Here is a 40523-nt window from a genome sequence, read left to right as displayed (position 1 = left end):
ACGCTTGACAAGCCCCAGTCGCGGGCGATGCGAGCCCAATGATCAAGGTCTTGCGAGTCGACTACGCCGTCCATGTTGCCGTCGCCGGGGCATTCGGGGTTCGAGGCCAGGATGCGGTCGAGCTTCTGGCTAAGGTCGTCGTACACGGCTTTAATCTGCGCGTTCGTCGTCCAATCCAAATTTGTTTTGTCTTTATCGAGCAATGGTGTAGGCACAGCTTGATTGACCTCGAACAATTCTTCGGTTTTCAGCGTGACGAATTTTCCGTCCACGTAGTGTTCGCTGACGTTGCGCACCAGCTTATAGCGCTCGTTGCGCACCGCTACCGAAGACTCCGGAATGAGATTTAACTTGTCCTGACGCGGACTGGCGTTGTAACGCGCTTCATTGACGTCGGCGCAGCTCTTGTAACCGGCCCCGCCATTCTTGATGACCGAGCTATCGGTATAGCCGGCCCCCCACCATACGCCCAGGTTGTCTTCACACACGCTCTGCGACGTAGGTATGACGGTGCAGGCCGTATCAATGACGCAGGGCCCGTTGCGACCGCCGTTGGCCTGCAGGTTCAAGCCGCCCATGGTGAAGTTGATGGTGCGCAGGCTGCCTTGACCCGGGTTGGTCAGGTAGGGCTGGATGCCAACAGAATCCACAGTGCGTGGCACCGCCTGGTGCACATCGATACCGGCCACCTCGCCGAAGAACTGGAACAAATCAACCATATTGACCATGTGGTCGACTTCGCGATCAGGCTGAACCACTTGGGGACCGGCAATGATCAGAGGGTCCCAAACCCCTGTCTGATAGGCGCTACCCTTGGCCCGCGATGGGTCAAAGGGCAGTTTTACGGCGGTGGCCAGCGAACCGTTGTCGCCGACGATGACAATGACGGTGTTTGATGCCTTGGGATCGTAATTCAGGCTGCCGTCACTGTTGTACGTGGCCATTTTCGTTTCGACCAGCAAGCGGCCGAATTCGGTGTCCAGTGCTTCGGTCATGCGGTCCTGAATAACCCGGACGCCGATTGGACTTAGCGCGCCGTCGTCGGTGCAGCTCAACTTATCAAGTGGACCAACATCGCCCTGCAGCAGCCTTTTAGGTGGTTGCTGCCATGGGGTGTGGGCAGCGCTGTAGCTGACGGTCGCCATCCAGGGCTTATCGGCGGGGCGCGAGTTGATCCATTCAATGGCTGCGTCGGTTTCTATGGTGGTTCGATAGCCCCGGGCTCGCGAGTCGGTCAGCGGCACTTCTTCAAGCTGGCCGTTGTTGATGATGACCAGCGGCGACACGTAGTAGGCGTTTTCGCGGTTGAATGCCAAAGCGGGGGTAGGCGAAACGCAGCTTGCACTCGGGACCAGAATGCCCCCGGAGTCCAGGCACTGCAGGCCCGGCGCATCATCCTGGAGCGAGTTGCGCGTAATGACGCTGCAACTGCCGTCAGGCTGATAACAGGCGCCACGGTCTCCCACTGTGGCTGTGCCCGTCGTAAACCCGCAGCTGGAGAGTCCGGCAGCATCCACCCCCCCGGCCGTTTTGTCGATGGAGCCGGGCAGCCCGCCCACCCAGCCATAGAAGTGGTCCCAACCCAACACGCTGGGCGTAAGGTTGCCTGCCTGGTTGTTTTCGGGGCCGGCCAGGTGAAACTTACCAAACATGGCGCTTTCGTAGCCGGCCTGCTTCAGCACTTTGGGTGTGGTGGCATCGAACGGCGACAGCTGCGAATTGGCCAGGTCCTGAGGCCCGATTGCCTGATGAATGCCGGTACGATGGGGGAAGCGACCTACAAAAAATGAGGCACGCCCCGGCGAGCACTCGGGCATTGACCAGGTGTTGCGGAAACGCACCCCCGCCCGGGCGACGGTGTCGATGTTTCGCATGTCCGGACCTACGGCGCCTCCATAGCCAAACACCTTCATCTGGTCGATACCGACGTCGTCCATGATGACGAACAATATATTCGGTCCTTGGGCGGTATCGGACGATGAGCCCCCGCACGCGGTAAGCGCAAGCGCGGCGATGCCGGCCGCGAGTGTGGCTGAGACTGCTTTATTCAATTTTATTCTCCGGTGCAGAGCGACAACACGGTAACGGCTGTATCGAGGGAATCTCTCAAATTCCGAAAAAGCGTAACAGATCTAAGCTGAACTGCAAGAAAAAAATGCAATAGGAAAAACGTCTGATAGGCCGAGGCCGGCTTGAACCCGTTTCGGAAAAACGGTGGGCATGAGGCTTGCCTGCGGCGACTCAGACAGGTACGCATAAGTTTGGTTAATTGGAGGTCGGATGGCCTGGGTCAAAGGCTTGCACATCGTCGCAGTTATTTTCTGGAGTGCGTCTCTGATCTACCTGCCGATACTCATGGCTGGGCACAGCCCGCGCTTGTCCAACCCCGCATATCTGCGCCTGCACGGCATGGTGCGCCGAATCTACTTATGGGTCGCCTCGCCTTTTGCCATTGCAGCCATTGTCAGCGGCACCGCCCTGATCCCCTTGCGCGATGTGACGGCCCCGTGGTTTGCGGTGAAGTTGTTGTTTGTTGCGGCGCTCGCGGTGATCCATGCCCGATGCGGAATCATTCTTGCAAAGCAAAGCCATCGCGCCGAGCGCGCCAATGCTGTGTCGCGCCTGGCGCGCATTGGCCTGCCGATTATTCTGTTTCCGTGTGTGCTGTGGCTGGTACTGGCCAAGCCGGCGATCCGATTCTCGCTCGCCGTTCCGTCTGTCGCCGTCAAGCCTCTTTTACGCCTACCCGTTCCTCAAACACCAGCTTGCCACCCAGCCAACCGGCCACCGACACCAGCAGCAAACCTAGCGTGGATAGACTCAAACCCCACGGATAGATGGCGGCGACCGGGTCGGGCAAGCGCATGAACCAATTAAGAAAGGCGACCGACAACAGCATCACGGCCACAACGAAATGGCTCCAGGCGGCCGCGCGGCGCCTTATTGAACGGATTATCAATAGCTCGGCCGCGCCGATCAGCCCCGCCACGATTCCCATGAAGGTGCCCGCGCCCAATAGCCAAAGTGAGAGCCGGGCCCAGAAAGCATCGAACGTAAATAAAAAGGCCGCGTCGCATGCCAGGGCGCTTATTAGGAATGCAATCGGAAACGGCACCACCATGGGGTGGATGGGGTGGCTGCCCAGGGCAACCGCCGTTTGGGATTGTTTCTTCTCAGGCTTGCGCAGCCGAAATCGCATCATTGGGCGAGCTCTTTCAGTATGGACGGGTGAACGGGCTTGGCGGGGCAAGCAAGTGGCGTGCCTTCGTCGGTGGGTCTCGCCGCCGGCCGCGGGAAGCCTGTTGCTGGTGGCCGGTTGCGGCCCGACGCCATTGTCCACACTGAACCCCGGTACCGCGCAAGCCGCTCATGTCGCAACCGTGTGGTACGCGATGGCGTGGGGCAGCCTGGTGATCGTGCTGTTCATGCTTGCGCTGGTGCTCGTGGCCGTTCGGGCCCGCTCGGGGGGGAGCCCTGCTCATGCCCGGTGGCTGCTGTTGGGCGGCGGTGTGCTGTTTCCGGCAGGTGTCATTGCTGCGCTGCTGGTGTACGCCCATCTGTCGGGCCCCGAAGTGCCCGAGCCGCAATACCATGTGCAGGTTACCGCCAGGCAATGGCGATGGGAAGCGGCCTACCCCGATGCCCCCGATCGAACGAAGCGCTCGACAAACGTCATACATATTCCGGCCGGAATCCCTACCTTGATCGAGCTGCGTGCCGTCGATGTGATTCACAGCTTTTGGGTGCCCAGGCTGGGCGGGAAAATGGACGCCATTCCCGGTCGCGTGAACCGGCTGGTGTATACCGCTGATCAGCCCGGGACCTACGAAGGCCAGTGTGCCGAGTATTGCGGTGCCGGCCATGCCGCCATGCGTTTCCAGCTGATTGCGCACGAGCCCGACGACCTTGAGCAGGTGCTGGCGGCATTGCCCACAGACCAGGATCAAACACCATGAATGACAGCCCCGATACCGACGCCCGGCATCGGGCCCTGGATGCGCACTGGCGCTCTCCCCCGGGATGGCGCAGCTTGTCGGCCGTCAACCATACGGCCATGGGGCGGCGCTTCATGGTGGCCGCGCTCTGTTTTTTTCTGGTCGGCGGCGTGCTGGCCATGCTGATACGGGCGCAATTGGCCACGTCGCACAGTGGATTCCTGGATAGCGAGCTCTACAGCCAGATCTTTACCATGCATGGCACGCTGATGATGTTCATGTTCGCCATCCCCATGCTTGAAGGATTTGCATTTTATCTGCTTCCCAAGATGCTGGGTTCGCGCGATCTGGCGTTTCCGCGCCTAGGGGCTTATGCCTGGTGGTGCTACTTGTTCGGTGGCTGTATTTTGTTGGGGGGCATGGCGCTGGGTCTGGCCCCTTCGGGCGGATGGTTCATGTACACACCGTTGGCGGGCAGCCGGTACACCCCGGGCATCAATAGCGATATCTGGCTGATAGGCATCACCTTTGCCGAGATTTCGGCGTTGTGTGGGGCGGTGGAGCTGATCGCGACCATCCTCAAAATGCGCGCGCCCGGAATGAGCCTGGCACGCATGCCCATCTTTGCCTGGTACATGCTGATTACCGCCGGCATGATACTGGTGGGCTTTCCCCCACTGATACTTGGCAGCATATTGCTCGAGCTTGAGCGCGCCTTTGGCCTGCCTTTTTTTACCGTCGATCTGGGTGGCGACAACTTGCTGTGGCAACACTTGTTCTGGATGTTCGGCCACCCCGAGGTCTATATTATTTTTCTGCCGGCCGCCGGCCTGGTGTCGACCATGATCCCCACGTTTGCGCGGCATCCGCTGGTGGGTCATGTCTGGGTGATAAACAGCGTGGTGGCCATGGGTTTCCTGAGTTTCGGCCTGTGGGTTCACCATATGTTCACGGTCGGTATTCCCCAGTTAAGCCTGGCGTTCTTTTCTGCGGCCAGCATGCTGGTCGCCATTCCCACAGCCATACAGTTTTTTTCATGGATCGCTACGCTGTGGAACGGGCAGGTGCGCTTGCGTTTGCCCATGCTTTATCTGGGCGGTTTCCTGTTTATTTTTGTCCTGGGCGGGCTGACGGGTGTGATGGTGGCCCTGATTCCGTTCAATGTTCAAGTGCATGACACGCATTTTGTGGTCGCGCACATGCACTATGTATTAATAGGCGGGGCGGTGTTTCCGTTGATGGCGGCCGCCTACTACTGGATGCCCCTGCTTAGCGGAAGAATGCCCGCGGCCCGGATGGGGGCGGCAGGCTTCTGGTTTGTTTTCATTGGGTTCAATCTTACTTTTCTGCCCATGCACCTGACCGGCCTGCTGGGCATGCCGCGGCGCATTTTTACGTATTCAGAAGAGCTGGGGTGGGACCTGTTGAACCTGCTGAGCAGTGTGGGTGGATTCGTACAGGCGATTGGCTTTGGCATGTTTTTACTGGATATTGTGCTGCATGCACGCAAAGGCAATTTGGCGCGCCGGAATCCCTGGCAGGCGGGCACGCTGGAATGGACCCTGTCCATGCCGCCGCCCTCTTACAACTTTATAAGTATCCCCGAAGTCAACAGCCGCTACCCCGTTTGGGACACGCCCCAAATCAGCGCTCAGATTAGGCGGGGCGAAGGCTGGCTGGCCACTTACCCGCCGCCCACGCGCCAGACCTTGAGCGTCGATGTATTGACAGGTGATCCTCGTAGCGTCATCCATCTGCCGGGGCCCACCTGGGTACCCTTGTATGGGGGCCTGGCAACGGGCGTGTTTTTCTTGTCCCTGCTATTTAAGACCTATGCGCTGGCGATGGTCGCCGCCTTCGTTACCGTATCGCTGTTTGTGGTGTGGGTGTGGCAGCTGGCGCCGAAAGGGTTCCCGGCCCGAGTAGATGCCGAGCCGGGCGTCGATCTGCCGGGCCATTGGGCGGCAAGCGGCTCTCCGGGATGGTGGGGCATGGCTTGTTCATTGGCAGCCGATGCCGCCCTGCTCGGCTCCCTGATGTTCGGCTGCCTGTTCCTGAGCCTGTACGCACCTCACTGGCCCCCACCCGAGCGGCTGGGTTTTGACGCGCTTGCGCATGGGGTGTTGGTGGCAGCGTTGATCGGCTTATGCCTCACGGCTGTTGTGGCGTCGAAAAGAACAGCGCTGATCATGTGGCAGGCAGCGCGTCTTGCATGCGCGGTTGCAGCGCTCGTGGTCGTCGGTGTCTTGATTGCGCGGCTCGGCTCGCCGAGCCAACACGCTTATACCGCCCTGATGCTCGTCGTTCTTGTCTACATGAGCATTCATTTAGGGGTGAGCCTGATCATGTCCCTGTATGCGATGGCGCGAGGCGTGGTGCACAAAAATGCCGTGGGTGGTGAAGAGTTGCGCGTGCAGTCGTTATGGGTGGCCTTTACCGGACTAAGCGGCCTTGGGCTGACCGTGCTCATGCTTTCTTTGGGTGGTTCGACATGAAACGCGTTTTTGGCCCCGGCGAGCCGGCCTACCAGACGGGCCCCACGCTGTGGCGGGTCATCGCGGGATTCATCGTGTGGGCGATTGCATTCCTGCTGTTATATGTAGGCCATGCAGTAGCTTGTTTGCACGCTCCCACACAGGCGGATACTGCGGCGGTCAGCGCAGGGCTGGTCGTATTGTGGCTGGCACTGCTGGCCATAACCATCGTGCTGGCTGTGCGCAGTCAACGGTGTCGGCGGGCGGTTGGCGCCAAGGGGGGCCATCAGTCTCGATTTTCATGGCGGCTGACCTTTTTGCTGGACCTTTTCGCAGCAGGAGCGGTAGTACTTACGGGCTTGCCATTGCTGGTTGTGCCGGCCTGCATGTCATGAGTAGCGTCTGCGCCCGGCATGCACCAGTAACAACCCTTCTTTACTCCCCCCCCAGGAATGGTTAACCCCAATTTGTAACGAAACGTCTTGACCGGTGATGGGCAGGCGCGTAGAGTCGCTTCTGGCGCCTGAACTATTTGGCGTGAATCAGAACCATTGCAACAAAAATAAGACGCACCTCTGGAGGAAGCATGACTCGTAAACTGACGTTCGCGGCAGCCCTGACCGCCGGCTCGCTGGCTATCTTTGCCGTACCGGCGCAAGCAGACATTAACGTGGGCATTTCGTTGTCCACGACAGGGCCCGCAGCGGCCCTGGGTATTCCTGAACGAAACACGGTGCCCTTGCTGCCCACCACGATCGAAGGCGAGAAGGTCAATTACATCGTCCTTGATGATGCCACCGATGCCACTCAGGCCGGCCGTAACGCACGCAAGCTGGTTGCTGAAGACAAGGTAGACATCATCCTTGGCTCGTCATCCACACCGCCCAGCGCAGCCATGGCCGAAATCGCCAACGAGTCCAAAACCCCGCTGATTACCGTCGCGCCTGTCGAGCTGCCTGAAGACAAGAACAAATGGGTGTTTCGTGCGCCTCAGCATTACGACGTCATGGCCGACGGCCTGATCTCGCACATGAAGGCAACCGGGGTCAAAACCCTGGGCTTCATCGGCTACACCGATGCCTACGGTGAAAGCTGGCTTACTGCCATGAAAAAAGCCACCGAGGCCGCAGGCATCAAGCTTACAGCCGTCGAGCGTTTCAATCGCAACGACACCAGCGTTACCGGCCAAGCGGTCAAGATCGTCGCCGCCAAGCCTGACGCCGTGCTGGTGGTCGCTTCGGGCACGCCGTCAGTTCTGCCTCAGGTTACGCTGCAAGATCGAGGCTTCAAGGGCCAGATCTATCAAACCCACGGTACCGCCACCAAAGAGTTCATTCGTGTCGGTGGCAAGGCGGTCGAGGGCACCGTCATGCCCGTGGGTCCGGTCGTAGTGGCTCATCAGTTGCCCGACAGCCACCCTTCCAAGAAACTGGGCCTTGATTACACCGAGCGCTACGAGGCCAAATACGGCAAGGGTTCGCTCTCGGCGTTTGGCGCGCAGTTCTATGACGCCTTCCTGTTGTTCCAGAATGCAGTCCCTTCGGCTCTTAAGGCAGGTAAACCGGGCACAGCCGAATTCCGCGCTGCACTGCGCGACACCATCGAAAGCGCAAAAGAGGTTGTGGCCACCCACGGCATTTACAACATGACCCCTACCGATCACTTCGGTATGGACGCGCGTGGTCGAGTCCTAATTACCGTCAAAGACGGCGACTGGGCCCTAATCGACCTCGAAAAGGTCGGCAAATAAACACTAAGAACAGTCAATAATAATAGTCAATAACAACATTCAATAAAAAGCAATAAGCCGAACACACACGGCATGGGCGCGCCGGGATGGCGCGCCTACAAGACCAGTCTGTCTTGTCTGGCCCGCCTTCAAGGCGGGCTTTTTACATTGTTTTTTACATTGTGTTTGATACGGCGCGAGGGCCTTAGGACATAGTAAGGGTAGAATGAGCTCATACGGCTCGGCCGCCGCTTTGGCATTTAAAGCCAAGGCCGATCTTATTTTGCTGGTTCATCATTCAAACGGAGCTTGATATGTTTGCTAAATTTGCGTTTGCCGCCCTTCTGTCTGCTGCCGCCCTGCCGGCCATGGCCGCCAACTGCGAAGCCACCATCGAAGGCAACGATGCTATGCAGTTCAACCTCAAAGAAATGACAGTCGACAAATCCTGCGAAAAGTACACGGTGCACCTGAAGCACGTGGGCAAGCTGCCGGTCGCCGCCATGGGGCATAACTGGGTGCTGACCAAATCGGCCGACATGCAGGCCACGGCCACCGACGGCATGGCTGCAGGCGCTGCCAACGGCTACCTTAAAGCTGGCGACGATCGCGTCATCGCGCATACTGACATGATCGGCGGCGGCCAAGAAAGCTCGGTTACCTTCGACGTCAGCAAGCTCAAAGAAGGCGAAGAGTACATGTTTTTTTGTTCCTTCCCGGGTCACTGGGCAGTCATGAAAGGCCCACTTAAGCTCAGCAGCTAAGTCTTTACAGGCGCCGTCCAGTTAATCTTGGCGGTGCCGGCGACCTGATCGGTGATCAGGCAAGCTTTTCCGTTCAGGCGGCGTAGGCAGTTCAGCCGGTTTTGCAAAAACTTGCGAAGCCGGCTTAATTGCCTACGCCGCCTTTGTCATCTGAGCTGCTGCGCGACCCCAACGATGATCGGCAAGGCCTGCCCCTGAATCGCCAAATTTTTCGGAAGCGTTTTGTGAATTATCCACAAAGTCTGTGCATAACTATGCTGATAAGTCTTGGTCACGCCATCAAACTGTAGTGTGCGTCAGCCTTTGCGGTTCAATGGTTAAAAGAAATGCAGTTTGTAACAGCGCTGCGTGTTCTTTAAGCAGAAGACATGGTTATCCCTAGTCGTCTTGCGTGATTGCCGAGCCATTTACTTATGTATCATAAGTAAATTGTTCTACGCAAACGAAATCGAGAGGGTTTGGCATGACCATTGAGCAAGGCGAAGTACTGTGGCAACCCACAACACCGCAGATCAACGAAAGCCGCCTGGCACATTTCACCCAGTATCTGAAGGATGAGCACGGCAAAAGTTTTGATGACTACGCCGCGCTGTGGCAATGGTCGGTCGACGAGCTCGACGAGTTCTGGTCTGCCGTATGGCGCTTCTTCAATATTCAGGCCGACGGCGACCCAAGCACGGTGCTGGCCGATACCGCCATGCCAGGGGCTCGATGGTTTCCTGACGTAAAGCTCAACTACGCAGAACATGTGTTCCGCAACGCGGACACCAACCGCCCGGCCCTGCTTGCACGCAGCGAAGGCCGCGATTTGCGCGAGGTTTCCTGGCAATCGTTGCAGGAAGCGACCGGCGCCCTGGCGGCATACTTGCGCAAGGCGGGCGTAGAGCCCGGCGACCGCGTCGTTTCGTACATGCCCAACCTGCCTGAAACCGTGGTGGCTTTTCTGGCTTGCGCCAGCATTGGGGCGATATGGTCAAGTTGCTCGCCTGAAATGGGTGTGTCGGTGGTGGTCGACCGCTTTCGTCAGATCGAGCCCAAGGTCATGTTTGCTGTAGACAGCTACCGCTATAACGGCAAGGTCCATGAACGCGATCAGGTCGTTTCCGAACTGCTTGCCGAGCTGCCTTCGATCGAGCATGTCGTCCATGTGGGCGGCCCCGCCCAGGGCCCCACTCCGGCCTGGCGCGGGTATGTAACGTGGCACGAGGCCCTTTCACAGCCTGCACCCTTGCACTACGAGCGGCTGCCCTTCGACCATCCGCTTTGGATTGTCTATTCGTCCGGCACAACCGGCATGCCCAAGGCCATGGTGCATGGGCACGGTGGTATTGTGCTTACTCACCTCAAGACCATGCAGTTGCAACACGACGTGCGCAGCGGCGACCGCTTCATGTTCCTGGGCAGCACCGGCTGGATAGTCTGGAACCTGATGGTGGGCGGACTGTTGACGGGAGCAACCGTGGTCCTGTACGACGGCAACCCCACCTATCCCGATGCGCGCTCGTTGTGGAAATTCATCAATGACCACGGAGTCACTCATTTTGGTTGCGGCGCCGCGTTCTTGGTGCAGTGCAAGAAAGACGGCGTTGAGCCCGCCCGTGAAGGCGATTTCAAGGCGCTGCGGGCCATAAACTCTACCGGCTCCCCCTTGCCGCTTGATGCTTACGAATGGGTCTACAAGCACGTCAAGCGTGATTTATGGCTGGCCTCCATCAGTGGCGGTACCGATATTGCCTCGGGCTTTGTCGCCTGTGCGCCGAACCTACCCGTAACGGCCGGCGAGATTCAATGCCGAGAACTGGGGGTTGCCGCCTACTCGTTCACCGACGACGGAAGGCCTGTGGTCAACGAGGTTGGCGAACTGGTCATTACCAAACCCATGCCCTCGATGCCGCTTTTTTTCTGGAATGACCCCGGCAACAAGCGTTATCTTGAAAGCTACTTTGAAACTTTTCCGGGCTATTGGCGCCACGGCGACTGGATACGCTTCAGTCCCGAAGGTACAGCCGTTATTTATGGTCGTTCCGACACCACCATCAATCGTTACGGCATACGCATGGGCACGGCCGAAATCTATCGTGTGGTCGAAGAGCTGCCCGAAGTGCGCGACAGCATGGTGGTCGACCTCGAGTACCTGGGCCGGCCTTCGTACATGCCCTTGTTTGTGGTGCTCGCCGAAGGCGTCGAACTGGACCAGGCGCTGATCGCGCGCATCAAAGAGCAAATACGAACCAAGGCGTCGGCGCGCCATGTGCCCAACGAAGTGATCGGCGTGCGGCAGATTCCCCGCACCCTCAGCGGCAAAAAAATGGAACTGCCTGTACGCAAGCTGCTTCTGGGCGCAAGCGTTCAGAACGTCGCCAGCCCCGACGCCATGGCCAACCCGGAAAGCATGGCCTGGTATGTCGATTTTGCGGCCCGACTCAATGCAACCACCGCCGAATCCTGAAATGGCTTCGGCAGAACTGGCAACTCAAGCCACTACCGCCGCACAGGCGCAGGTCGAACAGCCTGCGCCTGGCTTGAAGCCGCCGCTGATGCAGCAGCTGCTCGGCTATCACTGTCGCCGTGCTTTCATTCGCGTACAGCCCTTCTCAGACGTAAGAATGGCATCTTTCAAATTGCGGCCGGCCGACTTTGCCGTCTTGAGCCTGCTTAGCGTCAACCCGGGCATCAGCCAAAAGCAGGTTGCTCAAGGCATAGGGGTAGCGCCGCCAAATCTGGCACCGGTGCTTGAAAGGTTGCAGGCACGCAAGCTGATTATGCGTCGTCGCAGCCCGCACGACGGCCGCATTCAGTCGTTTTCGTTGACGCCCGCCGGTAAAAGCCTGTGCGAGCAGGCTGAGGCCACCGCGCTGCAGATTGAAGAGCAAGCTGCCCATGCACTGTCGAGGCAAGAGCGCGACACCCTCATCGATTTGCTGCGCAAACTATACGAAAGCGTTGATGATCATAGTGCTGCATAAGTGCATCTGCCGTTTTAAATCGGCGTGCTCACCCAAAGCAGTACATACTTTGGTTTAAGATAAGCGCTTGAAACCTCATCCGTGCCGGCTGACGCGGATTCAATCGCTTTTATCAGGTGTCTTTCACATGAATACAGTACTTGTTCCCATCGACGGTTCGGAATCATCGCTTAACGCTCTGAAAGCAGCCCTGGCCATCACCGAAGGGCGCAGCGGCACTTCACTGCGTGTCATCACAGTGCAGCCGCCCATTGCATCAGGCAACGTCAAGCGCTTTATATCGGCAGAGATTCTCGACGAATACTACCAAGAAGAAGGCGAGAAGTGCCTGGTCGGTGCACGCGAGCTTCTGGCTCGGTCGACGGCGAAAGCAGAGTTTGAAGTGGTGGTGGGCTCAGTTGCCGAAAGCATTGTTGACTATGCCCAGAAGCACGGCTGCGATCATCTGGTAATGGGTACCCGCGGCTTGGGCCGGATCTCGGGCTTGTTGTTGGGGTCGGTCGCCACCAAGGTGCTCAGCCTGACCGACATTCCGGTTACTTTGGTCAAGTAGGCGCATTGCAGGCCCGACACTTTTCAGTTTGTCGGGCTTGTCTTCAGGGCTGCAGCCCTACTTTCAAGAGGCGGCCGTCGCGTTCGTCGGTCAGCACATAAAGATAGCCGTCAGGTCCTTGCCGCACATCGCGTATGCGTGCCCCCAGCTCCTTGAGCAGGCGCTCTTCCCCTGCAATGCGATCGCCTTCAAGTGTTAGGCGTATGACCGATTTATCGACCAACGCACCAATGAAAAGCGAGTTGGCCCAAGGCTTGAATCGATCGGAATCATAAAATGCCATGCCGCTGATGGCGGGTGATTTTTCCCAGACATAGTGTGGCGCTTCGGTACCCGGAGCTGATTTGCCCTTGGCCTCAGGAATGGCGAGGCCGGAATAATTGATGCCGTGGGTCGCCAGCGGCCAGCCGTAGTTTTTACCGGCCTGAGGAATATTTATTTCGTCTCCGCCGCGTGGGCCGTGCTCATGGGTCCATACCACTCCTGTTGCCGGATTTAGCGCAGCACCCTGCTGATTGCGGTGACCGTACGACCAGATTTCGGGGGCAACGCCTTCGCGGCCTACAAACGGGTTGTCTTGGGGTACGCTACCGTCGGCATTCACGCGAACCAGCTTGCCCTGCAATTTGTCCAGATCCTGAGCCGTGGGGCGTTGGTTGTTTTCGCCCAGGGCGATGTATAAGTGGCCTTTACCATCGAATACCAGACGGGAGCCGAAATGCACGCCGGATGATAGCTTGGGCTGTTGACGGAAAATAACTTGAAAGTTCTGGAGCCGACGCTTGTCGTCGGACAAGACCCCGTATCCCACTGCTGTGCCCGCAGGCCCTTCGCGGGGGTTGCGTATCGAGCCTTCTGCGTACGATAAGTAAACGCGCCGCGACTGCAAAAAATCGGGCGCCAGGACCACATCGAGCAAGCCTCCCTGGCCCTGGGCGAAAACCTGCGGCACGCCTTCGAGTGCAGGGGTCAAGCCGCTTGGCGGCGACCAGAACCGCAACCGGCCCGGCCTTTCAGTAATCAGCATCCCTTGGTTGTCAGGTAAAAAGGCCATTGCCCAGGGATTCTCAAGCCCCTTTAGCAGCGTGGTGACTTCAAGAGGCCCGGCCGGGCTTTGATAAATCTGGGTTTCAGCCTTGACCGGGCCTTGCAGTAAGGTCGAAAACAACAGTAAGACGCCCACCAGACTGCTTGTTCTGAATTTTTGTTTTTTAGTTGGGGTGTGCACACTAAACATGCCCGCTCCGGGTTCAAGCGTTCATTGCGCCGGCTAGGCCACCGGGTCGATACGACGCGGAAGATCGGGATCGGTGGCCGGTGGAGTCGGCCGCGACGGCGTTGCCGGAACGATGGGCGAAAAGCCCTTGCCGGCCTTATCGATAAAGCCGGCAAGCATATCGACAGGCACGGGAAAGACTAAAGTCGATGATTTGTCACCGGCCACCTGTGTAAGCGTTTGCAGATAGCGAAGTTGCATGGCCGAGGGCTGTTCGGCCAGCGTTTGCGCGGCTTCCATCAGCGCCTGTGCGGCCTGTTTCTCGCCTTCGGCGTGAATGACCTTGGCGCGACGTTCGCGTTCGGCCTCGGCCTGGCGGGCGATGGCTCGAATCATGCTTTCATTCAGGTCGATATGCTTGATTTCAACATTGGTGACCTTGATGCCCCAGCCGTCTGTTTGCTGATCGAGTATGACTTGAATGTCTTGATTGAGTTTTTCGCGCTCGGAAAGCATGTCGTCAAGATCGTGCTTGCCCAGTACGGCGCGCAAAGTGGTTTGCGCCAACTGGCTGGTGGCGTCCAGGTAGCGTTCAACCTGGATAATGGCCTTGTCGGGCGCCACCACCCTAAAGTAAATAACGGCGTTGACGCTGACCGATACGTTGTCGCGCGAAATAACATCTTGGCTGGGAACGTCCATGGTGACCACCCGAAGGTCGACGCGTACCATCTGCTGCAGCCCGGGAATGACAATAATAAGGCCGGGGCCCTTGACCCCCGTAAATCGCCCCAGGGTAAATATGACACCTCGTTGATACTCGCGCAGGATCTTTAGTGTATTGACCAGTATGATCACGATGGCGATCGCCAGCACGATCAGGCCAAAGTTAAGGTCGAAATCAATGAAGTACATAAGTGCTTTCCTTAATGATGAGTTAGGAATTGGATTCGGGCGGCACGCTGCCGGCATGTTCGATGAGCTCGACGTCGAGTGTCAGTCCATCCATTGAGACCACCCGTATCGGTTGCCCCGGCTGCAGTGGGGCGTGGCTTCGTACTCGCCAGAGTTCGCCTTGAATTTCGGCGTAAGCGATGCCGCTTTTCAGGTGGGTGACCCTGCCCTTCTGGCCTATCATGTATTCGGCGCCACTGACCACAGGCTTTCGGTGCGAACGCAAGGCAACCCGCCCCATCACCAGCAGCAAGGCAACGCTGAACAACGCCGAGCCCACAATAAAAGACAGACCCAGCTCGAAACCAGGCACGTCGCCGTCGGTCAGAAAGATGCCGCCAAGCACAAACGCCGCCACTCCCCCGGCCCCTGCAATACCGAAGCTTGGCAAAAACACCTCGGCCACCATCAGACTTAAACCCAAAAAGATCAGCCCTACTCCAGCCCAGTTTACGGGTAACAACTGAAAGGCATAAAAGGCCAAGAGCAGACAAATAAGGCCTGCAACACCAGGCCCGGCAAGGCCCGGGCTGGTGACCTCGTAGAACAGGCCATAGACGCCGATCATCATTAAAATAACGGCCACTTGCGGGTTGGCAATAAGCAATAACAGTTTGGTTCGCCAGTCGGGCTGAACCTGCTTGACTGCGGCGTCGGCTGTCTGAAGATTTGCTGTCAGGCCGTTCTGGAGCGTGATACGGCGCCCGTCCACCTTGCGCAACAGGTCGGGCAGGTCGTTGGCAACAACGTCGATGACGTTGCCGTTCAGGGCTTCTTGCGCTGACATGCTGGCGGCATCCAGCACGGCCTTTTCAGCAAATTCAGGATTGCGATCGCGAAGTTGAGCCAGGCTTCGTATGTAGGCGGCCGCGTCATTGCGTGCTTTACGCCCTGATGCATCCAAAGGCTCGGTGTCGCCCTGGTCGGGTTTCTTTTTGTCAGGCTGGGCGCCGCCAATTTGCACCGGAGTGGCGGCGCCGATATTGCTGGCCGGCGCCATGGCGGCGATGTGGCTGGCGTATAAAATGAAGGTGCCCGCACTGGCGGCGCGTGCGCCCGAAGGGGCCACATACGTTGCCACCGGAACAGGAGAGGCAAGTATGGCTTTGACGATGCTGCGCATTGAAGCATCAAGCCCACCGGGGGTGTCCAGGGTGATGACGACGAGCTGAGCCTGGTCTTTGGCGGCGCGCTCAAGCCCGCGAACGACAAAGTCGGAAGATGCCGGACTGATTACGCCGTCGAGCTGCAACTCGACGACGGGACTCTTGGCATAAGAGGCGGTTGCGCCGGCAAACAACATCGCCATGGCGATGGCCATGAATGACAGAATCAGCCAACGCGCGAGCGCAGTTTCGGGTTGTGCGGATCGGTACATGCGGCTTTCCGGTAGTCGGCGCCCCGCGAACGCCTACAGGTCAGTATAGTCTCATTGAACGAAGCTGCGGCCCCCGAATGCTTGTGTGGGGTCAGGCGGTCAGGCGGACACTGCCGCCTTGTCGGCCGGCTTGCGCAAGGGCCTGGCGGTGCGGGTAATTTCGTCGGCAAGAATCACCGCATGGTTGTGCTCGGTGTCGCGTGCGCCATACAGCAAGGTGATGTGGCTTGAATCAGCATGCTTCAAAACCTCGCGCAGGCGTTGAGCCTGCTCGGCAGTATGCAGTTCTTTTTGATATTCGGCACGAAAACGCTCCCAGCGTTCGGGCTTGTGGCCGAACCATTTTCGAAGCGCGGGGCTGGGCGCAAGCTGCTTGCACCACAGGTCGAACGGCAGGTCGTCTTTCTTGACTCCGCGTGGCCACATGCGATCGACCAGAATGCGAAAACCATCGTGGCCGCTTGGCGCCTCGTAGGCGCGTTTAATATCTACCTTCACTTTCATGGCTGCCTCCAGAGTGGGCACAGCGCCGTGTCTAATTATGGGTCATGTCGATGGGTACGATCCATTGCTCGTACTGTTCGGCGGTTACATGGCCCAACGCAAGCGCGGCTTCGCGCAGCGTCGTACCCTCGGTTTGTGCCTTTTTGGCAATGGCCGCCGCGTTGTCATAACCGATATGGCGATTAAGCGCAGTAACCAGCATAAGGTTTTTTTGCAGGTTGCTTTCAATGACGGCCGTGTTGGGTTCGATGCCCACAGCGCAATGGTCGTTGAAGGCCCGACTGGCGTCGGCCAGCAACGAGATGCTTTCAAGCACGTTGTGCACCATAACGGGCTTGTACACATTAAGCTGAAAATTGCCCTGGGTGGCCGAGAACGCCACCGCGGCATCGTTACCGAACACCTGCGCGCACACCATGGTCAGCGCCTCGCATTGGGTGGGGTTGACCTTACCCGGCATGATTGACGAGCCGGGCTCGTTGTCGGGAATGATCAGTTCGCCTATGCCGCAACGCGGACCGCTGGCAAGCCAGCGGACATCGTTGGCCATTTTGAACAGGCCACCCGCCAGCAGGCGCAGAGCTGACGACAAATTGGCCAAGGCGTCGTGGGCCGAAAGCGCAAAAAATTTGTTCTGGGCCGACTTGAACGGCAATCCCGTAATCTGGGCAATATGTGCTGCCGCGGTATCGCCAAAGCGCGGATGGGCATTAAGCCCTGTACCCACTGCCGTGCCGCCGATGGCCAGGTCGTAGATGCCGGGCAGCGTCGCTTCTACCGCCTTCAGGCCGAACGAAATCTGCTCGACCCAGGCGCCGATCTCTTGCCCCAGGGTTACGGGCGTGGCATCTTGCAAATGGGTGCGTCCGGTCTTGACGACACCGCTAAATTGGCGGGCCTTGTCGGCCAGGGTCGAATGAAGCTGGCGCAAGGCGGGGAAAAAATCGCGTTCGAGCTCTTGTGCCACTGCAATATGCATGGCCGTGGGAAAGGTGTCGTTGGAGGACTGGCCGCGGTTGACGTGATCATTAGGGTGAACCGGAGATTTGCTGCCCATGGCACCCCCGGCCAGCTCGATGGCCCGATTTGATATGACCTCGTTCGCGTTCATGTTCGACTGCGTGCCGGAACCCGTCTGAAACACCACCAAAGGGAAATGGTCGTCAAGCTTGCCCGAGATGACTTCGTCGGCAGCCTGCACAATAAGCTTACCGACGTTTTCGGGAAGCTCGCCCAGCTCGGTGTTGGCTTCGGCCGCAGCACGCTTGAGGATCCCCAAGGCGCGAATGACCGATGGTTGCCATTTGAACCGCGAGACGCCGATCGGAAAGTTCTGTATCGAGCGTTGGGTCTGGGCGCCCCAGTAGCGATCAGAGGGTACTTCGATGGCTCCCATGGAATCGGTTTCGACACGCTTGCTGACCATGAGCGGGCTCCTTTCCGGATAAAGTGCTTGACAAGGAATACGCCGGCGAACGCAGTTTCGCCGACATGCTTATCACTATACGCCTTCGTCCGGGGCCTCGGCTAGGCGGTGCGCGCTGGAATAAGGCCACGCCAGAAATCGGCAACGTCGAGCAGCCTGTTGGCAAAGCCCCATTCGTTGTCGAACCACACCAGCACGTTGGCCATGCGCGAACCGCACAGCCGCGTCTGGCTGCCGTCAATAATGGCCGAGTGGGCGTTGTGATTGAAATCGACGGATGCGTGCGGCTGATCAGAGTAGGCGATAAGGCCCTTGGCCTGTTCCGCGGCAGTCTGCATCAAGGCATTGATGCCTTCGACGCTCAGGTCGCTGCCTGCCTGAAACATGAGATCAATTGCTGATACGTTAAGGGTCGGCACCCGTATGGCCTTGGCCTGTATGCGTCCGGCCAGCTCGGGTAAAAGGCGTTCGACGCCCTTGGCCAGGCCAGTGGAGACGGGCACGAACGACTGCATCGCCGAGCGGGTTCGACGCAGGTCTGAATTATGGTAGCCGTCAATAAGCGGCTGGTCGTTCATGACCGAATGCAAAGTGGTCAGGAAAGCCTGCTCCAGTCCAAACGTACTGTGCAACAGATCCAGCACGGGAACAATGGCATTGGTCGTGCACGAAGCATTGGACACCAGGCTTTCGGTGCCGGCCAGATGCTGATGGTTGATGCCATACACCACCGTGGCGTCCACATCGGCGGCGCTTGCGCCCGGGTGCGACAGCAACAGCCTGGGTGCGCCGGCACTGACGAACCGCTGGAGCTGCTCGCGCGTGCCGAACCGCCCCGAACACTCAATGAGCAGATCCAGATTGAAGTCTCGCCACGGAACGGCCTCGGGGTCGGTTTCATGGGTCACGGCAATGGCCTGCCCGTCGACAATAAGTTGATTCTCGCCCTGCCCTACGCTTGCGGGAAACACGCCGTGGGTGGAATCAAAGCGCGTCAGGTACGCCATGGTGTCCAGATCGGCCGGCTCGTTGATGGCCACAATGCTGAACCGGTCTTTTAACGACGATTCATGCAGCGCGCGCAAGACGCAGCGACCGATACGGCCGTATCCATTGATGGCCAGACGAAAAACAGTGTTCATGTTGAAGTAAAGAAGCCAGGGGGAGCGGCAAAACCACCAGTTTAAAGTAAACCTTTAAAAAGCGATGGAGAAGCCTCCGTCGACGACCAGTATGTGGCCGTTGACGTAAGACGCCGCTGGCGAGGCCAGAAATACCGCGGCACCGCTGATTTCGCGGGGCTGGGCCCATCGCTCGAGCGGGTTGCGGCCCAAGACGCGAGGACCTTGCACCGGGTCGCGCGCCAACTCGACATTGCTTTCGGTGGCAAAAGTACCGGGGGCAATGCCATTGCTGGTGATGCCATGTGGCCCGAATTCGACGGCCAACGCCTTTACCAGCCCGGCCAAGCCATGTTTGGCAACCGGGTAAATGGCATCGCCAGGCCGTGCCACCCGGTCGGCGATGGAAGTCAGTGTCAGAATCCGACCTTTCAGGCGTTCTTGCACCATGCGCTGTGCGCAAAGTTTCGACAGATACATGGTTGAGATCAGATCGACGTGCATGAGGGATTGGATGTCGGCCAAGCTGGACTCGCTGAGCGACTGACGCAAACGCACGCCCACATTGTTGACAAGAATGTCGGGCGTGCCGACGCTGGCACATAACTTTTCAAGCACGCCTTCTTGTTGTTCAAGGTTCGCCACGTCGTGCACCCAGGGCGCCGCGCGTCCACCCTGACCGGCTATGGCTTGCACGGCCCGTTCAACGCGTTCGGGCGAGCGCCCGTTGATGATGACCATGGCCCCCATGGCCGCGTAGGCCTTCGCTATCTCAAAGCCAAGGCCCTGAGTCGAGCCGGTAATCAGTGCGGTTTTTCCAGCAAGGGAAAAGTCGGGAGCATGCATGGTTCAGGCAACAATCAATCAATAAGGAATTGTGTAAAGGCAGGAAATCAGGCTTGCCTGCGCGATGGTTAGGTGAACGCGCGAGTCGGGATGACCATTTGCACGGTGCTCACAAGCCGATATAGTAATGGCTGAGCGATTTAAAGGGCCCCTTCATGCTTTCAATCTTCCCGTTCGGGCTGCAAAGCCATGCTGTTCAGCCCGGTGAAACGGCCGCGCAGTCTGTCCCGCCCATCTACCCTATCGAAACTTTTTTCCGCAATCCGCCGCGCGGTTTCTTTCGGTTGTCCGACGAAGGCTCGATGCTGGGTTTCATGGAGCCGGTTTCCATCGACGGGCAGCCCGCGCGCATGAATATATTTGTTCAGTCGCTGGAAGGCAGCAAGCCTGTAGGCAAGGCCAAGCAAGTCACGGCAGAAACCCAGCGCGATATCAGCGGGTATTTCTGGAAGGGTGAACACACCGTCATCTACGAAAAAGACTTCAACGGCGACGAGAACTTTCACGTTCTCGCGGTAGACGTTCGCACAGGCACGGTTACCGACCTTACCCCGTTTCCCGGGGTTCGTGCCGGCATCGAAGACGACCTGGAAGACGACCCCGATCACCTGCTGGTCAGCCACAATGGCCGCAATGCCGAATTGTTCGACGTGTATCGGGTCAATGTACGCAGCGGCGACCTTGAGCTGGTCGCCGAAAATCCGGGCAATATTGTGGGCTGGCAAACCGACCATGCAGGCCGGGTTCGCGGGGGTGTCGCCAGCGACGGGCTCAATACAGTGCTAATGCACCGCGACGACGAGCACGACAGCTTTCGTGCCCTGATACAAACCGATTTTCGTACCACGGTGGCGCCCCAGTTCTTTGATTTTGACAACGAGGGGCTCTATGCGCTTAGTAATCGGGGCCGGGACAAGCTTGCGTTGGTACGCATCAACCCGGCCACGCCCGAGCAAGAAGAAGTCGTTTTTCAGACCGAGCAGGTCGATCTGGACGGCGCCGCGTACTCGCGCTTGCGCAAGGTGCTGACCGCAGCGGTGTATCAAACCGACAAACCGGCGTATCATTTTTTTGACGAGATCAGCGCCAAGCGTCATGAACGTTTGCGTCAGCATCTGCGCGGCTACGAAGTGGCCTATCAAAGCAGCACACGCAACGAGCGCAAGTTTATTATCGCCGCCTATAACGACCGCACACCCGGTAGCCGCTATATCTACGACGCGCAGCTCGACACGCTGGACAAGCTTGCCGACATCAACCCCGAGCTTCCCGAAGCGCACATGGCGACGGTGCGGCCCATTCAGTATAAAAGCCGCGACGGCCTGAGCATTCATGGCTATTTGACCTTGCCGCTGGGGCGTGAGGCACGCGATCTGCCCTGCGTCGTTAATCCCCATGGGGGCCCCTGGGCCCGCGACAGTTGGGGCTTCAACCCCGAAGCGCAATTCCTGGCCAATCGCGGTTATGCGGTGCTTCAAATGAATTTCCGTGGCTCTACCGGCTACGGACGCGAGTTCTGGCAAAGCAGCTTCGGGCAATGGGGTCTGGCGATGCAAGACGACATTACCGATGGGGTGCACTGGCTGATCGATCAATGTATTGCCGACCCAGGCCGTATCGCCATTTATGGCGGCAGTTATGGCGGCTATGCCACTTTGGCCGGCATCACCTACACGCCCACACTATACGCTGCGGCGATCGATTACGTAGGGGTGTCCAATCTGCTTACGTTCCTGAACACCATTCCGCCCTACTGGAAGCCCATGCTCGAAAAAATGCACACCATGGTGGGCGACCCAGTGGCCGATCGCGAACGCCTCGAGGCGACATCCCCCGCCTTGAACGCCGAACGAATCATCACCCCCTTACTTATTGCTCAGGGTGCCCACGACCCACGCGTCAATAAAGACGAAAGCGACCAGATGGTGGCCGCCCTGCAGGCTCGCGGCGTCGACGTTGAGTACCTCGTAAAGGACAATGAGGGGCACGGTTTTCATAACGATGAAAACAAGTTCGAGTTTTATCACCGGATGGCCGATTTTCTGGACACCCATCTTAAATAGCATTTCACGCAACGAACCCGCGCGGCTTAGCGCCGCAACTTCAAGGAGAAGCAGTTGAAACTTTACTATATGCAGGGCGCATGCCCATTGGTCAGCCAAATTGCCATGGAATGGATGGGGCAGGACTACGAGCTCGAGGCTGTTGAGCGCGAAGCCTTGAAGCAGCCCGAGTTTCTGAAGCTGAACCCCGTGGGTTCGGTGCCCGTGCTGGTGGATGGCGACCTGGTTCTGACGCAGAGCGTTGCCATTCTTGAATATCTGAACGAGCTGCATCCCGAAGCCGGTCTGCACGGTGCAGACAGGGTCGAACGTGCCGAGGTTCGTCGCTGGCTAAGCTTCGTCAATGCCGACGTGCATCGCACTTTCTCGATTATTTTCGGCCCCCAGGCTTACAGCCAAGACCCGGAAATTCAAAAGATGCTGGTTGGCAAGTGCGCCGAACGCGTGCGCTTTTTGCTGGGAATCGCCGATAAGCAACTCGAGGGCAAAGACTGGCTTACCGGAAAACGCTCTATTGCCGACCCTTACCTGTACGTCATAGGTCTATGGACGCGTTTCAAAAACCTTGACGTCTCGGGCTTGAAGAACTTTCAACGTTTCCTTACCCGCCTTGATTCCGACCCCGGCGTCGTTGCCGCACTGAAAAAGCAAGGTCTGGCCTGATCAATACCCACGGCTAGTACAAAAAAGAACCGGTATGAAACCGGTTCTTTTTTTTGGTACTGCCCAAAGGTGTGGCTAATGCTTGGCAGGCTGAACCGTACCCGGTTGCGCCAGGGCCGGCTTGGCCAGATTCCACATAAAGGCTCTGAACGGCGCCAGCATGGTCGCGTTGATAAACAGCTTGATGGCCAGGTCACCGAAGAGCAGGGTCACCCATGGCACGGACGTACCGGCAAAGGCCACACTGAAGAAAATAAAGGTGTCGAGTGTGGCGCCGGCCACGCCGGCGATAAGCGGCGCCCGCCACCAGCGCTGCTCGCGCAGGCGGTCGAAAACGTAGATGTCGAGCAGTTGAGCACACAAAAAAGCCAGGCCCGAAGCAAGGGCGATGCGAGGTGTGGCCACCCAAAATGACACAAGCACCGCGGCCACAAACCCGAACACCGCCACACGCCGGGCTGCGCCGGGCCCGAAGCGACGATTCAAGACGTCGGCCACCAGGAACGCGATGGGATACGTCAGGGCGCCCCAGGTCAGCCAGCGGTTGACCGGATACTGAACCAGAATATTGGAGCCGACCACAATGGCGCACATGACCAGCACGGCAACGGCCATTTGCCGCAAGGTCATGGGAATAAATACGGTTTGGCTGGAGGTGTTCATTTGGCTAACTCGACGGCCAGTTCGCCCGCACGATCGTAGGCGGAGCGCATGGCCTGCTGAACCAGGGTGGAAAAGCCCTGTTGCTGGAAAATGGATAGGGCAGCGGCGGTTGTGCCGCCTTTGGATGTCACGCGCTCGCGCAGCGTTTCGGGGCTTTCGGGCGACAACGCCGCCAACTGGGTGGCGCCGTTCAAGGTGGCTAACGCCAGCTTGCGCGCCTGTTCTGCATCGAGGCCCAGGTCGATACCGCCCTGGATAAGGGCCTCGAGAAACAGGAACACATAAGCGGGGCCGCTTCCCGACAACGCCGTTACGGCATCAAGCTGCTGATCGCTTTCAACCCAGACATACTCGCCCACTGCCTTGAACAATAGTTGAGCAGCGGCCTTGTCGTCTTCAGAGACACCCGCCAGAGCCAATAGACCCGAAGCGCCGGCGCCGATCAGCGCCGGGGTGTTGGGCATGCATCGCACCAGCCGTGTCCAGGGTTGCTCTTGGCCCAGCCAGCCGGCCAGGGTGTTGCTTTTAATACCTGCGGCGATGCTGATGACCAGCGTATCGGGGCGCAAAAAAGGCCTGCACTGCGCCACGGTTTCTTTCATGACCTGCGGTTTGACGGCAAAGATCCATATGCGGTGCGCGGACATGGTTTCGTCGGGCGCCGTCGCCGTGCTGACACCCATTCCGCGCCAATGTTCGAGCTGGCCGGGGTTGATGTCGATGACGTGCACGTCAGAGGCGCCGCAACGTTTGCCGATCAGGCCCGAAGCCAGGGCCGAGGCCATATTGCCCCCGCCGATGAAGGTAAGTGAGAGTTCTTGATTCATAAGCTTCGTATTGTACGAAATTCAGGTCGCCATGTCGGTGGGCGCTTCCAGGTAATTGACCCTGCCCAGGTCCGTGGCGTGCACTGCCCTGATCAAGGCTTGAATAGCGGTGGGACGCGGAAAGCTCTTGCGCCAGACGAGCACCACTCGCCTGTCGGGCACCGGTTTTTTAAAGGGAATATAGACCAGCAGGTCATGTTTAGGGTCGCCGGTGCCGATAGCACTGGCAGGCAACACGGTTATTCCCACCCCGGCCGCTACCATGTGGCGTATGGTTTCAAGCGAAGAGCCCTCGAAGGTGCGCTGTATGCCTTCGCTGGACGCCGAAAAGCGAGACAATTCCGGACAGACCTCAAGGACTTGATCCCGAAAGCAATGGCCGGCGCCCAAAAGCAGCATGGTTTCTTCTTTCAAGGCGCTGGAACTGATCTGTTCCAGCTGTGCCCACGGATGACCCTTGGGTACGGCCACCACGAAGGGCTCGTCGTAAAGGGGTTGCACCATCAGACCGGCGTCGGGTATGGGCAGCGCCACAATGGCGCAATCAATCTCACCCTGACGCAGCAGTTCCAGCAAGCGCGTGGTGTAGTTTTCTTGAAGGACCAAGGGCATTTGCGGGGTCACGTCGATCTGGGCCGGTACCAGCTTGGGCAGCAGGTATGGCCCGATGGTGTAAATGACCCCGACCCTTAAAGGACCTTCAAGCGGGTCGTGGCCCTGGCGTGCGATTTCCTTCAGGTTGGTGGCTTCTTCAAGTACACGCTGGGCCTGAGCCACCACGCGCAAGCCGATGGGGGTCACGCCCACTTCCGCCCCACCCCGCTCGAACAGCACCACGCCCAGTTCGTCCTCGAGCTTTCGAATCGCCACGGAGAGGGTCGGCTGGCTGACAAAGCAGGCATCGGCGGCGCGTCCAAAATGCCGTTCGCGCGCTACGGCCACAATGTATTTAAGTTCGGTCAGTGTCATGGGTGTACTCGCTGGTGTGTCGTTGCGGCGGGTTCATGGCCCGCCCCTGTGCTTGGGTTTTGCTTAGAGCCGCATGCGGCTTAACTGCGCAAATAATCCTGTTTGCCGCGCATCCAGCGCTGCATGTGCGCTTGCGCCTGTTTCGGCGCATGCTCAAGCCATTCCCGGGCAAGCTCCTGGGCCTGGGCGGTTAATTCGGCGTCGTCATCGATACTGGCGAAACGAAGCAGGGCCGCGCCGGACTGACGCAGGCCAAGAAACTCTCCGGGGCCGCGCTGCTCAAGGTCTCGACGCGCAATTTCGAACCCGTCATTGGTTTCGTACATGGCGCGCAAACGTTGCCGGGCCACTTGAGACAGCGGTGCCTGGTATAGCAACAGGCATATGGACTGCACGGCGCCCCGCCCCACTCGGCCGCGTAGCTGATGCAGCTGGGCCAGGCCGAAGCGTTCGGCATGCTCGATGATCATGAGAGAGGCATTGGGCACGTCGACGCCCACTTCAATCACCGTGGTTGCCACAAGGAGATCGGTTTCGCCGGCCCGAAAAGCGTCCATGACCTGTGCCTTCTCGGCGGGTTTCAACTTGCCGTGGATCAGGCTGACGCGCAGGTCGGGCAGCGCCTGGTTCAGACGCTCGTACGTTTCAACCGCCGTCTGCAGCTGCAGTGCTTCGCTTTCTTCGACCAGGGGGCAAACCCAATAAGCCTGGCGGCCTGAGCGTACCTCTTGCGCAACATGGGCCAGCACCTCGTCGCGCCTGGCGTCGGAGACAAGCTTGGTAATGACCGGCGTGCGTCCGGGTGGCAGCTCGTCAATAACCGAGACATCCAGGTCAGCGAAGAAAGTCATGGCCAAGGTGCGTGGAATCGGTGTGGCGCTCATGTTCAGTTGATGTGGAATAAGTGCCCCTGCACTCGTCTTGGCCTCGCCCTTTCGGCTTAGCTGCAAGCGCTGGCCCACACCGAAACGGTGCTGCTCATCGAGAATGATCAGGCCCAAATCTGCAAAGACCACCTTGTCTTGAATGAGCGCCTGGGTACCCACCACCAATTGCGCCCTGCCTGACTCGATGTCTTCGAAGCTTTGCCTGCGCGCCTTGCTGCCCAGGCTGCCGGCAAGCCACGACACGTGTACCCCTAACGGTTCGAGCCAATCGCAAAGCTTGCGGTGATGCTGCTCGGCAAGAATTTCGGTGGGCGCCATGATGGCCACCTGGGCTCCGCTCGCAATCACCTGGGCAGCGGCAAGCGCGGCCACCACAGTCTTGCCGCTGCCCACGTCGCCTTGCAACAAACGGTGCATGGGGTGTCTGCGGGCAAGGTCGGCTGAAATTTCGGCCACGACGCGTTTCTGGGCCGCAGTAAGCTCAAAAGGTATGCGCCGGGCCAGCGCCTTGACCAGGCCGTGTTCGGTTGCCTCGCAGAGCCTGGCGCGCTGCAAGAGTCGTGCCGCTCGCGCCATGGCGAGCGACAACTGCTGGGCCAGAAGTTCATCGAACTTTATGCGTCGCCATGCAGGGTGATCGCGCTCGACCAGGTCGTGGTATGACACGCTTGCCGGCGGGTGGTGCAAGGTTCGTATTGCTTCTTCAAAGGGCATCAGCCTGTATCGCCGGCGTATTTCTTCGGTAAGCGTGTCGCCCAGGTCGGCCTGTTGCAAGGCGTGGTCAATGGCGCGACGCAAGGTCGGCTGGCTAAGCCCGTCGGTGGTGGGATAAACAGGGGTTAAAGAACTTGGCAGTTCGCCGCCGGCAACGGTTACGCGGGGGTGAACCATTTCGAGGCCGGCAAAGCCGTTTCGTACTTCGCCACGCACTCGCGCGCGTTTGCCGCGTTCTACCTGCTTTTGCTGGCTGGGGTAAAAGTTGAGCCAGCGTAACGCGAGTCGGCCTGTGCCGTCTTCGAGCGTTGCGACCAACTGGCGACGCGGCCGAAACTGAACCTCGCTGTGCAGGATCTCGCCTTCGACCTGGCCGGTTTGGCCCGGCAGCAATGATGCGATGGGCAAAATGCGCGTCTCGTCTTCGTAGCGCAATGGCAAGTGAACGACGAAATCTTGCTGTTGCTCGAGGCCCAGACGCAAAAAGCGGCGCTGGACGGCGCTAAGCGCGTCCTGCGCCGGGTGCGCCGGTGCCGACTTGCTACGTTGCCTGGAAGCGGATGGGGCCATCGAACGGCTCGATATCGGCTGAGCCCAAGCGGCTAGACGACAATAATGGCTTCAACTTCGAATTGCGCGCCTTTGGGCAGGCTGGCCACGCCAATGGTGGAACGCGCCGGGTAAGGCTCGGGAATGAGGTCGGCCATAATGGCGTTGGCACTGGCGAACTTGCTGAGGTCGGTCAGGTAAAGGGTAAGCTTGACGATGTTCTCGAGCGTGCCACCGGCCTGCTCGATGACGGCCTGCATATTGGCAAATGACTGCCTTACCTGCCCTTCGAAGTTTTCGGATACGAGCTCGCCCGTACCGGGCTCAAGCCCGATCTGGCCCGATAAATAGACCGTTTTGCCTGCGGGCGCAACAACCGCTTGGGAGTATGGTCCAACTGCAGCCGGCGCGGCTTGGGTGTGAATGATTTGCTTAGCCATGGTGTCTACGCTCTGTGGGTTGAAAATAAAACGACTATCAGAGTTTAAACAGCTATAGCAAAAATTAACACCCCCGCCGAAGCCGCATGTGCGCAACTATTTTTCAACGAACGCGCGTTCGATGACGTAATCGCCCGGCTCGCCCACCCCGGCGGACACCACAAACCCACGATCGTCGAGCAACTTGCTGACGTCGGAAAGCATGGCGGGGCTGCCGCAAAGCATGGCGCGATCGGTGTCGGGATTGAGCGGAGGCAGACCGATATCCTGGAATAGCTTGCCCGACTCGATTACCGTCGTCAGGCGCCCGGTATTGCGGAAAGGCTCGCGCGTGACGGTTGGATAATAAATAAGCTTTTCGCGCACGACGTCGCCGAAGTATTCGTTATTGGGCAGTTCGTTCTGGATGAAATCGGCGTAGGCCAGCTCGCTGACATAACGTACACCGTGCAACAACACCACTTTTTCAAAGCGCTCGTAGACCTCGGGGTCTTTAATGATGCTGATGAATGGTGCAAGCCCGGTGCCCGTACCGAACAGATAGAGGTTTTTACCTGGTTTCAGGTCGTCCACCACCAGCGTGCCGACCGGCTTTTTACTGATCAGCACGGAATCTCCCACCTGCAAGTGTTGCAAGCGAGAGGTAAGCGGGCCGTTCGGTACCTTGATGCTTAGGAATTCGAGGTTTTCTTCGTAGTTGGCACTGGCAATGCTGTAGGCACGCATCAGGGGTTTGCCCTCGATTTCGAGGCCCAGCATGACGAAATGCCCGTTATGAAAGCGCAGTGCGGCATCGCGCGTGGTCGTAAAGGAAAAAAGGGTGTCGTTCCAGTGACGTACGCTGAGAACCTGCTCGGAATTGAAAGCTGCCATAGTCTTATTCGTAAAAAAGCCAACGGAACGAAGGTGTAATTTCGTGAGCCCCTTGGCGTGGTTATCGACGTGAACCGCTGTGAGTCGATTCTACACTATTTAGTGTTCACTAAGTTAAATTTCTTTTGAAATGCGGGATTTAGAGGTGTTTAAGAATAGCGGGCGCAATATTTTCTGCTCGTCCATGCCAAAAAACCGGCCAAATTGGCCGCGAACCCAAACGTTTGATTTTAAGCAAGACACGCCTGGGGCGCCTGATGCCAACATAACGGTCCAGCTTGACCGGGCTGTCAATTCAGTTGATGCGTTTGTTCTAAACTGTTATATTTTCCTGCATTAAATATGTAGCTGATAATCATTTGCATTACAGGAAACTACCATGCGTGCACCCCGCTTTGAATTTTTGCCGTTGTTCCGTTCCGTCGTCGTGGCAAGTCTGGCGGCTTGCGCGGGTAATGCGGTTGCCGACGTTACCGTGTACACCACTCGCGAACCAGGTTTGATTCAGCCGATACTTGAACAATTCACGAAAGACACCGGTATCAAGGCCAACACCGTGCTTGTCAAAGACGGGCTCCTCGAGCGCGTAAAGGCCGAGGGCGACAAATCGCCCGCCGACGTACTCATGACCGTCGACATCGGTAACCTGATCGATCTGGTGCAGGCAGGTGTGACTCAGCCCATTGAGTCCAAAGTATTGAACGAAACCATACCTGCCAACTTGCGCGGCACAGACGGCCACTGGTATTCGCTGTCATTGCGCGATCGAGTGGCATATGTGTCGACCGAGGTCGATGTCACGGAACTGACATACGAGTCGTTGGCCGATCCAAAATGGAAAGGCAAGTTCTGCACACGCTCGGGGCAGCACCCGTACAACACCGGTTTAATCGCAGCGTTCATTGCTCATAACGGCGTTGAGGCGACCGAGCAATGGTTGCGAGGCCTCAAGGCCAACCTGGGGCGCAAGCCCACCGGAGGCGACCGCGATGTGGCGCGCGACATTTTGGGCGGCATCTGCGACGTAGGTATTGCAAACGCCTATTACGTAGGCCGCATGAAGAACGCCGAGCCGGGTTCAGACGCTCGCAAATGGGGCGAAGCGATTCGCGTCGTGCGTCCCACCTTCGCCAGCGACAGCAGCAAAGGGACCCATGTCAATATTTCGGGGGCTGCCGTGGCTCGCCACGCACCCAATCGCAACCAGGCGGTGAAGCTGCTCGAGTATCTGGTTTCCGAGCCGGCCCAGGCCCTTTATGCCAATGCCAACTACGAATATCCCGTCCGCGCCGGCGTTCCTCTGGATCCGGTCGTGGCCAGCTTTGGTACCTTGGTGGTCGACCCTCTGCCCTTGGCCGAGATAGCAAAGCATCGCAAGCAGGCCAGCGAGTTGGTGGACAAAGTTGGCTTCGATAACTAAAACGTTTCCCGACAAAGCGCAGGCCGCCTCGCCGCCGCCTGCTTCAAAACGCCGGACGTCCTCGCTGCGCCCTTCTGCCGGATGGTCCTGGCGGCTGGGCGCCACGCTTATTGCGCTTTGCGTGGCGGCGCCCATCGGCGCCCTGATCTGGATGGCGTTGGGCGGCTCGCTCGAACATTGGCAACATCTGGGACAGCACGTGCTGCCTAGCGCTTTACGCAACACGGCAGCATTATTGCTGGGCGTGGGGGTACTGGTCGCCTGTCTGGGCACAGGAAGCGCCTGGCTTGTCACCGCATACGACTTTCCCACGCGTCGCGTTTTGCTTTGGGCCCTATTGCTGCCGCTTGCGGTGCCAACCTATATTGTCGCTTTCGCGTATCTCGACATTCTTCATCCGTTGGGGCCGGTTCAGGGGCTCATACGCGACGTTCTAGGCTACGATAGCCCTCGCCAGTTCCGCCTGCCCGATTTGCGTGCCCTGCCCGGCGCCATTTTTCTGTTGGGCTTTGTGCTCTACCCGTATGTGTACTTAAGCACGCGGGTCATGTTCGCTACTCAGGCAGCCAGCCTGCTCGAAGCCGGACGCATATTGGGGCAGACCCGCCGCGGCGTATTTTTGCGAGTGGCCTTGCCGCTGGCCCGTCCGGCCATTGCGGTGGGCGTCAGCCTGGCCTTGCTCGAGACCCTCAACGACATTGGCGCATCTGAGTTTCTGGGCGTGCAAACCCTGACCGTATCGGTGTATACCACGTGGATCACCAGGTCTGACCTTGCCGGTGCCGCGCAAATTGCGCTTGCCATGGTCGCGATCGTCGTGATGCTTATTTTGCTCGAACGGCATGGCCGGCGGCATCAACGCTATGCCAATACCCAACGCATGCGGCCGGTGCAACCCGAGCGTTTGAGCGGCGCCCGCGCAGCCTTGGTCATGGCACTTTGCTGGTTTCCGATCGTTATTGGCTTCGTTGCCCCGGCCCTATACCTGCTTGGCGAAACCATCAAGCATTTTGAGACCACGGGCGGGGTTTCGGCTCAGTTGCTGCAAAGCGGCTACAACACCGTAAGCATTGCCCTGCTCGCCACGCTGATCACGGTTGCGGCCGCCCTGGTGGTTACCTGGGCGGTACGCAGCGCCCATACCGCCAAGACCCGCTTCATGAAGCTGTGCTCGCGTGTTGCAACAGTGGGCTACGCCCTGCCCGGCACGGTACTGGCCATTGGCATGCTCTTGCCTATCATCGGCCTCGACAACGCACTGGCCTGGTTGATGCGCCCTTTTACCGATACGCCGCCCGGCCTGTTGCTTATGGGGTCTACAGCAGCGCTTGTGGGCGCCTATGTAATCCGCTTTCTGGCCATCTCGGTGGGTAGCCTGGAGTCGGGTCTTGACCGCATACCAAGATCTCTCGAGCAAGCATCACGGCTCTTGGGCGAAAGCCCTGCCGGCACTTTACGGCGAGTTCATTTACCCTTGCTGCGACCGGCCCTTGGCGCCGCAGCGCTGCTTATTTTCGTAGACACCATGAAAGAGCTGCCGGCCACCTTGCTGCTGCGCCCGGTCAACTTTGAAACGCTTGCCACCTGGTTATATGCCGAAGCAGCGCGCGGTACTTACGAAGAAGGTGCCGTGGCCGCCCTGGCGATTGTCGTCGTCGGCCTGCTTCCGGTCATTTTGTTGGCGCGCCACCAGTTAAAATCGGGCCATTGAACTCATCTTTGTAAAATCAAGGCCTGGATGCACTCTTGCGCCACGCATCATATCTATGTTTTCTGAACCGAAATTGCCGCTACATGGCTGAAATCCTGCAACTTGAAGCCGTTACGCTGGCTTACGACACCCCCCAAGGCCGTCAAGGCGTGGTCGAAAACCTTTCTTTGGGTCTCGAACGCGGTCATATCGGCTGCCTGCTGGGCGCGTCGGGCTGCGGCAAGACTACGGTATTGCGCGCCATTGCCGGCTTCGAACCCTTGCGTGCGGGGCGTATTGTGCTGGACGGCACCGTGCTTTCCACTGTGGAATTTCAGCTTGAACCCGAACACCGGGGCGTTGGCATGATGTTCCAGGACTACGCCTTGTTTCCGCATCTGACCGTGGAAAAGAATATTGGCTTCGGGCTGCGCCGGCTGGACAAGGCCGAACGCGCACGGCGCGTCAACGATCTGTTGCATTTGGTAGGGCTCGAAGGTACGGGGCGCCGTTATCCTCACGAACTGTCGGGGGGCCAGCAGCAGCGCGTGGCGCTGGCCCGCGCTCTGGCACCCCAACCCGACCTGTTGCTGCTGGACGAGCCGTTTTCCAATCTGGACATTGATACTCGCGAACGCTTGGCGTTTGAAGTACGCGATATTCTCAAGGCGACGCAACACACTGCCCTACTGGTCACGCACAACCAGGCCGAAGCCTTTGCCATTGCCGATCGTATCGGTGTCATGCAAAAAGGCGTCATCGCACAGTGGGATACGCCTTACGGTCTGCATCATGCGCCCGCCAGTACTTTCGTCGCCGACTTCATACGCCGCGAAGCCTTGATGGCGCAACGCGCACAAGCCTATTTGCGAGGCGAAGAAGCCGGTTAAGGCGGGTTCAGATCTTCAGTTCCTGACACTTGCGCGTAAGCGTGTTTCGGCCAATGCCCAGGCGCTGCGCCGCCTCGGCGCGACGCCCGCGAGAATGCGTTAAAGCGGTTTGTATCAATGTCGCCTCAAATTCGCGCATGAGCGTGGACATAATGGCTGGTTCGTTTCGCTCAAGCCGCCGGGCGACATCCTGAGCCAGCAACTGCGTCCATACCGGCACGCCAAAATCGTCTTGTTCGGCCGCTTCTCCTTGCACATTCGTGACTGCCACGCTTGACTGTGGGCCCAGTGAGCCCGTGTCGGCAAAGACTTCCGGAGGCAGGTCGGTCACGTCCACCCACTGCCCGGCAGCCATGACTGTCAGCCAATGACAGAAGTTTTCAAGCTGTCGGATGTTGCCCGGATAGTCAAAGTCTATGAGTGCGCGCTCGGCCTGCGGTGTGAGGCGGCGTACCGCCACACCCAGTTTTTCTGCGCTGTTTTGCAAGAATAACGCGGCCAGCGCTGGGATATCCTGCTTGCGCTCACGCAATGGAGGCAGCCGTAAACGTATGACGTTGAGGCGGTGGAAAAGATCTTCGCGGAACTGCCCTTGGGCAACCCGTTGTTCCAGAGGCTGATGCGTGGCCGCCACGATTCGAACATCGACCCGAATGGTTTGTGACCCACCCACCCGATAAAACCCCCCTTCGGCCAGGACGCGCAGCAACCGCGTCTGCAACTCGAAAGGCATGTCGCCGATTTCATCCAGAAACAAGGTTCCGCCGTCGGCTTCTTCAAAGCGGCCACGGCGCATGGCCGTGGCGCCGGTAAATGCCCCTCTTTCGTGGCCGAACAGTTCGGCCTCCAGCAGGTCACGTGGTATGGCTGCAGCGTTCAAGGCAACGAAGGGCTTTGACGCGCGCGCACTATGAGTGTGCAGAGCGCGGGCGATAAGCTCTTTGCCGGTGCCCGACTCGCCCGTGATCAGAACCGTGGCCGGTGACATGGCCAGGCGCCCGATAGCGCGAAAGACCTCTTGCATGGCCGGAGATGCCGATTTCATCATCAGGCGCTCGCCTGATTCCGATTCGGTTTGCCCCTTTTGGTTTGTCTGGGTCGTGGCGTCGATACCTCGCTGGATCAATGCCACCGCTTCGTTGATGTCGAACGGCTTGGCAAGATAGTCGAAGGCGCCCTTCTGAAACGCAGCCACTGTGCTGCTCAGGTCAGTGTAGGCAGTCATGACAATGACAGCCAGTTGAGGGTGGCTCTGCTTGATCTCGTGCAACAGCGTCAGCCCGTCCTTGCCAGGCATGCGGATGTCGGTGACCAGCACGCACGGGGTTTCTGTTTGAAGTGCTTCGAGCATATCGGCAGCGGACACGAAGCTGCGTGTCGGCAAGTTGGCCCGCTGCAAGGCCTTTTCGAGCACCCAGCGTATGCTCTGGTCGTCGTCGACTATCCAAACGGCCTTCATGACAACTCCGTAATAGGGTTTGAGAACCGCCTGACAAAGGAATGGGATTTAACAATCTGAACCGGGTTCATGATGGCTCCAAGGGAAGGATCAGGCGAAACTCGGTGTGGCCAACACAGGAATCGAACTCGATGATTCCACCGTGCTGTTGAACAAACTCCTGGGCTAGGCTCAAGCCCAGGCCGGTACCGCTGGCCCGCCCGGTGACCAGCGGGTGAAACACCTTGTCGCGCAGCGCATCAGCTATGCCCGGCCCATTGTCGATGACCGAAACGACCACGCCCATGCGCACGGGGCGACTGGCCAGCACAAGCTGTCGGCCGATACGAGTGCGCAAGGTCAGTGTGGGTTTGTCCGCAGACCCCTGCTCGAGCAAGGCTTGAGCCCCATTGCGGGCCACGTTCAGCAAAGCCTGCAGCAGTCGTTCCCGGTCGCCGTCCAGCTCGGGCAACGATGCGTCGTAGTCGCGCAGCACCTCGATGGGCGGTGAGAATTCCGCCTTGAGTAACGTATGTACACGCTCGCAAATTTCGTGGACGTTGAAACGCTGCATTCGCAGGCTGTCGCCCTGCGGGGCGATCAGCCGGTCGATCAAGACGCGCAGCCGGTCGGCCTCGCTGACGATGACACTGGTGTATTCCCGTAAAGGGCCGGCGCCGAGCTCGGCCTCAAGCAGTTGGGCTGCGCCGCGTATGCCGCCCAGGGGGTTCTTTACCTCGTGAGCCAGATTGCGCAAGGACTCTCGTTGCACCTGCAGCTCTTTGCTAAGTTGCTGGGTACGATCGGGCGCGCCCTGGTGGTCAAGGCTGCGCACTTCCAGTAGTGCCGACCATTTATCGTGGTCGACAGGCGCTACCGTAAGACTGGATGCGAATTCGCCGGCCGGCCCCTTGGCGGCCGTGGTGAGCCGAAGCACGCCATAACGCCCACAGACCGCGTCGGCAAAGCGTGCCGCAAGCGCTTCGTCAGTTGAAAACAGCGACAAAGCGCTTAAGCCGACAAGTTGGCGCTGCGACTGCCCAAAGAGCTCTTGAGCCGCAACATTGGCTTCAATCACGTTACCCTGACTGTCGAGCGCCAATATGGCGGTGGCAAGCAGGTCGTAGTGGCTGATGTCGTCCATCGCTTACGCCCGCCCGCCGTGCCCGCTACAGGCTGTAGTACATGTCGAACTCGACCGGGTGAGTGGTCATGCGCAAGCGCGTCACCTCGGCCATTTTGAGTTCGATATAGGCATCGAGCATGTCGTTGCTGAACACGCCGCCCCGCGTCAGGAACTCGCGGTCGGAGTCCAGCGCCTGCAGGGCCTCTTCAAGCGAGGCGCATACCGTCGGAATCTTTGCGTCTTCTTCGGGCGGCAGGTCGTACAGGTTCTTGTCGGCCGGATCGCCGGGGTGAATCTTGTTTTGCACGCCGTCCAGGCCGGCCATCATCAGGGCCGAAAAAGCCAGGTAGGGGTTGGCCATGGGGTCGGGGAAGCGGGCTTCGACACGGCGGGCCTTGGGGCTGCTGACGTAAGGAATACGAATGGAAGCCGAACGGTTGCGCGCCGAATACGCCAATTTGACCGGCGCTTCGTAATGCGGAACCAGGCGCTTGTAGGAGTTGGTTGCGGGGTTGGTCAATGCATTCAGGGCGCGTGCGTGCTTGATGATGCCGCCGATGTAAAACAAAGCAAATTCCGACAAGCCTGCATAGCCGTTGCCCGCGAAAAGGTTCTGGCCGTCTTTCCAGATGGACTGGTGCACGTGCATGCCCGAGCCATTATCGCCCACGACCGGCTTGGGCATGAAGGTGGCCGTCTTGCCATACACATGAGCCACGTTATGCACCGTGTATTTCAGGATTTGGTTCCAGTCGGCGCGACGCACCAGTGTGGAAAACACCGTGCCGATTTCCATCTGGCCGGGGCCGGCCACTTCGTGATGGTGAACTTCTACGGGCAGACCCTGTTGTTCAAGCAGCAAGCACATTTCGGAGCGCATGTCGTGGAAGGAGTCGACCGGCGGCACGGGCACGTAACCGCCCTTGACCGAAGGGCGATGCCCCATGTTGCCGCCTTCAAGATCAAGGCCGCGCGACCATGAAGCTTCTTCGGATTTGATCTTCACGAAGCAGCCCGACGCGTCGTCGTTCCAGGTGATGCCGTCAAAGACAAAGAATTCGGGTTCGGGGCCAAAGTAGGCGGTGTCGCCCAAGCCGCTGGACTTCAGATACGCTTCAGCACGCCGCGCCAATGAGCGTGGGTCGCGGTCGTAGCCTTTAAGGTCCGAAGGCTCGAGCACGTCGCAGGTGAGAATAAGCGTGGTTTCCTCGCGAAACGGGTCCAGGCGCGCAGTGGTGGGATCGGGCATCAACAGCATGTCCGAGGCTTCGATGCCCTTCCATCCGGCAATCGATGAGCCATCGAAGGCTTGTCCGGACTCGAGTTTTTCTTCATCGACGGTCGCGCCGGGCACGGTCATGTGGTGCTCGCGGCCGAGCGTGTCAGTAAAACGAAAATCCACAAAGGCAACTTCGCGCTCAGCGATCAGCTTCACAATTTCTTCTGCGGTGGACATAGGTGCTCCAGGCTTGGGTAAAGGTCAATAAGAGGACGACACAAGGCATCACGCAATATTCGTGCCAATTTTTTCGGCACTCGGAGTCAGTCGGCTCGACCTGTTCGCCGGAAAATACCGCGTTCAAACACAGAGGTTACGCCCCTCATTGGTGCGGCGCCCCATCTTGGGTCAAATTGTAGTGCAATCTTTGCGCACTCAATCAAGAAACATCGATACAAGATCGTTCAGATAACGCCAGCCAAGCGGCGTTGCCTGAATGCGCGACGGGTCGTTTTCAAGCAGGCCCTTAGACGCGGCACGATTCAATACAGGCACGATCGATGCCAGGCTTAAACCGGTGCGCTCTTCGAAACTGGCAGCGCTGACGCCCTGTTTCAGCCGCAGTGCATTGAGCATGAACTCGAAGGGCAGCTCTTGAGCCGTAACGTTTCGCTCTTCGGCAATATGGCTGCCGTCACGGTTCCGGGCCTTGGCCATCCATGACTGCGGCTGGCGCAGTCTGGATTGGCGAATGATGTGATCGGCGAATGACAACTTGCCGTGTGCACCCGGACCAATGCCAAGGTAATCGCCGAACTCCCAGTAGTTAAGGTTGTGGCGGCTACGCGCACCCTGTCGCGCATAAGCGGAAACTTCGTAGCGTTGCCAGCCCCCCTGCTGTGCCCATTCTGCGACCTCGTCTTGCATTGCCGCCGCCAGGTCTTCATCAGGAAGATCTTGTGGCGGATACTTGGCAAATACCGTATTTGGCTCAAGGGTCAGGTTGTATAAAGACAAATGCTCGGTGCCGTAGCCCATGGCGGTTCGCAGGTCGGTTTCGCAGCCCTTAAGCGTCTGGCCAGGCAAGGCAAACATCAAGTCAAGGTTGACGCGTTTGAACGCCTTTTGCGCAGCGTCGATAGCGCGCCGCGCCTGTGCCGAGTCGTGAATGCGGCCCAGGGTTTTCAGTGCTGCGTCGTCAAAGCTTTGTATGCCTAGGGACACGCGATTGACGCCGCTGCGGGCGTAATCCTGAAAGCGTGCGGCCTCGACTGTACCCGGGTTGGCCTCCATGGTGATTTCGGCATCGGGCCACAGGTTCAGACAGGCACGAAACATGGCCAGCATTTCATCCACTGCCGCCGCTGACAGCAGGCTGGGCGTGCCACCGCCAATAAAAACCGTATGTACCTGCCTGCCCCAGATCAGTGGCAGCGCTTGCTCAAGATCGGCGCGCAGGGCGGCCAGATACTCGGCCTCGGGCAGCTCGGCTTGCAACTCGTGCGAGTTGAAATCGCAGTATGGGCATTTGCGCACGCACCAGGGTACGTGCACGTACAACGATAAGGGCGGCAAGCTCGTTAGCCTGATTCCGCCTGGTGTCGGGGCCGCCCGTTTGGCACCCCCCTCGGGTGTAATGCGTATGACTTTTTGCACTTAGGCCTCGTGGCGTTCCACCAGGCAGTCGAGCAGCTTACGTAGTGCACGAGCGCGATGACTATGACGGTTTTTTTCTTCAGGCGGCAACTGGGCGGCGGTCATGCCAAGATCGGGCAGGTAAAAGTAGGGGTCATAGCCAAAGCCATTGCTGCCCGCCGGTTCAAGTGCGATGCAACCGTTCCATACGCCTTCGGCAATGATCGGCCGGGGGTCGTCGGCGCTGCGCACATATACCAGTACGGCCACATACGAAGCCGACCGATCAGTTTGGCCTTTGAGCTTGCTGAGCAGGTAAAGGTTGTTGGCCGCGTCGGATTTTTCACCGCCGTTCATGCCCGCATAGCGGGCCGAATACACGCCCGGGGCGCCGTTCAGGCCATTGACGCACAGACCCGAATCGTCGGCCAGGGCGGGCAGCCCCGTATGCAGGCTGGCGTGGCGCGCCTTGGCCAGCGCGTTTTCAACAAACGTGGCAAACGGTTCGTCGGCTTCGCTAACGCCCAGTTCGCCTTGCGGCACCATCTGTATGCCCGCGCCGGCCAAAATGGCGGAAAACTCTTTGAGCTTGCCGGCGTTGTTTGAGGCCAGCACAACCTTGGACATGGCAGGCTGGTTCGCTGGGGTGAGATTAGTGTGATCGGTCTTCATGATGCGTCGGACAACGCCTGTTTTTGCAATTGAATCAGACCCGCAATGCCTTGCTCGGCCAGAGCCAGCAGCGCATCAAGCTGCGCGCGGTCAAACGTTTGGCCTTCGGCGGTACCCTGAACCTCGACGAAGCCGCCCTGCCCGGTCATGACGATATTCATGTCGGCGCCACAACCGGCATCTTCAGGATAATCAAGATCAAGTACGGGTTGCCCGCCTACCAGGCCCACAGACACCGCCGCCACATGATCAAGTAAAGGATTGCCGGCAAGCAAGCCGGCGCTTGTCAGGCCGCGTACTGCCAGTGCGGCCGCCAACCATGCGCCCGTAATGCTTGCGCAACGCGTGCCCCCGTCTGCCTGCAACACATCGCAGTCCAGATGCAAGGTGCGCTCACCCAGCGCCTCCAGATTGAATACGGCCCGCAGGCTGCGTCCGATCAGACGTTGGATTTCTTGTGTGCGCCCGCTTTGCTTGCCCCGTGCCGCCTCGCGATCGGAGCGCGTATGGGTGGAGCGCGGCAACATGCCGTACTCGGCGGTGACCCAGCCCTGCCCCTTGCCCTTTAAGAACGGCGGCACTTTGTCGAGCACGCTGGCATTACACAAAACATGGGTGTCACCCATTTTTATCAGCACCGACCCTTCGGCATGGCGGGTATAGCCCGTTTCCAGGGAAACAGGCCGCAACTGGTCAGGCAGACGGCCGGACGGTCGTGGGTTGGTACTTTGGGTGCTGGAAGACAAGAGAACTCCTGGAGATAAAAATAAGACTTGCCGTCTATGGGCAATAATAGAGGGCACTACCAATATTATGCAGGATACCCATTCATGATACGCAGCATGACCGCGTTCGGCGCAGCCCGGGCCGAATCCAACCTGGGCAGCGTTACCGTCGAAATCCGTACGGTCAATAGCCGCTATCTGGATCTTAGCCTGCGTTTGCCCGACGATTTACGCCTGGCGGAGACCCCCCTGCGCGAACAGATCAGCAAGCATCTGAGGCGTGGAAAGATCGAGCTCAGGGCAAACTTCATTCGCGCCGCCGCCAATGCCGAACAGGCCCTGACCGACGAGTATCTGCAACGCATGGCCGAGCAGCTCCAGCGCGTGCGCAGCTTCATGCCCGATACCCGCGCGCCTTCGCTGCCCGAGCTGTTCAAGGGCGCGAGCGGCTCAGACGAAGCTCCCGACCCCAAGGCCTGGAGTGCACTATGTGTCGAGGCAAGCAACCAGGCATTGATCGAACTTCAGTCCAATCGCGAGCGCGAGGGTGCCCGCCTGGCCGAGATGATGCTCGAGTGCTCGCGCGGTGTTGTCGACATCGCCAAAGAGGTTGAGGCCCGTTTGCCGCAGCTGCTGGAAGAGCATCGGCAGAAACTGGCCGCCAAACTACGCGACGCCCTGGAGGCCGCCAGCCCCGGCGGGTTGGCCAATATTAGCGGCGAAGAGCTTTCCGCCCGCATTGCCCAGGAAACCTCTTTGTTTTCAATGCGTATCGATGTCGCCGAAGAGCTTTCCCGTCTGCGTTCGCACATCAGTGAACTGCAGCATTTGCTTGGCCAGAAGGCGCCTGCAGAAGAACCTGGCGCACAACCGAAGCAGCCGACACCGGGCGAAAAAGCAGCAGCAGCAAGCAGCGCCAAGGCCTCTACGGGAAGCATCGGCAAACGGCTTGACTTTCTGTTCCAGGAAATGAACCGCGAAGCCAACACCCTGGGCTCGAAAGCCGGCGGCATCGAGGTTACGCGCGCCGCCATCGACCTGAAACTGCTGATCGAACAGATGCGTGAGCAGGCCCAGAATATTGAATAGGTTGCCGTTGGCGGTGCCCGGCCAGGCTTTTTAAGCGGTTCAATCGGCGCAACTGATATACTGTTTATTAAAACAGTATATCGGTCATGGCGCGTCAGCTCGAAA

At 58.7% G+C, this 40523-nt stretch carries 35 protein-coding genes and 1 pseudogene; 15 read left to right on the top strand and 21 right to left on the bottom strand.

The window, feature by feature from the left end; genetic code table 11:
* Positions 1-2051 (bottom strand): sulfatase-like hydrolase/transferase (locus VL003_RS05705; protein ID WP_325440459.1); only part of this gene is annotated, 2051 nt, incomplete at its 3' end.
* A gap of 229 nt (positions 2052-2280) precedes the next feature.
* On the opposite strand from VL003_RS05705, the pseudogene VL003_RS13450 reads away from it, so the two are divergent.
* A pseudogene (locus tag VL003_RS13450) lies at positions 2281-2676 on the top strand (CopD family protein); the annotation flags it as partial.
* Positions 2677-2725: 49 nt separating this feature from the next.
* Here VL003_RS13450 and VL003_RS05700 read toward each other — a convergent pair.
* Positions 2726-3202: a DUF2231 domain-containing protein gene (locus VL003_RS05700; RefSeq protein WP_325440457.1), complete on the bottom strand. Its 477-nt coding sequence runs from the start codon at positions 3200-3202 to the stop codon at positions 2726-2728.
* A 52-nt stretch (positions 3203-3254) separates the two neighbouring features.
* Here VL003_RS05700 and VL003_RS05695 point away from each other — a divergent pair, with 52 nt between their 5' ends.
* From VL003_RS05695 to VL003_RS05660, 8 genes are all read left to right on the top strand, one after another.
* Positions 3255-3956 (top strand): cytochrome c oxidase subunit II, encoded by a 702-nt coding sequence (locus VL003_RS05695; protein ID WP_325440455.1) that lies wholly within the window; start codon positions 3255-3257, stop codon positions 3954-3956.
* Positions 3953-6430, top strand: a complete 2478-nt coding sequence (ctaD, locus tag VL003_RS05690) for a cytochrome c oxidase subunit I (protein WP_325440453.1) — start codon at positions 3953-3955, stop codon at positions 6428-6430. Before VL003_RS05695 ends, ctaD begins: the two co-directional genes overlap by 4 nt.
* A complete protein-coding gene (locus VL003_RS05685; RefSeq protein ID WP_325440451.1) occupies positions 6427-6804 on the top strand; it encodes a hypothetical protein in 378 nt (125 codons plus the stop codon). Before ctaD ends, VL003_RS05685 begins: the two co-directional genes overlap by 4 nt.
* A gap of 191 nt (positions 6805-6995) precedes the next feature.
* The gene (locus VL003_RS05680; protein WP_325440449.1) at positions 6996-8159 is read left to right on the top strand and encodes an ABC transporter substrate-binding protein; all 1164 of its coding nucleotides are present in this window, start codon (positions 6996-6998) and stop codon (positions 8157-8159) included.
* 293 nt (positions 8160-8452) lie between these two features.
* Positions 8453-8902: an azurin gene (gene azu, locus VL003_RS05675; protein ID WP_325440447.1), complete on the top strand. Its 450-nt coding sequence runs from the start codon at positions 8453-8455 to the stop codon at positions 8900-8902.
* 463 nt (positions 8903-9365) lie between these two features.
* Positions 9366-11351, top strand: coding sequence for an acetoacetate--CoA ligase (locus VL003_RS05670; RefSeq protein WP_325440445.1), 1986 nt, complete (start codon positions 9366-9368; stop codon positions 11349-11351).
* A gap of 1 nt (position 11352) precedes the next feature.
* Positions 11353-11868 carry a MarR family winged helix-turn-helix transcriptional regulator gene (locus VL003_RS05665; RefSeq protein ID WP_325440443.1) on the top strand — a complete coding sequence of 172 codons (516 nt, stop codon included), beginning with the start codon at positions 11353-11355 and terminating at the stop codon, positions 11866-11868.
* 127 nt (positions 11869-11995) lie between these two features.
* On the top strand, positions 11996-12421 hold the full coding sequence (locus tag VL003_RS05660) for a universal stress protein (protein ID WP_325440441.1): 426 nt from the start codon (positions 11996-11998) through the stop codon (positions 12419-12421).
* Between the two features lie 43 nt (positions 12422-12464).
* Here the strand turns inward: VL003_RS05660 and VL003_RS05655 are convergent, their stop codons facing one another.
* The 7 genes from VL003_RS05655 to VL003_RS05625 form a co-directional block, all read right to left on the bottom strand.
* Complete coding sequence (locus VL003_RS05655; protein WP_325440439.1) at positions 12465-13658, bottom strand: PQQ-dependent sugar dehydrogenase; 1194 nt, start codon at positions 13656-13658, stop codon at positions 12465-12467.
* A gap of 33 nt (positions 13659-13691) precedes the next feature.
* Complete coding sequence (locus VL003_RS05650; RefSeq protein WP_325440437.1) at positions 13692-14552, bottom strand: slipin family protein; 861 nt, start codon at positions 14550-14552, stop codon at positions 13692-13694.
* Between the two features lie 22 nt (positions 14553-14574).
* Entirely contained in the window at positions 14575-15969 is a 1395-nt protein-coding gene (locus VL003_RS05645) for an NfeD family protein (protein ID WP_325440435.1), read from the bottom strand.
* A 99-nt stretch (positions 15970-16068) separates the two neighbouring features.
* Positions 16069-16473 carry a DUF488 domain-containing protein gene (locus VL003_RS05640; protein ID WP_325440433.1) on the bottom strand — a complete coding sequence of 135 codons (405 nt, stop codon included), beginning with the start codon at positions 16471-16473 and terminating at the stop codon, positions 16069-16071.
* A 31-nt stretch (positions 16474-16504) separates the two neighbouring features.
* A complete protein-coding gene (gene fumC, locus VL003_RS05635) occupies positions 16505-17899 on the bottom strand; it encodes a class II fumarate hydratase (RefSeq protein ID WP_325440431.1) in 1395 nt (464 codons plus the stop codon).
* Positions 17900-18000: 101 nt separating this feature from the next.
* A complete protein-coding gene (locus VL003_RS05630; RefSeq protein WP_325440429.1) occupies positions 18001-19041 on the bottom strand; it encodes a type I glyceraldehyde-3-phosphate dehydrogenase in 1041 nt (346 codons plus the stop codon).
* A 54-nt stretch (positions 19042-19095) separates the two neighbouring features.
* Positions 19096-19866 (bottom strand): SDR family oxidoreductase, encoded by a 771-nt coding sequence (locus VL003_RS05625; protein WP_325440427.1) that lies wholly within the window; start codon positions 19864-19866, stop codon positions 19096-19098.
* Positions 19867-20021: 155 nt separating this feature from the next.
* Between VL003_RS05625 and VL003_RS05620 the strand changes: the two genes are divergently transcribed.
* On the top strand, positions 20022-21929 hold the full coding sequence (locus tag VL003_RS05620; RefSeq protein ID WP_325440425.1) for an alpha/beta hydrolase family protein: 1908 nt from the start codon (positions 20022-20024) through the stop codon (positions 21927-21929).
* Between the two features lie 54 nt (positions 21930-21983).
* The gene (locus VL003_RS05615) at positions 21984-22592 is read left to right on the top strand and encodes a glutathione S-transferase family protein (protein ID WP_325440423.1); all 609 of its coding nucleotides are present in this window, start codon (positions 21984-21986) and stop codon (positions 22590-22592) included.
* A gap of 75 nt (positions 22593-22667) precedes the next feature.
* On the opposite strand, the gene VL003_RS05610 is transcribed toward VL003_RS05615, so the two are convergent.
* From VL003_RS05610 to VL003_RS05585, 6 genes are all read right to left on the bottom strand, one after another.
* Positions 22668-23222 carry a VUT family protein gene (locus tag VL003_RS05610; protein WP_414708252.1) on the bottom strand — a complete coding sequence of 185 codons (555 nt, stop codon included), beginning with the start codon at positions 23220-23222 and terminating at the stop codon, positions 22668-22670.
* A 29-nt stretch (positions 23223-23251) separates the two neighbouring features.
* Positions 23252-24082 (bottom strand): pyrroline-5-carboxylate reductase, encoded by an 831-nt coding sequence (proC, locus tag VL003_RS05605; RefSeq protein WP_325440419.1) that lies wholly within the window; start codon positions 24080-24082, stop codon positions 23252-23254.
* Between the two features lie 21 nt (positions 24083-24103).
* Entirely contained in the window at positions 24104-25051 is a 948-nt protein-coding gene (locus VL003_RS05600; RefSeq protein WP_325440417.1) for a LysR substrate-binding domain-containing protein, read from the bottom strand.
* A gap of 80 nt (positions 25052-25131) precedes the next feature.
* Complete coding sequence (gene recG, locus VL003_RS05595) at positions 25132-27222, bottom strand: ATP-dependent DNA helicase RecG (RefSeq protein ID WP_325440415.1); 2091 nt, start codon at positions 27220-27222, stop codon at positions 25132-25134.
* Positions 27223-27254: 32 nt separating this feature from the next.
* Positions 27255-27641 carry a Rid family detoxifying hydrolase gene (locus VL003_RS05590; protein ID WP_325440413.1) on the bottom strand — a complete coding sequence of 129 codons (387 nt, stop codon included), beginning with the start codon at positions 27639-27641 and terminating at the stop codon, positions 27255-27257.
* A gap of 96 nt (positions 27642-27737) precedes the next feature.
* A complete protein-coding gene (locus tag VL003_RS05585) occupies positions 27738-28514 on the bottom strand; it encodes a ferredoxin--NADP reductase (protein WP_325440411.1) in 777 nt (258 codons plus the stop codon).
* A 379-nt stretch (positions 28515-28893) separates the two neighbouring features.
* On the opposite strand from VL003_RS05585, the gene VL003_RS05580 reads away from it, so the two are divergent.
* The 3 genes from VL003_RS05580 to VL003_RS05570 all read left to right on the top strand — a co-directional run bounded on the left by VL003_RS05580 (position 28894) and on the right by VL003_RS05570 (position 32514).
* Positions 28894-29934, top strand: a complete 1041-nt coding sequence (locus tag VL003_RS05580; protein ID WP_325440409.1) for a Fe(3+) ABC transporter substrate-binding protein — start codon at positions 28894-28896, stop codon at positions 29932-29934.
* Between the two features lie 64 nt (positions 29935-29998).
* Positions 29999-31645, top strand: coding sequence for an ABC transporter permease (locus VL003_RS05575; RefSeq protein WP_414708251.1), 1647 nt, complete (start codon positions 29999-30001; stop codon positions 31643-31645).
* An 83-nt stretch (positions 31646-31728) separates the two neighbouring features.
* On the top strand, positions 31729-32514 hold the full coding sequence (locus tag VL003_RS05570) for an ABC transporter ATP-binding protein (protein ID WP_325440407.1): 786 nt from the start codon (positions 31729-31731) through the stop codon (positions 32512-32514).
* Between the two features lie 7 nt (positions 32515-32521).
* Here VL003_RS05570 and ntrC read toward each other — a convergent pair whose 3' ends face one another.
* From ntrC to rph, 6 genes are all read right to left on the bottom strand, one after another.
* The gene (gene ntrC, locus VL003_RS05565; RefSeq protein ID WP_325440405.1) at positions 32522-33973 is read right to left on the bottom strand and encodes a nitrogen regulation protein NR(I); all 1452 of its coding nucleotides are present in this window, start codon (positions 33971-33973) and stop codon (positions 32522-32524) included.
* 67 nt (positions 33974-34040) lie between these two features.
* The gene (glnL, locus tag VL003_RS05560; protein WP_325440404.1) at positions 34041-35096 is read right to left on the bottom strand and encodes a nitrogen regulation protein NR(II); all 1056 of its coding nucleotides are present in this window, start codon (positions 35094-35096) and stop codon (positions 34041-34043) included.
* Positions 35097-35121: 25 nt separating this feature from the next.
* Positions 35122-36534 carry a type I glutamate--ammonia ligase gene (gene glnA, locus VL003_RS05555; RefSeq protein WP_325440402.1) on the bottom strand — a complete coding sequence of 471 codons (1413 nt, stop codon included), beginning with the start codon at positions 36532-36534 and terminating at the stop codon, positions 35122-35124.
* A 198-nt stretch (positions 36535-36732) separates the two neighbouring features.
* Positions 36733-37941, bottom strand: coding sequence for a radical SAM family heme chaperone HemW (hemW, locus tag VL003_RS05550; protein WP_325440461.1), 1209 nt, complete (start codon positions 37939-37941; stop codon positions 36733-36735).
* Between the two features lie 12 nt (positions 37942-37953).
* Positions 37954-38604 (bottom strand): RdgB/HAM1 family non-canonical purine NTP pyrophosphatase, encoded by a 651-nt coding sequence (rdgB, locus tag VL003_RS05545; protein WP_325440400.1) that lies wholly within the window; start codon positions 38602-38604, stop codon positions 37954-37956.
* On the bottom strand, positions 38601-39350 hold the full coding sequence (gene rph / locus VL003_RS05540; RefSeq protein WP_325440398.1) for a ribonuclease PH: 750 nt from the start codon (positions 39348-39350) through the stop codon (positions 38601-38603). Before rph ends, rdgB begins: the two co-directional genes overlap by 4 nt.
* 84 nt (positions 39351-39434) lie before the next feature.
* Between rph and VL003_RS05535 the strand changes: the two genes are divergently transcribed.
* A complete protein-coding gene (locus tag VL003_RS05535; protein WP_325440396.1) occupies positions 39435-40418 on the top strand; it encodes a YicC family protein in 984 nt (327 codons plus the stop codon).
* Positions 40419-40523: the final 105 nt, after the last annotated feature.

This window comes from Pusillimonas sp. (assembly GCF_035515275.1).
Lineage (GTDB): Bacteria > Pseudomonadota > Gammaproteobacteria > Burkholderiales > Burkholderiaceae_B > Pusillimonas.
The sequence above is the reverse complement of the archived record's forward strand: the minus strand, read 5'-3'. Positions and strand labels throughout refer to the sequence as shown.

Coding starts and splice junctions, on each gene's coding strand:
- VL003_RS05650 (WP_325440437.1), bottom strand. CDS start 14,552: ATGTACTTCATTGATTTCGACCTTAACTTTGGCCTGATCGTGCTGGCG.
- VL003_RS05640 (WP_325440433.1), bottom strand. CDS start 16,473: ATGAAAGTGAAGGTAGATATTAAACGCGCCTACGAGGCGCCAAGCGGC.
- ntrC (WP_325440405.1), bottom strand. CDS start 33,973: ATGAAGGCCGTTTGGATAGTCGACGACGACCAGAGCATACGCTGGGTG.
- VL003_RS05655 (WP_325440439.1), bottom strand. CDS start 13,658: ATGTTTAGTGTGCACACCCCAACTAAAAAACAAAAATTCAGAACAAGC.
- proC (WP_325440419.1), bottom strand. CDS start 24,082: ATGAATCAAGAACTCTCACTTACCTTCATCGGCGGGGGCAATATGGCC.
- VL003_RS05620 (WP_325440425.1), top strand. CDS start 20,022: ATGCTTTCAATCTTCCCGTTCGGGCTGCAAAGCCATGCTGTTCAGCCC.
- rdgB (WP_325440400.1), bottom strand. CDS start 38,604: ATGAAGACCGATCACACTAATCTCACCCCAGCGAACCAGCCTGCCATG.
- VL003_RS05610 (WP_414708252.1), bottom strand. CDS start 23,222: ATGACCTTGCGGCAAATGGCCGTTGCCGTGCTGGTCATGTGCGCCATT.
- VL003_RS05645 (WP_325440435.1), bottom strand. CDS start 15,969: ATGTACCGATCCGCACAACCCGAAACTGCGCTCGCGCGTTGGCTGATT.
- glnA (WP_325440402.1), bottom strand. CDS start 36,534: ATGTCCACCGCAGAAGAAATTGTGAAGCTGATCGCTGAGCGCGAAGTT.
- glnL (WP_325440404.1), bottom strand. CDS start 35,096: ATGGACGACATCAGCCACTACGACCTGCTTGCCACCGCCATATTGGCG.
- VL003_RS05580 (WP_325440409.1), top strand. CDS start 28,894: ATGCGTGCACCCCGCTTTGAATTTTTGCCGTTGTTCCGTTCCGTCGTC.
- VL003_RS05535 (WP_325440396.1), top strand. CDS start 39,435: ATGATACGCAGCATGACCGCGTTCGGCGCAGCCCGGGCCGAATCCAAC.
- VL003_RS05630 (WP_325440429.1), bottom strand. CDS start 19,041: ATGAACACTGTTTTTCGTCTGGCCATCAATGGATACGGCCGTATCGGT.
- VL003_RS05570 (WP_325440407.1), top strand. CDS start 31,729: ATGGCTGAAATCCTGCAACTTGAAGCCGTTACGCTGGCTTACGACACC.
- recG (WP_325440415.1), bottom strand. CDS start 27,222: ATGGCCCCATCCGCTTCCAGGCAACGTAGCAAGTCGGCACCGGCGCAC.
- azu (WP_325440447.1), top strand. CDS start 8,453: ATGTTTGCTAAATTTGCGTTTGCCGCCCTTCTGTCTGCTGCCGCCCTG.
- VL003_RS05685 (WP_325440451.1), top strand. CDS start 6,427: ATGAAACGCGTTTTTGGCCCCGGCGAGCCGGCCTACCAGACGGGCCCC.
- VL003_RS05590 (WP_325440413.1), bottom strand. CDS start 27,641: ATGGCTAAGCAAATCATTCACACCCAAGCCGCGCCGGCTGCAGTTGGA.
- VL003_RS05625 (WP_325440427.1), bottom strand. CDS start 19,866: ATGCATGCTCCCGACTTTTCCCTTGCTGGAAAAACCGCACTGATTACC.
- VL003_RS05700 (WP_325440457.1), bottom strand. CDS start 3,202: ATGATGCGATTTCGGCTGCGCAAGCCTGAGAAGAAACAATCCCAAACG.
- fumC (WP_325440431.1), bottom strand. CDS start 17,899: ATGGTCAGCAAGCGTGTCGAAACCGATTCCATGGGAGCCATCGAAGTA.
- VL003_RS05660 (WP_325440441.1), top strand. CDS start 11,996: ATGAATACAGTACTTGTTCCCATCGACGGTTCGGAATCATCGCTTAAC.
- VL003_RS05680 (WP_325440449.1), top strand. CDS start 6,996: ATGACTCGTAAACTGACGTTCGCGGCAGCCCTGACCGCCGGCTCGCTG.
- ctaD (WP_325440453.1), top strand. CDS start 3,953: ATGAATGACAGCCCCGATACCGACGCCCGGCATCGGGCCCTGGATGCG.
- VL003_RS05670 (WP_325440445.1), top strand. CDS start 9,366: ATGACCATTGAGCAAGGCGAAGTACTGTGGCAACCCACAACACCGCAG.
- VL003_RS05665 (WP_325440443.1), top strand. CDS start 11,353: ATGGCTTCGGCAGAACTGGCAACTCAAGCCACTACCGCCGCACAGGCG.
- VL003_RS05585 (WP_325440411.1), bottom strand. CDS start 28,514: ATGGCAGCTTTCAATTCCGAGCAGGTTCTCAGCGTACGTCACTGGAAC.
- VL003_RS05600 (WP_325440417.1), bottom strand. CDS start 25,051: ATGACACTGACCGAACTTAAATACATTGTGGCCGTAGCGCGCGAACGG.